Source organism: Amycolatopsis sp. NPDC004772 (genome assembly GCF_053601215.1).
Genome location: NZ_JBSGBK010000006.1, coordinates 1 through 55,268, shown reverse-complemented (window position 1 = coordinate 55,268; position 55,268 = coordinate 1). Strand labels below are relative to the sequence as shown.

The 55,268-nt window shown below is 71.1% G+C and carries 58 protein-coding genes and 1 pseudogene (1 of these 59 running past the window's edge); 25 read left to right on the top strand and 34 right to left on the bottom strand.

Annotated elements, in window-relative coordinates; genetic code table 11:
• The 4 genes in view from ACWEF6_RS05820 to ACWEF6_RS05805 are tightly spaced (at most 43 nt apart) and all read right to left on the bottom strand, a layout consistent with a single transcriptional unit that may run on beyond the window.
• Positions 1–4 carry the start of an ECF transporter S component gene (locus ACWEF6_RS05820; RefSeq protein ID WP_449681848.1) on the bottom strand. 818 nt of this gene lie to the left of the window's left edge, so the window shows 4 of its 822 coding nt (coding positions 1–4); it begins with the start codon at positions 2–4; its stop codon lies beyond the left edge, outside the window.
• Positions 5–47: 43 nt separating this feature from the next.
• The gene (locus ACWEF6_RS05815; protein WP_449681847.1) at positions 48–1,658 is read right to left on the bottom strand and encodes an ABC transporter ATP-binding protein; all 1,611 of its coding nucleotides are present in this window, start codon (positions 1,656–1,658) and stop codon (positions 48–50) included.
• The gene (locus tag ACWEF6_RS05810) at positions 1,655–2,719 is read right to left on the bottom strand and encodes a CbiQ family ECF transporter T component (protein ID WP_449681846.1); all 1,065 of its coding nucleotides are present in this window, start codon (positions 2,717–2,719) and stop codon (positions 1,655–1,657) included. Before ACWEF6_RS05810 ends, ACWEF6_RS05815 begins: the two co-directional genes overlap by 4 nt.
• Positions 2,709–3,332 (bottom strand): hypothetical protein, encoded by a 624-nt coding sequence (locus ACWEF6_RS05805; protein ID WP_449681845.1) that lies wholly within the window; start codon positions 3,330–3,332, stop codon positions 2,709–2,711. The genes ACWEF6_RS05810 and ACWEF6_RS05805 overlap by 11 nt, the downstream gene beginning before the upstream one ends.
• 77 nt (positions 3,333–3,409) lie before the next feature.
• Between ACWEF6_RS05805 and ACWEF6_RS05800 the strand changes: the two genes are divergently transcribed.
• The 3 genes from ACWEF6_RS05800 to ACWEF6_RS05790 all read left to right on the top strand — a co-directional run bounded on the left by ACWEF6_RS05800 (position 3,410) and on the right by ACWEF6_RS05790 (position 6,160).
• Complete coding sequence (locus ACWEF6_RS05800; protein WP_449681844.1) at positions 3,410–4,318, top strand: Gfo/Idh/MocA family protein; 909 nt, start codon at positions 3,410–3,412, stop codon at positions 4,316–4,318.
• Between the two features lie 268 nt (positions 4,319–4,586).
• Entirely contained in the window at positions 4,587–5,243 is a 657-nt protein-coding gene (locus tag ACWEF6_RS05795; protein ID WP_449681843.1) for a VanZ family protein, read from the top strand.
• Between the two features lie 176 nt (positions 5,244–5,419).
• Complete coding sequence (locus ACWEF6_RS05790; RefSeq protein WP_449681842.1) at positions 5,420–6,160, top strand: GNAT family N-acetyltransferase; 741 nt, start codon at positions 5,420–5,422, stop codon at positions 6,158–6,160.
• Here the strand turns inward: ACWEF6_RS05790 and arfB are convergent.
• The 6 genes from arfB to ACWEF6_RS05760 all read right to left on the bottom strand — a co-directional run bounded on the left by arfB (position 6,157) and on the right by ACWEF6_RS05760 (position 11,035).
• Entirely contained in the window at positions 6,157–6,573 is a 417-nt protein-coding gene (gene arfB, locus ACWEF6_RS05785) for an alternative ribosome rescue aminoacyl-tRNA hydrolase ArfB (RefSeq protein ID WP_449681964.1), read from the bottom strand. The two genes, ACWEF6_RS05790 and arfB, sit on opposite strands and share 4 nt — an antisense overlap.
• 48 nt (positions 6,574–6,621) lie before the next feature.
• Entirely contained in the window at positions 6,622–7,692 is a 1,071-nt protein-coding gene (purM, locus tag ACWEF6_RS05780; RefSeq protein ID WP_310969461.1) for a phosphoribosylformylglycinamidine cyclo-ligase, read from the bottom strand.
• A gap of 28 nt (positions 7,693–7,720) precedes the next feature.
• Complete coding sequence (purF, locus tag ACWEF6_RS05775) at positions 7,721–9,247, bottom strand: amidophosphoribosyltransferase (RefSeq protein WP_310969462.1); 1,527 nt, start codon at positions 9,245–9,247, stop codon at positions 7,721–7,723.
• A 118-nt stretch (positions 9,248–9,365) separates the two neighbouring features.
• Entirely contained in the window at positions 9,366–9,671 is a 306-nt protein-coding gene (locus ACWEF6_RS05770) for a hypothetical protein (RefSeq protein WP_310969463.1), read from the bottom strand.
• Entirely contained in the window at positions 9,658–9,897 is a 240-nt protein-coding gene (locus tag ACWEF6_RS05765; protein ID WP_310969464.1) for a DUF397 domain-containing protein, read from the bottom strand. Before ACWEF6_RS05765 ends, ACWEF6_RS05770 begins: the two co-directional genes overlap by 14 nt.
• A gap of 259 nt (positions 9,898–10,156) precedes the next feature.
• Positions 10,157–11,035, bottom strand: a complete 879-nt coding sequence (locus ACWEF6_RS05760) for a helix-turn-helix domain-containing protein (protein WP_449681841.1) — start codon at positions 11,033–11,035, stop codon at positions 10,157–10,159.
• 200 nt (positions 11,036–11,235) lie between these two features.
• Between ACWEF6_RS05760 and ACWEF6_RS05755 the strand changes: the two genes are divergently transcribed.
• The gene (locus ACWEF6_RS05755) at positions 11,236–12,033 is read left to right on the top strand and encodes an SAM-dependent methyltransferase (RefSeq protein ID WP_310969466.1); all 798 of its coding nucleotides are present in this window, start codon (positions 11,236–11,238) and stop codon (positions 12,031–12,033) included.
• A 25-nt stretch (positions 12,034–12,058) separates the two neighbouring features.
• Here the strand turns inward: ACWEF6_RS05755 and ACWEF6_RS05750 are convergent, their stop codons facing one another.
• Positions 12,059–12,439 (bottom strand): sterol carrier family protein, encoded by a 381-nt coding sequence (locus ACWEF6_RS05750; protein ID WP_449681840.1) that lies wholly within the window; start codon positions 12,437–12,439, stop codon positions 12,059–12,061.
• Positions 12,440–12,495: 56 nt separating this feature from the next.
• Between ACWEF6_RS05750 and ACWEF6_RS05745 the strand changes: the two genes are divergently transcribed.
• The 8 genes from ACWEF6_RS05745 to ACWEF6_RS05710 all read left to right on the top strand — a co-directional run bounded on the left by ACWEF6_RS05745 (position 12,496) and on the right by ACWEF6_RS05710 (position 19,602).
• On the top strand, positions 12,496–13,200 hold the full coding sequence (locus ACWEF6_RS05745; RefSeq protein WP_449678208.1) for a type VII secretion system-associated protein: 705 nt from the start codon (positions 12,496–12,498) through the stop codon (positions 13,198–13,200).
• Between the two features lie 104 nt (positions 13,201–13,304).
• Complete coding sequence (locus tag ACWEF6_RS05740) at positions 13,305–14,105, top strand: lysozyme (protein WP_449681839.1); 801 nt, start codon at positions 13,305–13,307, stop codon at positions 14,103–14,105.
• A gap of 193 nt (positions 14,106–14,298) precedes the next feature.
• Positions 14,299–15,168, top strand: coding sequence for a lysozyme (locus ACWEF6_RS05735; protein WP_449681838.1), 870 nt, complete (start codon positions 14,299–14,301; stop codon positions 15,166–15,168).
• A gap of 177 nt (positions 15,169–15,345) precedes the next feature.
• The gene (locus ACWEF6_RS05730) at positions 15,346–16,257 is read left to right on the top strand and encodes a hypothetical protein (RefSeq protein ID WP_449681837.1); all 912 of its coding nucleotides are present in this window, start codon (positions 15,346–15,348) and stop codon (positions 16,255–16,257) included.
• A gap of 3 nt (positions 16,258–16,260) precedes the next feature.
• Positions 16,261–17,328, top strand: coding sequence for a pentapeptide repeat-containing protein (locus ACWEF6_RS05725; RefSeq protein ID WP_449681836.1), 1,068 nt, complete (start codon positions 16,261–16,263; stop codon positions 17,326–17,328).
• A gap of 143 nt (positions 17,329–17,471) precedes the next feature.
• Positions 17,472–17,900 (top strand): hypothetical protein, encoded by a 429-nt coding sequence (locus tag ACWEF6_RS05720; RefSeq protein WP_449678188.1) that lies wholly within the window; start codon positions 17,472–17,474, stop codon positions 17,898–17,900.
• Positions 17,901–17,926: 26 nt separating this feature from the next.
• The gene (locus ACWEF6_RS05715) at positions 17,927–18,997 is read left to right on the top strand and encodes a sensor histidine kinase (protein ID WP_449681835.1); all 1,071 of its coding nucleotides are present in this window, start codon (positions 17,927–17,929) and stop codon (positions 18,995–18,997) included.
• Positions 18,994–19,602 carry a response regulator gene (locus ACWEF6_RS05710; RefSeq protein ID WP_449681834.1) on the top strand — a complete coding sequence of 203 codons (609 nt, stop codon included), beginning with the start codon at positions 18,994–18,996 and terminating at the stop codon, positions 19,600–19,602. The genes ACWEF6_RS05715 and ACWEF6_RS05710 overlap by 4 nt, the downstream gene beginning before the upstream one ends.
• Before the next feature lie 34 nt (positions 19,603–19,636).
• On the opposite strand, the gene purL is transcribed toward ACWEF6_RS05710, so the two are convergent.
• The gene (gene purL, locus ACWEF6_RS05705) at positions 19,637–21,943 is read right to left on the bottom strand and encodes a phosphoribosylformylglycinamidine synthase subunit PurL (protein ID WP_396136884.1); all 2,307 of its coding nucleotides are present in this window, start codon (positions 21,941–21,943) and stop codon (positions 19,637–19,639) included.
• Between the two features lie 208 nt (positions 21,944–22,151).
• Positions 22,152–23,138 carry a DUF4238 domain-containing protein gene (locus ACWEF6_RS05700; protein WP_449681833.1) on the bottom strand — a complete coding sequence of 329 codons (987 nt, stop codon included), beginning with the start codon at positions 23,136–23,138 and terminating at the stop codon, positions 22,152–22,154.
• Between the two features lie 213 nt (positions 23,139–23,351).
• Between ACWEF6_RS05700 and ACWEF6_RS05695 the strand changes: the two genes are divergently transcribed.
• Both ACWEF6_RS05695 and ACWEF6_RS05690 read left to right on the top strand, forming a co-directional pair.
• Positions 23,352–24,986, top strand: a complete 1,635-nt coding sequence (locus ACWEF6_RS05695) for an ABC transporter ATP-binding protein (RefSeq protein ID WP_449681832.1) — start codon at positions 23,352–23,354, stop codon at positions 24,984–24,986.
• Complete coding sequence (locus ACWEF6_RS05690; protein WP_449681831.1) at positions 24,983–26,725, top strand: ABC transporter ATP-binding protein; 1,743 nt, start codon at positions 24,983–24,985, stop codon at positions 26,723–26,725. Before ACWEF6_RS05695 ends, ACWEF6_RS05690 begins: the two co-directional genes overlap by 4 nt.
• 152 nt (positions 26,726–26,877) lie before the next feature.
• On the opposite strand, the gene purQ is transcribed toward ACWEF6_RS05690, so the two are convergent.
• Positions 26,878–27,555, bottom strand: a complete 678-nt coding sequence (gene purQ / locus ACWEF6_RS05685; RefSeq protein ID WP_449681830.1) for a phosphoribosylformylglycinamidine synthase subunit PurQ — start codon at positions 27,553–27,555, stop codon at positions 26,878–26,880.
• The gene (gene purS, locus ACWEF6_RS05680) at positions 27,552–27,791 is read right to left on the bottom strand and encodes a phosphoribosylformylglycinamidine synthase subunit PurS (RefSeq protein ID WP_013230759.1); all 240 of its coding nucleotides are present in this window, start codon (positions 27,789–27,791) and stop codon (positions 27,552–27,554) included. Before purS ends, purQ begins: the two co-directional genes overlap by 4 nt.
• 155 nt (positions 27,792–27,946) lie before the next feature.
• On the opposite strand from purS, the gene ACWEF6_RS05675 reads away from it, so the two are divergent.
• Complete coding sequence (locus tag ACWEF6_RS05675) at positions 27,947–29,512, top strand: GMC family oxidoreductase (RefSeq protein ID WP_449681829.1); 1,566 nt, start codon at positions 27,947–27,949, stop codon at positions 29,510–29,512.
• Between the two features lie 258 nt (positions 29,513–29,770).
• A pseudogene (locus tag ACWEF6_RS05670) lies at positions 29,771–30,977 on the top strand (IS110 family transposase).
• A gap of 106 nt (positions 30,978–31,083) precedes the next feature.
• On the opposite strand, the gene ACWEF6_RS05665 reads toward ACWEF6_RS05670, so the two are convergent.
• Both ACWEF6_RS05665 and ACWEF6_RS05660 read right to left on the bottom strand, forming a co-directional pair.
• Complete coding sequence (locus ACWEF6_RS05665) at positions 31,084–32,580, bottom strand: aldehyde dehydrogenase family protein (RefSeq protein WP_449678193.1); 1,497 nt, start codon at positions 32,578–32,580, stop codon at positions 31,084–31,086.
• Between the two features lie 33 nt (positions 32,581–32,613).
• Positions 32,614–33,759: an MFS transporter gene (locus ACWEF6_RS05660; RefSeq protein ID WP_449681828.1), complete on the bottom strand. Its 1,146-nt coding sequence runs from the start codon at positions 33,757–33,759 to the stop codon at positions 32,614–32,616.
• A gap of 61 nt (positions 33,760–33,820) precedes the next feature.
• Here ACWEF6_RS05660 and ACWEF6_RS05655 point away from each other — a divergent pair, with 61 nt between their 5' ends.
• Positions 33,821–34,753 (top strand): DUF5937 family protein, encoded by a 933-nt coding sequence (locus ACWEF6_RS05655; protein ID WP_449681827.1) that lies wholly within the window; start codon positions 33,821–33,823, stop codon positions 34,751–34,753.
• A gap of 45 nt (positions 34,754–34,798) precedes the next feature.
• Positions 34,799–35,434 (top strand): MBL fold metallo-hydrolase, encoded by a 636-nt coding sequence (locus ACWEF6_RS05650; RefSeq protein ID WP_449681826.1) that lies wholly within the window; start codon positions 34,799–34,801, stop codon positions 35,432–35,434.
• Between the two features lie 115 nt (positions 35,435–35,549).
• Here ACWEF6_RS05650 and ACWEF6_RS05645 read toward each other — a convergent pair whose 3' ends face one another.
• The 3 genes from ACWEF6_RS05645 to ACWEF6_RS05635 form a co-directional block, all read right to left on the bottom strand.
• Positions 35,550–36,254 (bottom strand): DUF2334 domain-containing protein, encoded by a 705-nt coding sequence (locus ACWEF6_RS05645; protein WP_449681825.1) that lies wholly within the window; start codon positions 36,252–36,254, stop codon positions 35,550–35,552.
• A 66-nt stretch (positions 36,255–36,320) separates the two neighbouring features.
• Entirely contained in the window at positions 36,321–36,785 is a 465-nt protein-coding gene (locus ACWEF6_RS05640; protein ID WP_449681824.1) for an NADPH-dependent FMN reductase, read from the bottom strand.
• Positions 36,706–37,710: a phosphoribosylaminoimidazolesuccinocarboxamide synthase gene (locus ACWEF6_RS05635; protein ID WP_449681823.1), complete on the bottom strand. Its 1,005-nt coding sequence runs from the start codon at positions 37,708–37,710 to the stop codon at positions 36,706–36,708. Before ACWEF6_RS05635 ends, ACWEF6_RS05640 begins: the two co-directional genes overlap by 80 nt.
• Positions 37,711–37,757: 47 nt before the next feature.
• On the opposite strand from ACWEF6_RS05635, the gene ACWEF6_RS05630 reads away from it, so the two are divergent.
• Positions 37,758–38,564, top strand: a complete 807-nt coding sequence (locus ACWEF6_RS05630) for an SAM hydrolase/SAM-dependent halogenase family protein (protein WP_449681822.1) — start codon at positions 37,758–37,760, stop codon at positions 38,562–38,564.
• Here ACWEF6_RS05630 and ACWEF6_RS05625 read toward each other — a convergent pair.
• The 9 genes from ACWEF6_RS05625 to ACWEF6_RS05585 form a co-directional block, all read right to left on the bottom strand.
• On the bottom strand, positions 38,447–39,328 hold the full coding sequence (locus tag ACWEF6_RS05625; RefSeq protein ID WP_449681821.1) for an MOSC domain-containing protein: 882 nt from the start codon (positions 39,326–39,328) through the stop codon (positions 38,447–38,449). The two genes, ACWEF6_RS05630 and ACWEF6_RS05625, sit on opposite strands and share 118 nt — an antisense overlap.
• Before the next feature lie 42 nt (positions 39,329–39,370).
• A complete protein-coding gene (locus ACWEF6_RS05620; RefSeq protein ID WP_449681963.1) occupies positions 39,371–40,111 on the bottom strand; it encodes an amino acid ABC transporter ATP-binding protein in 741 nt (246 codons plus the stop codon).
• Entirely contained in the window at positions 40,108–40,875 is a 768-nt protein-coding gene (locus ACWEF6_RS05615) for an amino acid ABC transporter permease (RefSeq protein ID WP_449681820.1), read from the bottom strand. The genes ACWEF6_RS05620 and ACWEF6_RS05615 overlap by 4 nt, the downstream gene beginning before the upstream one ends.
• 6 nt (positions 40,876–40,881) lie before the next feature.
• Entirely contained in the window at positions 40,882–41,661 is a 780-nt protein-coding gene (locus tag ACWEF6_RS05610) for an ABC transporter substrate-binding protein (protein WP_449681819.1), read from the bottom strand.
• 7 nt (positions 41,662–41,668) lie between these two features.
• On the bottom strand, positions 41,669–42,433 hold the full coding sequence (locus ACWEF6_RS05605) for an ABC transporter substrate-binding protein (RefSeq protein ID WP_449681818.1): 765 nt from the start codon (positions 42,431–42,433) through the stop codon (positions 41,669–41,671).
• Between the two features lies 1 nt (position 42,434).
• Positions 42,435–43,253 (bottom strand): ABC transporter substrate-binding protein, encoded by an 819-nt coding sequence (locus ACWEF6_RS05600; RefSeq protein WP_449681817.1) that lies wholly within the window; start codon positions 43,251–43,253, stop codon positions 42,435–42,437.
• A 151-nt stretch (positions 43,254–43,404) separates the two neighbouring features.
• Positions 43,405–44,832, bottom strand: a complete 1,428-nt coding sequence (purB, locus tag ACWEF6_RS05595; protein WP_449681816.1) for an adenylosuccinate lyase — start codon at positions 44,830–44,832, stop codon at positions 43,405–43,407.
• A gap of 46 nt (positions 44,833–44,878) precedes the next feature.
• Entirely contained in the window at positions 44,879–46,024 is a 1,146-nt protein-coding gene (gene dgoD, locus ACWEF6_RS05590; RefSeq protein WP_449681815.1) for a galactonate dehydratase, read from the bottom strand.
• A gap of 15 nt (positions 46,025–46,039) precedes the next feature.
• Positions 46,040–46,717, bottom strand: a complete 678-nt coding sequence (locus ACWEF6_RS05585; protein WP_449681814.1) for an SDR family NAD(P)-dependent oxidoreductase — start codon at positions 46,715–46,717, stop codon at positions 46,040–46,042.
• Between the two features lie 67 nt (positions 46,718–46,784).
• On the opposite strand from ACWEF6_RS05585, the gene ACWEF6_RS05580 reads away from it, so the two are divergent.
• The 3 genes from ACWEF6_RS05580 to ACWEF6_RS05570 are packed head-to-tail and all read left to right on the top strand — an operon-like array spanning position 46,785 to position 49,153.
• A complete protein-coding gene (locus ACWEF6_RS05580; protein ID WP_449681813.1) occupies positions 46,785–47,402 on the top strand; it encodes a bifunctional 4-hydroxy-2-oxoglutarate aldolase/2-dehydro-3-deoxy-phosphogluconate aldolase in 618 nt (205 codons plus the stop codon).
• A complete protein-coding gene (locus ACWEF6_RS05575; RefSeq protein WP_449681812.1) occupies positions 47,395–48,399 on the top strand; it encodes a lactonase family protein in 1,005 nt (334 codons plus the stop codon). The genes ACWEF6_RS05580 and ACWEF6_RS05575 overlap by 8 nt, the downstream gene beginning before the upstream one ends.
• A gap of 49 nt (positions 48,400–48,448) precedes the next feature.
• Positions 48,449–49,153 (top strand): FadR/GntR family transcriptional regulator, encoded by a 705-nt coding sequence (locus ACWEF6_RS05570; protein WP_449681811.1) that lies wholly within the window; start codon positions 48,449–48,451, stop codon positions 49,151–49,153.
• Positions 49,154–49,210: 57 nt separating this feature from the next.
• Here ACWEF6_RS05570 and ACWEF6_RS05565 read toward each other — a convergent pair whose 3' ends face one another.
• From ACWEF6_RS05565 to ACWEF6_RS05555, 3 genes are read right to left on the bottom strand one after another with little or no spacing between them, the layout of a single operon-like run.
• On the bottom strand, positions 49,211–49,804 hold the full coding sequence (locus tag ACWEF6_RS05565; RefSeq protein WP_310969499.1) for a TetR/AcrR family transcriptional regulator: 594 nt from the start codon (positions 49,802–49,804) through the stop codon (positions 49,211–49,213).
• 34 nt (positions 49,805–49,838) lie between these two features.
• Positions 49,839–50,552, bottom strand: coding sequence for a hypothetical protein (locus tag ACWEF6_RS05560; RefSeq protein ID WP_449681810.1), 714 nt, complete (start codon positions 50,550–50,552; stop codon positions 49,839–49,841).
• A complete protein-coding gene (locus ACWEF6_RS05555; protein ID WP_449681809.1) occupies positions 50,545–51,054 on the bottom strand; it encodes a SigE family RNA polymerase sigma factor in 510 nt (169 codons plus the stop codon). Before ACWEF6_RS05555 ends, ACWEF6_RS05560 begins: the two co-directional genes overlap by 8 nt.
• Positions 51,055–51,191: 137 nt before the next feature.
• Between ACWEF6_RS05555 and ACWEF6_RS05550 the strand changes: the two genes are divergently transcribed.
• The 3 genes from ACWEF6_RS05550 (at position 51,192) to ACWEF6_RS05540 (ending at position 53,715) form a co-directional block, all read left to right on the top strand.
• The gene (locus ACWEF6_RS05550) at positions 51,192–52,214 is read left to right on the top strand and encodes a threonine aldolase family protein (protein ID WP_449681808.1); all 1,023 of its coding nucleotides are present in this window, start codon (positions 51,192–51,194) and stop codon (positions 52,212–52,214) included.
• Between the two features lie 20 nt (positions 52,215–52,234).
• A complete protein-coding gene (locus ACWEF6_RS05545) occupies positions 52,235–52,813 on the top strand; it encodes an HAD family hydrolase (RefSeq protein ID WP_449681807.1) in 579 nt (192 codons plus the stop codon).
• 86 nt (positions 52,814–52,899) lie between these two features.
• Positions 52,900–53,715, top strand: coding sequence for an SAM-dependent methyltransferase (locus ACWEF6_RS05540; protein WP_449681806.1), 816 nt, complete (start codon positions 52,900–52,902; stop codon positions 53,713–53,715).
• Here the strand turns inward: ACWEF6_RS05540 and ACWEF6_RS05535 are convergent.
• Positions 53,712–53,903, bottom strand: a complete 192-nt coding sequence (locus ACWEF6_RS05535; RefSeq protein WP_003096028.1) for a hypothetical protein — start codon at positions 53,901–53,903, stop codon at positions 53,712–53,714. The two genes, ACWEF6_RS05540 and ACWEF6_RS05535, sit on opposite strands and share 4 nt — an antisense overlap.
• 97 nt (positions 53,904–54,000) lie before the next feature.
• The gene (locus ACWEF6_RS05530) at positions 54,001–55,182 is read right to left on the bottom strand and encodes a pyridoxal phosphate-dependent aminotransferase (RefSeq protein WP_449681805.1); all 1,182 of its coding nucleotides are present in this window, start codon (positions 55,180–55,182) and stop codon (positions 54,001–54,003) included.
• Positions 55,183–55,268: the final 86 nt, after the last annotated feature.

Below are 55,268 nucleotides of genomic sequence, written 5' to 3'. Positions count from 1 at the left end.
TCATGTCCGGGTCACCTCGGCCGGGACGCGGTCGCACGGGCACTTGCTCATGCCAGTGCCTCGGCTACCTCGTCGACCGTCAGCCAGCGCTCGGGGGCCAGGATCTTGGCCACCTGCGGGGCGAAGGCCGGTGAGGCGACCACGACCTCCTTCGTGGGGCCGTCCGCTACCACCTCGCCGTCGGCCATGACCGCCACCCGGGTGGCCACCGTTGCCACGAACTCGACGTCGTGGGTGGCCAGCACTACCGCGTGGCCCTGCGAGGCCAGCTCTCGCAGGGCCGCCGCGAAGCGCCTTTTTGCGTGGTAGTCGAGGCCGCGGGTCGGCTCGTCGAGCAGGACCACCGGTGGGGCCGACGCCAGCTGGATCGCCAGCACCAACGCCAGTCGCTGCCCTTCCGAGAGGTCGCCGGGGTGCGCTTCACCGGCGACTCCGGGAGCCAGCCTGTCCAGCAGGCCCCGGGCCGTTCCCGCCGGCACCTCCGACTCGGTGTCCGCCTGTGCGCACTCGGCGTCCACCGAATCGAGGTACAGCAGGTCGGCCGGGGTCTGCGGGACCAGGCCGACGCGCTGACGGGCCACTCGTGGCTTGAGCGACGCCGGGTCCGTGCCACCGACGTCGACCTTCCCCGCCGACCTCGGGCCACTGCCCTGCACCGCCCAGAGAAGCGACGACTTGCCGGAGCCGTTGCGTCCCATCAGCGCGACCACCTCTCCCGGTCCGACACGCAGGCTCACCCCACGTACCGCCAGGACATCTCCGTATCGGACCACCACCCCTCTCACATCCAGTGCCGAACCGGTCACCGAGAGGCTACGACCCACCACCGACAATTTCGGAAGATGCCCTGAGAGACGGGCACGCAGCGGCGCCGCGAGCCGCCGCGCGTCCCGGACCGACAGCGGCAGCGGCGACCAGCCCGCCAGCCGCCCCAGCTCGGCGATCGGGGGCGCGATCGGCGACGTCGCCAGGATCTCGGCCGGCGGTCCCGAGCGGACCGAGCCGTCGCCCGGCAGGTACAGCAGCCGGTCCGCGTACTGGGCCACCCGCTCCATCCGGTGCTCCGCCACGATCACCGTCGTCCCCAGGTCGTGCACCAGGCGCGTGATCGCCGCGAGGACGTCCTCCGCCGCCGTCGGGTCCAGGGCCGACGTCGGCTCGTCCAGCACGACCACCGACGGGTGGGCCGTCAAGACCGAGCCGATCGCCACGCGCTGCTGCTGGCCGCCCGACAGTGTCCGAAGTGGACGGTTGCGCAGGTCCGCGATGCCCAGCAGGTCCAGGGTTTCCTCGACGCGCTTGCGCATGACGTCCGGCGGCACCGCCAGCTGCTCCATCGCGTACGCGAGTTCCTCCTCGACGGTGTCCGTCACGAACCCGGAGAGGGGGTCCTGCCCGACGACGCCGACGACCGAGGCCAGCTCCCGGGGCGGCTGACGAGCGGTGTCGAAACCGCCCACGACGACCCGGCCGGACAGGCGGCCGCCGGTGAAGTGCGGGACGAGCCCGTTGATCGCGCCGAGGAACGTCGACTTCCCCGCCCCCGTCGGGCCCGCGACCAGGCACAACTCACCCTCTTCGATCTGCAGCGACACGTCGGACAGCACCGGCCGGGCGGCGTCCGGGTAGGTCACCGTGACCCGTGAGAACTCGATCATCGGACGACCTCCCGAACCGGGGGTGCGACGACCGCCGGCAGCACCGCGACCAGCACGGACACCGCGTGCACCCAGGACACCTCCGGCCAGCGCAGCGGGCTGAGCGAAGGGAACAACCGGCCCGGGTCGATCCGGGCCGTCGCAAACAGCAGCACGCACGCCCCGACGCCGGACGCGACGACCAGCGTCTCCGGCCAGCGCCACGGGTCCGGCCGGTACGCCGTCCGCCGCACCCGGCGCCCACCGAGGACGAAGCCCACGACCGCCACCACCAGCCCGGCCGCCAGCAACGGCACGCCGAGCCAGGACGGCGACGTCCCGTCCAGCACGCCGTAGACGCCGACGCACACACCGAGCAGCCCGGCCAGGACGCAGACAGCGATCAGCACCCGCAGGCGGGGACTCAGGTACGCCCGGCGGCCGTAGCCCCGGGAGTCCATCGCGGCCGCCAGCCGCAGGGACCGGTCCATCGCGTCCTCCAGCACCGGCACCACGATGCCCTTGACCGCCCGCAGCCCGCGACTCCGCCCCGCCCGCAGCCGGCGGGCCCGCCGCACGCGCTGCACGCTCTCGACGAGCTGCGGGGCGACCGCCAACGCCACCGTCACCGCCGTCCCGACCTCGTACAGCGCGCCCGGAACCGCCTTGAGCAGGCGTTTCGGGTTGGCCAGGGCGTTCGCCGCGCCGATGCAGACGACCATCGTCGCCAGCCGCAGGCCGTCGTAGAAGCCGCCGAGCAGCTCCTCCGCCGACGTCGGCCCGAACAGGGACAGCCCGGCGGCGAGCGGGATCCGCGGCAGCGTGAACAGCACGTGCCCGCCGTCATCGCCGCCGATCAGGATCCGGAACAGCACGCGCGTGGCGACGATCAGCGCGCCGACGTAGACGTACAGCCGGAACGCCAGCGCCCAGGGCGCGTCCGACCGCCGGTTCGCGACGACGAACCCGGCGACCGCGATGATCAGGCCGAGCAGCAGCGGGTTCGTCGTCCGGCTGGCGGCGACGGCCAGCGCGAGCGCCCACGCCCACCAGGCGCCGGGGTGCAGCGCCCTACTGCGCACGCCGGCGCCGGGCGACGACGATCCCGGCGCAGCCGACCAGCACGATCACGACGGCTCCGAGCACCAGGCCCCACGGGAACGAACCACCGTCGGAGGCAGCGGGAGCGGGCGCCGGAGTGGCCACCTGGCGGACCGGCGCCACCCGCGGCGGCGACGGCAGGTCGTTCGCCGACTTCGGCCGCGCGAACGCCCAGCCCTCGAACCCGTTCGGAGTGGGCTTCGCCGTCTGGGCGCCTTCCTGGCTCGACGTCCAGGTGCCCCCGGCCGAGGCGTGCCAGTAGCTCCAGTACGCCGTCGCCGAGGGCATCCCGGCGCAGGACTCGACGTCGGGGCCGGGCTTGCCGTTGATCCGGCAGGCCACCGCGAGGCCGTACTTCTGCGAACCGGCCACCTCGATCCCGGCTTCCTGCAGGGCGGCGATGCCGTTCGCGGGTGTCCCGGCGGCGCAACGGATCAGCGGCTGCGGCCCGAGGTCGCCGAAGTCGACGACCACCGTCACGCCGCCGTCGTCCGGGCAGGCCCCGTCGGTGCCCGCCGCCGAAGCGGGTGCGGCACCCACGAAGGCGGCCCCGAACAGGAGAGCGCAGACAACGGCGAAGCGGGAGGCGATCATGCAGGCACTTTAACCAGGCCGGGGCCCGCCGCAGGTGCGGTTCCGAAGCGATGCGGGACACACCTAGACTGCGGGCCGTGGGACAGCTCATCGCGGACGGACAGCTGCGCGTCGGCCTGATCGGCGCCGGCCCGTGGGCGACGACGATCCACGCACCCGGACTGGCCGATCACCCCGGCACAGCGCTGACCGCGGTCTGGGCCCGGCGGCCGGAGGCGGCGCAAACGCTTGCGGAGACGCACTGCGCGGCCACCGCCGGGAGCGTCGAGGAGCTGTTCGAGCAGGTGGACGCGGTCGCGTTCGCCGTTCCGCCGTCGATCCAGGCCGAACTGGGCGTCCGCGCGGCCGAGGCCGGGAAGCACCTGATCCTCGAGAAGCCGATCGCCGCGGACCTCGACGGCGCGCGCCGGCTGGCCGATGCGGTCGCGGACGCGGGGGTGGCCGCGCTCGTCATGCTGACCTTGCGCTACTCCGCGCAGACGCAGGAGTGGCTCGCCGGCCTCGCCCAGGCGGGCGGCTGGGCGGGCGGCGGCGCGCGCTGGCTCTCCGGCAGCCTGCTCGGCGGCCAGTACGCCACCTCCGAATGGCGGCAGGACGACGGCGGCGCGCTGTTCGACATCGGCCCGCACGCCCTCGACATGCTGGACGCCGCGCTCGGCCCGATCACCGAGGTGGTCGCGGCCCGGCAGAGCCCCGGCGACCTGTGGCACCTCATGCTGGCGCACGAAGGCGGCGTGATCAGCACGGCCACCCTCTCGCTGCGGCTGCCGGTCCAGCCGACCGTCGTCGAGGTCGCGGTCTGGGGCCAGCACGGATACCGGACGCTGGGCCGCAAACCGGGCTCGGCGCAGGAGTCCTACACCGCTTTGCTCGACGATTTCGCCGCCATGATCGCGAGCGGCACGACAACGCACCCCTGCGACGTCCGCCGCGGGCTGCACCTGCAGGCGCTGCTCGAGCAGGCGCGCACTCTCGCCGCGCAGTAGTACACAGGGCGGTTTCACGCCGTTTCCTTGCGCCGCAACACTTTCACACTTGTCCCCCGAATTCATCCACAGGGTTGTCCACAGCCTCCACTGTGGACAGTGTGTCCCCTGACCGAACCACGGTTGAACAACCGGCGCCACCGGAAAGATCACCGAATAGTGCGGTCCGCTCGGAATGCCGAGTCGATCTCGTGATGCGAAGGTGATCTTGCAAGGGGTCGTTCGTATTGCGCACCGAAGGTCTTGAGGGGTTCGAGAAGGGAGGCGCATGGGAGCTCTGCTGCGCGCCTTCTGGGGGATGATTCCGATTTCGGCCATCGCGCTGCCGTACGCGCTGCTCGGCTGGCCACTGCTCGCGGCGAGGCGCCGCCGGAGGATGGCCGCCCGCCGCGCGAGCGCGACGGCCGCCGTCGACTGCGCTGCCTCCCTCGTCGCCTTCCTGGTGTTTTGCCTGGTCACGATGCCTGTCGGCGGTTCCGGCGAGAGCACGCTGGACCTCGTTCCGGGCGCCGACGTCGCTGCCGCGCTCAGCAGCGACGGATCACTCTGGCAGGTGATCGGCAACGTCCTGCTGCTCGGTCCGCTCGGCGCGCTGCTCCCGCTGCGGATCCGCCGGCTGCGGGCCCTGCTCCGGATCGCGCTGGCCGCGTTGATCGCGTCCGTGCTGGTGGAAGGTACGCAATATCTGATCCACACCGGGCGGGTGACCTCGGCCGACGACGTCCTCCTCAACACGGCGGGCGCGACGCTCGGGGCGGCGCTGAGCCGCCGCGGCTGGCGGGCGCTGGACGCGGCCCCGCCGGCGCCGGTGGCGATCCCGCTGCCACGCCGCACGATCTGCCCGGCTCCGACGCTCAAGCTGCGGGTGCCGAGATCGGTGTGGGACACCCGCTACGCCGCCATCGCGCACCCGGAACGTCAGTAAAACCGGTTGCCGGCCGTGCGATCATGGCCGGGAAGAGCCACTTCGACTTCAAGGAATGACTGCCTATGCCTGGCGCCGTCTCCGGCGTCGGCCCCCGCTAGGCCCGACGCCCAGCGACCAGCCCGCAGGCCCGTGATGAGGGCTGCGGTTCCTTGACGTGCTTTCGAAAGGCTCCCATGATCCAGGCTTATGTCCGCGCGACCGCGCCCCGCGGCCGCGAAACCGAGCAGGTCGGCCCGTTCCTCGCCACCTACTCGCCGGGCACCCCGCACCCGATGCTCAACTACGCGATCCCGGACGACGGCGCGCAGCCGACGGCGGCCGAGATCGACGCGCTGACCGCGGCCTACCGGCGGCGGGACCTGCTCCCGCGGCTGGAGTACTTCACCGACGTCGCTCCCGACCTGGAGAAACTGCTGGTCGGAGCGGGGTACGAGCTCGAACGGCGGGTGCCGTTGATGACGTGCGCGCCGGCCGAGCGGGTCGACCAGCCGGCCCCGGCGGGGATCCGGCTGCGCGTGCCGGAGTCCGATGAGGATTTCCGGCGGATGCGGGCCGCGCAGAACACCGCGTTCGGCGAACCCGCGGAAATCGGTGACGACGAGGTCGAACAGCTGAAGACCGGTCTCGGAGCCGGCGTGCGGCACCTGCTCGCGGAAGACGACGGCGTGGTCGTCGGCGGCGGGCTGGCGCTCGAAATCGTCGACGGCACCACCGAGATCGCCGGGATCGCCGTGCTCGAGCCGTACCGCGGCCGCGGGATCGCGGCGGCGCTCACCGCGCACCTCACCCGCGAGGTGCACGAGGCCGGCGCCCACACGGCGTTCCTCACCCCCGGTGACCTGGGGATCGGCAACGTCTACGCCCGCGTCGGCTACCAGCCGGCGGGCGAGTGCGTGCACCTGTCACTGAGTTAGTCGTCGAAGCGGCCGGAGCGGCCTTTCTTCACGTCGCTCCGGCGCTTCTTCGACGCCAGGCGGCGTTCCTTCGAACCGCGGGACGGCTTCGTGGGGCGCCGTTTGGCGGGCGGCGGGGCCGACGCGTCCATCAGCAGGTTCGCCAGCCGGCCCCGCGCGGCTTCGCGGTTCTGCAGCTGGGAGCGGTGTTCGCTGGCGGCGATCGTCAGGACGCCGTCGACCAGCCGCGAGCCGAGGCCGGTCAGAACCCGGTCACGCAGGTGCTCCGGGATCGACGGCGACGAAGCGACGTCGAAGGACAGCTCGACCCGCGAGTCCGTGGTGTTGACACCCTGCCCGCCCGGGCCGGACGACCGCGAAAAGCGCTCGCTCAACTCGGCTCCCGGGATCGTGAACCGGGAGCCGACCACCACGTCTTCGGCTGCCACCCCTCAAGTGTGACAGCCGCGAGCAAGAGCGTTTCAGAACCGCGGGTGGTCACCCGAGAGGACCGCGCGCGGGCCGTCGACGTCGTCGGCGGGCTGGACGTCGCCGAGCACCCACGCCGGGACGTGCCGCGCGGTCAGCATGGCCAGCGCCCGGTCGACGTCCTCGGCGCCGACGATCGCGACCATGCCGACACCCATGTTGAACGTCTTCTCCAGTTCGGCCCGCTCGACCTTGCCGCGCTGGCCGATCAGCGCGAACACCGGCGCCGGATTCCAGGTGCCGCGGTCGAGCCGGGCGACCAGGCCGCGCGGCATGACGCGGGCGAGGTTGGCCTCCAGGCCGCCGCCGGTGATGTGCGCGAACGTCCGGACCTCGGTTTCGGCGGCGAGCGCCAGGCAGTCCTTCGCGTAGATCCGCGTCGGCTCGAGCATCTCCTCGCCGAGGGTGCGGCCGAACTCCTCGACGTGCCCGTCGAGCGGCATCCGGGCGATGTCCAGCAGGACGTGCCGGGCCAGCGAGTAGCCGTTGGAGTGCAGGCCCGACGAGCCGAGGGCCAGCACGACGTCACCGGGGCGGACCTTCTCCGGCGACAGCAGCTGCGACGCCTCGACCACGCCGACGCCGGTGGCCGACATGTCGTAGTCGTGCTCGCCCATCAGGCCCGGGTGCTCGGCCGTCTCGCCGCCGAGCAGCGCGCAGCCGGCCCGGACGCAGCCCTCGGCGATCCCGCCGACCAGCGCGGCGATCTTCTCCGGGTGCACCTTGCCGACGGCGATGTAGTCCTGCAGGAACAGCGGCTCGGCACCGGTCACGACCAGGTCGTCGACCACCATGGCGACCAGGTCGATGCCGACCGTGTCGTGCTTGTCGAGCGCCTGCGCGACCGCGATCTTCGTGCCGACGCCGTCGGTCGAGGACGCGAGCACCGGCTCCTTCCACTTGTCGAGCTTCAGGGAGAAGAGCCCGGCGAAGCCGCCGACGCCGCCCATGACCTCGGGCCGCGTCGCGCGCTCGGCGTGCGGCTTGAGCAGCTCGACGGCTTCGTCGCCGGCCTCGATGCTGACGCCGGCGGCGGCGTACGTGGCGCTCGTGGACTCGCTCACGGTGGACGGACTCCCTACTGGAAGGAACTCAGGGACGCCGGACGGCGTCTTCGGCACCGTACCCGGCGGGACTGACGGGGGTCGCCGCGCCATTGACCGCGTCCAGGCTTTCAAGCAGGTGCTTTCCGATCAGCGCGTCCTCCGGCAGCGGGATCGGGTACTCGCCCGAGAAGCACGCCGTGCACAGCCGCGACTTCGGCTGTTCCGCCGCCGCGACCAGGCCGTCCAGGGAAATGTAGCCCAGGGAGTCGGCCCCGATCGAGCGCCGGATGCCGTCGAGGTCGACGCCGTTCGCGACCAATTCGGCCCGCGACGCGAAGTCGATGCCGTAGAAGCACGGCCAGCGCACCGGCGGTGACGCGATCCGGACGTGCACCTCGAGCGCGCCGGCCTCCCGCAGCATGCGGACGAGCGCGCGCTGGGTGTTGCCGCGGACGATCGAGTCGTCCACCACGACCAGGCGCTTGCCGCGGATGACGTCCCGCAGCGGGTTCAGCTTGAGCCGGATGCCCAGCTGGCGGATGGTCTGCGACGGCTGGATGAACGTGCGCCCGACGTAAGCGTTCTTCACCAGGCCGGTGCCGTAGGGGATGCCCGAGCCCTGCGCGTAGCCGATCGCGGCCGGGGTGCCGGACTCCGGCACCGGCATCACGAGGTCGGCTTCGACCGGCTGCTCGCTGGCCAGCCGGCGGCCGATCTCGACGCGGGTGGCGTGCACGCCGCGGCCGGCGATCGTGGTGTCGGGGCGGGCGAGGTAGACGTACTCGAAGACGCAGCCCTTGGGGTCCGGGTTCGCGAACCGCGACGAGCGCAGGCCCGCGGCGTCGATCGCGATCAGCTCGCCGGGCTCGACCTCGCGGACGAAGGACGCGCCGACGATGTCGAGGCCCGCCGTCTCGCTCGAGACGACCCAGCCGCGTTCGAGCCGGCCGAGCACCAGCGGGTGCACGCCGTGCGGGTCACGCGCCGCGTAGAGCGTGTTCTCGTCGGAGAACACCAGGCAGAAGGCGCCCTTGAGGGTGGGCAGCAGCTCCATGGCCGCGGCCTCGATGCCCTTGTCGGCGGCGTTCGCGGCGAGCAGGCCGCAGATCAGGTCCGAGTCGCTCGACGAGCCGGTCAGGCCCGCGTGCGGCTTGAGACCCGCTTCGATGGTGCGTTCGCGCAGCTCGGCCGTGTTGACCAGGTTGCCGTTGTGCGCGAAGGAGAGGCCGCTGCCGGTCTCGGTGGTGCGGAAGATCGGCTGGGCGTTCTCCCAGATGGTCGCGCCGGTGGTCGAGTACCGGCAGTGCCCGACGGCGATGTGCCCCTGCAGCGACTGCAGGATCTGCTCGTCGAACACCTGGCTGACCAGGCCGAGGTCCTTGAAGACCACGATCTGCGAGCCGTCGGAGACGGAGATGCCGGCGGCCTCCTGGCCCCGGTGCTGCAGGGCGTAGAGGCCGTAGTAGGTCAGCTTCGCGACTTCTTCCCCGGGAGCCCAGACGCCGAAGACGCCACACTCCTCACGGGGTTCCGGTTCGGGCTGGTCGGACACGAGCTGCGGGTCGGAAACCACCGAGGAGCTCCTGGGAAGACGTGGTCAGGCCGGTTTCAGTGTAGACGGTGCCGACATGCGTCAGGCCCCGCCCGACGTGGTTCTGACCACTTCGGACGGGGCCCGCAAGCCTGCACGTCTAGCACGCATCCGGCAGCGAAAGGATCTCCGTCAGCACCTGCGCACCTTCTCCGCGGCGGCGCCACAGCCACCGCTCCGGCTCGAAGATGTTCTCTTCCGAGCCGGGCATCCTGGTCGCCACGACGTCGTCCTCGGCGTTGAGCCGGACCACGTCCACCACGTCGTCGTGCACCCGCACGCCGACGACGGCGAGGACCTCGCCGAGCTCGTCGGCGGGGTGGACGAACTGGTAGCCGCGGGCCACCAGCTCCTGCAGTCCGGTCTCGATGTCGAAGACGGTGGCGACGGCCTCAGCCGAGGACATCGTCGAATTCACCGTCCTTCGCACCCGCGAGGAACGCCGCCATCTCGGCCCGCGTGTAGACGAGCGCCGGGCCGGTGGGGAACCGCGAGTTGCGCATCGCGATCTCCCCGTTGGACAGCGGCGCGACCTCCACGCAGTTGCCGTAGGCACCGCTGTAGCTCGCCTTGCGCCACTGGGCACCGGACAGCCGATCGGCCGGGATGCCGTTCTCGAATCGCTCAGCCATGTTCCCACCTCTCGATGCGGAAAACTCTGGGGGCAATGCAGATGCATGTGCATTTGCCCGCGTATCGGAGGCTAGCACGTGTGCCTGCAACGGTAAATGCACGTGCAGAATTTCTTGCAAAGTTCTCGGACGGTAAAGAACGGCGCGACCCCGGTTAACCTATCGGGTGATAGATACTTTCCCGAACGGCCTAATAGCTACCGGCAGTCACCGATCACCGGGGCATGGCGGCGCCCCGGATCCAGCTCGGGCCAGGTTTCTAGATCTCCTGCCGGCGCTTGCCCAGCATCGACCGGCTCCGCTCCGGCGTCTCCGCGTCGACCGCCAGCATGTCCAGCGCACGGCTGTACTTTTCGATCTCTTCGCGCTTCTCGATGTAGTGCGCGCCGGTCATGTACTCGACGTAGGCGATGTTCGGCAATTCCGGTTCACCGAAGCGCAGCAGCGAAAACGCGTGTTCCGCGGACAGGCCGCTGCGCGAGTACGGCAGGATCTGGATCGAAACGTGCGGCAGCGCGCTCATCTCGAGCAGGTATTCGAGCTGCTGCTTGAGGACCTTCATCCCGCCGATCGGGCGATGGAGCACGGACTCGTCGAGCACCATCCACACGCGCGGGGCGTCCGGCCTGCTGAACATCTTCTGCCGCCGCATCCGGAGCGCGACCAGCTGGTCGACCCGCTCGTCGGCCATCTCCGAACGGCCGTGGCTGAAGATCGCCCGCGCGTACGGCTCGATCTGGAGCAGGCCCGACACGTAGAGCGGCTCCCAGATCTGGATTCGCGCCGCGGCTTCTTCGAGGCCGACGAGGTCGGTGAACCAGTTCGGCATGGTGTCGCCGAAGCGCCGCCACCAGCCCGGCTCGTTCGACTGCTTGACCATGTCGAGGAACGCCCGGCGTTCGTTCGGGTCCTCGACGCCGTACATCGTCAGCAGGTCGGTGACGTCGCGTTCCTTGAACCCGACCCGGCCCAGCTCGAGCCGGCTGATCTTCGACTCGGACCCGCGGATGTTGTAACCGGCCTGCTGACGGGTGATGCCGGCCTCTTCACGGAGCCGGCGCAACTGCGACCCGAGGATCATGCGGCGTGCCGTCGGGCCGATGTTCTGTTCACCTGCGGACGCGTTCACCGCGTTCATTCCCGGCCCTTCCGCGCTCACGTCACCAGGGGGTCCTAGCCCGACTACCGAAAGTACACGTTGGGCCGTCCTGCGCAAAGAGGTGACCCGGTTTACCGCATGCGTGTGGAGTCCTACTCTACGTAGAGTACGAGACTTTCGACACAGAACTTGCGAGGTTCAACATGCCCGACGCCGCGACCCGGACCGAACGAGTTCCCGTGGGGGTCGACCCGACCCGAGCGAGCATCGCGCGCGTGTACGACGCCTTCCTGCTCGGGAAGGACAACTACGAGATCGACCGGGAGGTCCTGCACAAGGTGCAGAAGGCCGCTCCCGAGGCGCAGGACCTCGCGTTCGAAAACCGGGGCTTCCTGATCCGCGCCTGCCGCTTCCTCGCCAGCCAGACCGGCATCACCCAGTTCCTCGACTGCGGCTCCGGCCTGCCGACCGCCGAGAACACCCACCAGGTGGTCCAGCGGATCAACCCGGAGATCAAGGTCGTCTACGTCGACAACGACCCGGTCGTGCTGGCCCACGGCCGCGCCCTGCTCGAAGAGAACGAGAACACCCACTTCGTCGCCGAGGACATCTTCGAGCCGCAGCGGATCCTCGAGCACGAGGTCGTCCGGCAGCACATCGACTTCTCGCAGCCGGTCGCGTTCCTCCAGCTGGGCACGCTGCACCACTTCAACGGCCCCGCGGAACGGCCGGCGGAGATCATGAAGGAGTACGTCGACGCGCTGCCGTCGGGCTCGTTCGTCGCGCTCTCGCACTTCTTCGACCCCGAGGACGAGGACTCCGCGACCGCCCGCCGGATGGAGGACTTCTTCCTGCACAGCCCGATGGGCTCGGGCACCTTCCGGAAGCAGAAGGAGATCGAGGACCTGTTCCCGGGTCTCGAAATGGTGCCCCCGGGCGTGGTCCGCTGCGCCGACTGGTGGCCGGACGGCCCGCGGCTCAAGGACCTCAACGTGGCCCAGCGGACCATCGCCGGCGGCGTCGGCCGCAAGCCGTAGGACAGCCTCCGGTCCCCACCGGTTGTCAGACGCGCAGCAGCGGGAGCCAGTGCGACAGATCGGCCCGGGTGCCCGACGCGGACACCCGGCCGCCGGCCACGGCCGTGGTCCAGTCCAGTCGCCCGGTGGCCAGCTCGAGCCACGTGCGCGGGTCCGTCTCGATCACGTTCGGCGGGGTGCCGCGGGTGTGCCGCGGTCCTTCCACGCACTGCACCGCGGCGAACGGCGGCACCCGCACCTCGACCGTCCGGCCCGGTGCGTCGGCCGCCAGCGCGCGCAGGGACAGGCGCACCGCCGCGGCCAGCTCCGGGCGCGCCGGATCGGGCGCATCGCCCTGCAGCCACGGGGAAATCGCCAGCACCGCCGCACGTAACTGTCCGGGGTCGACCGAACGCGAAGAGGCCATGGGCAAACAGTAGAGTGGCGCACCAAGACTTGGCAGGCACACCCGAGAACGTGGGGATGACGATGGCGCAGCGGGACGAGGCGGATCGGATGGTTTCGCAGCAGCCCACCGGAAGCGGAGCCGATCGCCCCGGCAGGCACGGCAAGCACAACCGGGCCGCCCGGCGCGAGGGCCAGCAGGCGCGGCGCACCGGCAAGCACGGCACGCCCGAGATCACCGCGGAGATGCGCTCGAACGCCCGCGCCAATCCCAACAGCTGGCTCTACGTCATCGACGAGGCCTTCGACCCGAACGGCCCGGTGCCGTCGTGGGCGGTCGTCGGCGCGTACCCGGTGAACGGCGCCGGCGACGTCGTCGCCGACTTCCACCCCAACGACCGCTACCGGCCCTCGCCCAAGGCGCTCGGCTTCCCGGACCCGGCCAACGACCTCGAGCACCTGCTGCAGCTCGTCCGCACCGAGCACCGCCCGCCGTCGGACCTGCCGAAGGTCGTCCTCGACGCGACGCTGTTCGTCTACGCGATGTCGCCGGTGCAGCGGACCGTCATCGGCTTCCACAACGCCGACGGCCGGGTGATGGTGCCGGCCTACACCCGCAAGTCGCTGGTGCCGCGCGAGTGGCCGCACGCGCGGGCCGTGGTCGGCCGCGACATCGTCGACCTGCTCGGCGGGCACCCGGTCGCGATCAACCCGCACGACCTCATCACGGCCGTCGTGCCGGCCGAGCACCTGCTGAAGGCCATCGCGGACGAGCGGCGCTGACCTGCGGGTTTAACCCCATCGAGTGATCATCGACTCGCCGATCCGGCGGCGCCGGTGCATCGTGAGACTGAAGAAGTCTGACGAGATCGGTGGGGAGCAAGAGGGTGAAAAGACGTTCGCTGCCCTTCGCCGCCGCCCTCGCGTCCGTCCTGCTCGTGGCCGGGCAGGCGCCGGCGAAGGCGGCCGACCCGTACGCCGGCGCCGAGGAGCACTACGCGGGTTCGCAGATCGCCGCGGTCGAGGGCGTCGGCGAAGGGCCCGACGTGTTGTACGACGGGGAAGACCAGGTGCTCGGGCACGACGTCAGCGGGCACCAGGGGCCGGTCGACTGGCCCGGCGCGGCGGGGTCGGGCGCCAAGTTCGTCTACGTCAAGGCGACCGAGGGCACCGGGTTCGTGAACCCGCAGTTCGCGCAGCAGTACAACGGCTCCTACCAAGCGGGCCTGATCCGCGGGGCCTACCACTTCGCGCGGCCGGACATCTCCGACGGCGCGTCGCAAGCGCGGTACTTCCTGGCCCACGGCGGCGGCTGGTCGAAGGACGGCAAGACGCTGCCCGGCGCGCTCGACGCGGAGTACAACCCGTACGGCGAAACGTGTTACGGCAAGGACGCCGCGGGCATGGTCGCCTGGATCCGGGCCTTCTCGGACACCTACCTGGCGGCGACCGGCCGCCACCCGACGATCTACACGTCGACGAGCTGGTGGAAGCGGTGCACCGCGAACAACGGCGGGTTCGGCGCCAACCCGCTCTGGATCGCGCGCTACAACAGCTTCATCGGCGAACTGCCGTCCGGCTGGAGCATCCACACGATCTGGCAGTTCGCCGACCGCGGCACCCTGCCCGGCGACCAGAACTGGTTCAACGGCTCGGCGGACCGCCTGCTGGCCCTGGCGCTGGGCTGAACGGCGCAACTGTCCAATAATAGGTGTTAACTCGTCACCAATTAACGATCTTCTTCCCAGGAAAATCACCCACACGTATACCCAATTTCACGGAAGTGAGTGACAAACGCCACTTCGTCCCTAACAATCGTGCTCGGGCGGCTACCTGCAAGTAAGCCGCCCATCGCGAGGGTTTCCGTGAAGGGATTCAACGATGTCCACCTCCCGAAGAGGGCGGCTGTTCGCTGCCCTGGCCGTCCCGGCCGCGCTGCTCCTGCTCGGCAGCACGGCGCAGGCGACGACCTTTTCCCCCGAAGTCGACCCCGTGGCCGCGATCAACGCGGACATCGCGCAGAACAACCACGCTCTGGGGTCGCAGATCCGGCGCGTCGAAGGCGACTCCTCGACCCCGGACTCGCAGAAGGCGGCTCAGCAGCCGCAACCCGGTCAGGCCATCCCCGGCCAGGTGCTGGCCACCGTGGCCGGCATGGACGTCGCCAGCTACCAGGGCAACGTCGACTGGGCGAACTGGTGGAACCAGGGCAAGCGGTTCGTCTGGACCAAGGCCACGGAGAGCACCAGCTACACCAACCCGTACTTCGCCCAGCAGTACAACGGCTCCTACAACCAGGGCTTCATCCGCGGCGCCTACCACTTCGCCACGCCGAACACCTCGAGCGGCGCGGCGCAGGCCCGGTACTTCGTCGCCCACGGCGGCGGCTGGTCCAAGGACGGCAAGACGCTGCCCGGCGCACTGGACATGGAGTACAACCCGTACGGCGCGACCTGCTACGGGCTGAGCAAGGCGGGGATGACGTCGTGGATCCTCGACTTCCACGACACCTACCACTCGCTGACCGGCCGGTACCCGGTGATCTACACGTCGCAGAGCTGGTGGAGCAGCTGCGTGAGCGGTGACTTCTCCAGCACGGCCCCGCTGTGGGTCGCGCGGTACGCGTCGTCGGTGGGCACCCTGCCCTACAACTGGGGCTTCTACACCGTCTGGCAGTACACCTCGAGCCCGCTCGACCAGGACACCTTCAACGGTGCCTACGACCGGCTCCAGGCACTGGCCAACGGCTGATCCACCCCCACCCGGCTCCCGGATCGTGACAGGTTCGCGCTGTCGTGATCCGGGAGCCGGTTCCATGCCGTACCGTCCGAGCTTGCAGAACGCCGCAGCCACGTCCCCGGGGGAACCGCACGCCTCCACCGGACGTCGGAAGCGCACGAACACCCAGCGCCCGGAAGGCATGGACAGATGACCTACCCGCCTCAGCCGGGCCAGCCCGGCCAGCCCGACCCGTACGGCCAGCCGAACCCCTACGGCCAGCAGCCCCCGTCCGGCGGCTTCCCGCAGCAGGGCGGGTGGGACCCCAACCAGCAGCAACAGCCGTACCCGACGCAGCAGTACCCGCAGGGCTGGGACCCGAACCAGCAGCAGGGCTACCCCTCGGGCGGCTTCCCGGCCAACCCGCAGCCGGCCTGGGGTGACCCGTACGCGCAGCAGCAGGGGCAGCAGTCGGCGTGGGCGGACCCGAACGCGCAGCAGTACGGCCAGCAGGCCTGGGACCCGAACGCGGCCGGCCAGGTGTCCGGCTGGGACCCGGCGACCGGCGGCTACACGCAGGGCTTCGGCGGGCCGCCCGCGCCGCCGAAGAAGAGCAAGACCGGGATGTGGATCGCCATCGGCTCCGCCGTGGTCGTCATCCTCGCCCTGGTCGGCATCACCGGCTTCGTCGCGCCCGGCTTCTTCCTCTCGAAGGACGACACGAACACGGCCGCGGCCCCGTCGTCGAGCACGTCGGCCAAGCCGTCCACGCCGAAGCCGACGTCCAAGAAGCCGACCACCTCGAAGACCCCGTCCGGCAGCGAAGGGGGCGGCGCGGACGCCAAGGTCGTGCTGCAGGGCTTCATCGACAAGCTGAACGCGGGCGACAACGCCGGCGCCGTCGCGCTGGGCTGCGCCGACTCGAAGCAGCTGCTCAGCTCGTGGCTCGAGACGTTCCTCAAGCCGCCGCTGCAGCTGCAGCTCGGTGACGTGCCCGCCGACAAGTACCTGGTCGAGGGCGAGGTCACCGGGACGTCCGCCGGCAAGCCGGTCAAGGGCACGCTGAGCGCGACGAACTTCGACAAAAAGGGCTTCTGCGTCAGCACGATGCTGGTGTCCTGAGGCGTGAAGCTGTGGCGATCGCCGCTGGCGTGGACGTTCCTCGCGTCGGTGGCGCTGCTGCTCGGGGTCGGCGGCTGGCTGCTGACCGACCCCGCCACCAGCCGCAGTGACGCGCTGAAGACGGGCGGCCTGGCGGGCGGCGCGATCGTGGCGCTGTACGCGCTGTGGCTCAACGACCGCCGCCGCCGGGTCGAGGAGCGGCGGCAGGACATCGAGCGGCAGCGGCACGAACTCGAGGCGCAGCGGGCGGAGCAAGACCGCGAGCGCGTCGCGGACGAGCGGTTCGCGAAGGCGGTCGAGCTGCTCGGGCACGCGGCCGACCAGGTGCGGGTGGGGGCGCTCCACGCGCTGGCGGGGCTGGCGCGGAGCCGGCCGGGCTACACGCAGACGGTGCTGGACGTGCTGTGCTCGTACCTGCGGCGGCCGTTCACCTACACCCGTTCCGACCCAGCCGATCCGGAGCAAGAGCGCGAGCTGACGGTCCGGCTCACGGCCCAGCGGCTGGTCTCCGACCTGCTCCCGGCACGCGACGACGACGCCCCGGCGTACGACCTCGACCTGACCGGTGCCCGGCTGGAGTACCTGGACCTGTCGGGCAAGCTGATCGGTGGGCTGCTGCTGCGGTACGCGTCGCTGCACAACAGCACGAACTTCAGTGGCTGCCGCTTCAAGGGGCGGGTCTACCTCACCGCCGCGGGCACCGTGACCGGTCGCCAGGTGGGCTACTTCCGTTGCCGTGGCGCGGTTTTCGAACGCCACGCGTGGTTCAGCGGGACGGAGTTCGCCGAGGACGTGGACTTCACCGGCACGACCTTCGCCGGCCCGGCGAACTTCAAGGACGCGAAGTTCGCGAAGGACGCGGGGTTCTCCGGGGTCGTCGTTTCGGACTCGCTGGACCTGCGGCGGACCTCGTTCGACGGGCAGACCGACCTGCGGTTCGCTTCGCTGCCTGATGCGGTTTCGCTGTACAACACGCTGGTGCGAGCCGAGAAGGACGTGCAGCTGCCCGACGCGTGGACGCAGGAGGAACTGCGCGACGGGGATGCGCGGATCGTCGCCAAGGTGGGCTGAGCAGCCCCCGGTTTCCACGCTAGCGGAGGGGGCCGACAGTTTTCGGGTGCGCGGGCCGGATGTCCGGCTTCTGACAGATGTCACGACGAGCCTGTGGACAACGTCGCTACCAGCGGAAACGTCGATCGACCAGCATTTCGAGCATGACGAAGCAGACCAGCCCGACCGTGACCGTGACCGACTCCGACGCCCGCGAGAAGCTGCACATCGCCAAGGTGCTGCTCGGCGGCTACGCGGCCGTGAGCCTCCTGACCTTCCTGGCGATCGTGGTGTTCAGCGGCGACCCCGACGTCGTCACCGACGCCGTTTGGGTGCGAGGCTCGATCCTCGCCGTCGCCGCGCCGATCACCTTCGCGCTCGGCGTTTCCATGGCCAAGGGCTCCCGCGGCAACTACCGCCGGGTGCGGATCATCACCGTGGCCCAGGTGGTGGCCATCCTGGTGATCGAGGCCATCCCCGGCTCCTTCCCCGTCTGGTTCAAGATCGCCAACGGGGTGTGCCTCGCGCTGCTGATCATCGTCGCCCTGCTCACTGTCGCCCGGGCCGTGCGCGCCACGTTCGCCGCCGAGTGAACACCGGCGGCGGTACCGTCACCGGCGTGGACGACCTGCGGGGCCTGGACGAGCGGCGCCGGCTGCTGCTCTCGCTGGGCATGCTCTGCTACCCCTTCCTGGCGGCCGCGGGCCTCACCCAGTACACGCGCGGCGGCGGCCTGGTCGCCGGCTACCTGCTGCTGGCCGGCATCTCCGCCTGCTACCTGGCCATCGTGGTCGCCGCGATGCGCTCGGCGTGGCGGGTCTACTGGTGGCTGCTGGCGGCGATGACGGTGCTGGCCGTGCTGGTCGCGCCGCTGGCCCACGAATACACGCTGATCCTCGTCGCGGTGATCGTGCCGTCGGCCGCGACGCGCGTCGACGTCCGGAAGGCGTCGGCGCTGGTGGTCCTGGGGGCCGCGGCGTGCGTGGTGGTGCCGCTGGTCGTGCCCGGCTGGAACACCGGGCCGAGCTGGTACTACGCGGTGGCCGTCGTGTTCACCACGCTGCTGGTCCACGCCTTCAGCCGCACCGCCACGGCGAACCAGCAGCTGCGCGAGGCCCGGGCCGAGGTGGCCCGGCTGGCGTCCGAGGCCGAGCGCAACCGGATCGCCCGCGACCTGCACGACCTGCTCGGCCACTCGCTCACCGCCATCACCGTGAAGAGCACCCTGGCCCGGCGGCTGGCCGTCGGCGCCCCGCCCGCGGCCCTGGCCGAGATGGAATCGGTGGAGCAGCTGTCCCGGCAGGCGCTGGCCGACGTGCGAGCGGCGGTGTCCGGGTACCGCGACGTCACACTCGCGGGTGAACTCGCCCGGGGCCGGGAGCTGCTGCGGGCGGCGGGGGTGGTCGCCGACCTGCCCACCGCGCACGACGACGTGCCGCAGGAGCGGCAGGAATTGTTCGGCTGGGTCGTCCGGGAAGGGTTGACGAACGTGGTGCGACACGCACGGGCGGGCCGGTGCACGGTCGAGCTGACCGCGTCCTCGGTGGAGGTGCGCGACGACGGGACCGGCGGCCCGGCCGGCTCCGGCTCCGGGCTGGACGGCCTGCGCGCCCGGGTCGCCGCAGCCGGTGGCGTGCTGACCGCCGGGCCGGCGCAGCCGCACGGCTGGTCCCTGCGGGTGGAGGCATGACGATCCGGTTGCTGCTCGCCGACGACCAGGAGCTGATCCGGCAGGCCCTGCGCGCGCTGCTCGACCTGGAACCGGACTTCGAGGTGGTGGCCTCGGTCGGCCGCGGCGACGAGGTGACGGCCGCGGCGCTGGAGCACCGCCCGGACGTGGCGCTGCTGGACATCGACATGCCCGGGCTGGACGGTCTCGCGGCGGCCGCCGTGCTCACCGCGCAGGTGCCCGGGTGCCGCGTGGTCATCCTGACCACTTTCGGCCGCACCGGCTACCTGCGCCGGGCCATGGAGGCGGGCGCCGTCGGGTTCGTCGTGAAGGACGTCCCGGCCGACACGCTCGCCGACGCCGTCCGGCGGGTGGTGGCGGGCGAGCGGGTGGTGGACCCGGCGCTGGCCGCGGCCACGCTGGCGGCGGGCGAATCGCCGCTCACCGCCCGCGAACGCGACGTATTGATCGCAGCCCGCTCCGGCGCGACCGTGGCCGAGATCGCGGCCCGGCTCTACCTCGCCGAGGGCACCGTGCGGAACTACCTGTCCGGGGCCACGACGAAAACCGGTACCCGCAACCGGATGGAGGCGCTGCGGGTGGCCGACGAGCGCGGCTGGCTGTAGCCCCGGCCCGGCGTGACCGGGCCGGGGCCCGGCGTCAGTCGAACAGGGCCGGGAGCGTGCGCTCCCAGGCCTCACGCAGCTCGTCGAGCGTGAACTCCGTGATGCCCTGCAGCTCCAGCGTGCCCGACTCGGGGTCGACCACACCCGTCTTGCGCCACGGGAGGCCGCGCGCGGTGCACATCTCGGTGAAGCGGAGCTCCTCCGTGCGCGGGACCGCCACCAGCACGCGGCCCGCCGACTCGGAGAACAGCTGCACGAACGGGTCCTGGCCGTCGTCGAGGAACACCCGGGCGCCGCACTGTCCGATGAGGACGGTCTCGACCAGTGTCTGGATCAGACCGCCGTCCGAGAGGTCGTGCGCCGCCGAGATCATGCCGTCGCGGGAGCCCGCGACCAGGATCTCGCCCAGCAGCTTCTCGCGGGCCAGGTCGACCTTCGGCGGGACACCGCCGAGGTGGCCGTGCAGCTCGCGGGCCCACGCCGAGCCGTCCAGCTCGTCGTGCGTTTCGCCCAGCAGCAGCAGGGTTTCGCCCGCCTCCGCGCCGATGCCGGTCGGGATGCGGCGGGTGACGTCGTCGATCACGCCGAGGACGCCGATCACCGGCGTCGGCAGGATCGCCGTCGACCCGGTCTGGTTGAAGAAGCTGACGTTGCCGCCGGTGACCGGGATGCCGAGCTCGACGCAGCCGTCCGCGAGACCGTGCACGGCCTGCTCGAACTGCCACATCACGCCCGGGTCGGTGGGGGCACCGAAGTTCAGGCAGTCCGACACCGCGACCGGCGTCGCGCCGCCGGTGGCGACGTTGCGGTACGCCTCCGCCAGCGCCAGCTGCGCGCCGCGGTACGGGTCGAGGTAGACGAACTTGCTGTTGCAGTCGGTCGCCACCGAGACACCGCGGCCGGTCGACTCGTCGATCCGGATCATGCCGGAGTCCGACGGCTGGGCCAGGACGCTGTTGCCGCGCACGTACCGGTCGTACTGCGACGTCACCCATTCCTTCGACGCCTGGTTCGGCGCGGAGATGAGCTTGAGGACGTCCGCGCGCAGTTCGTCCGGAGTGGACGGACGCGGCAGCTTCGCGGAGGTGTCCGCGATCAGGGCGTCCTGAGTGGACGGTCGCTCGATCGGCCGGTCGTACACCGGGCCCTGGTGCGCCACCGTGTGCGCGGGGACGTCGACGACGACCTCGTCGTGCCAGGTGATGACGAGGTGTTCGCCGTCGGTGACCTCGCCGATGTCGGTGGCGATGACGTCCCACTTGCGGCAGACCGCCATGAACGCCTCGACGTTCTCCGGCGAGACGACCGCGCACATGCGCTCCTGCGACTCGCTGGAGAGCACCTCGGCGGGCGTCATCCCCTTGGCGCGCAACGGAACGCGGTCGAGGTAGATGTGCATGCCGCCGTCGCCGGCCGCGGCGAGCTCCGACGTCGCGCAGGACAGCCCGGCGCCGCCGAGGTCCTGGATGCCGACGACGAGCTTCTGGGCGAACAGCTCGAGGCAGCACTCGATGAGCACCTTCTCGGTGAACGGGTCACCGACCTGGACGCTCGGCAGCTTCTTGCGGCCCGACGCCGACTCGTCACCCGAAAAGGTGTCACTCGCCAGGACGGAAACGCCGCCGATGCCGTCGAGGCCGGTGCGCGCGCCGAACAGGATGATCTTGTTGCCGGTGCCGGACGCGAAGGCGAGGTGCAGGTCCTCGACGCGCATCGCGCCGACGCAGAGGGCGTTCACCAGCGGGTTGCCCGAGTAGGACGGGTCGAAGACCAGCTCGCCGCCGATGTTCGGCAGGCCGAGGCAGTTGCCGTAGCCGCCGACGCCGGCGACCACGCCGGGCAGCACGCGCTTGGTGTCCGGGGCGTCGGCTGGGCCGAAGCGCAGCGCGTCGGCGACCGCGAGGGGCCGCGCGCCCATGGCCATGATGTCCCGCACGATGCCGCCGACGCCGGTCGCGGCGCCCTGGTACGGCTCCACATAGGACGGGTGGTTGTGGCTCTCCACCTTGAAGGTGACGGCCCAGCCTTCGCCGATGTCGACGACGCCGGCGTTTTCGCCGATGCCGGCCAGCATCTTGGCCTTCATCTCGTCGGTGGCGGTCTCCCCGAAGTAGCGGAGGTGCTTCTTGGAGGACTTGTAGGAGCAGTGCTCGCTCCACATGACCGAGTACATCGCCAGCTCCGCATCGGTGGGCCGGCGGCCGAGGATCTCCCGGATCCGGGCGTACTCGTCATCGGCGAGGCCCAGTTCGCGGTAGGGCTGGGTGTGCTCCGGAGTCGCCCCGGCGCGCTCGGTGGTGTCAACGGTGCTGGTCACGGTGTCCGTGTCAGGGTTCGCCACGGCCGTCAGGATACGGGTCGCTCCCGGCCACCCCGGACGGTGGGCCGCCCAACCCGCCCACCCTCCGGCGGGTGTGACCGGGGCGACACCGGAGGCAGTGGAGGCGCCTCGGGCGCCGGGGGCCCGTCCCTGGGGACACTCGATCCACCGACACCACGTCTCGCTGCCACGGCTTGCATCGACTCCGCGTGAAAACGAACCCCGCGAACTAAGCGGAAAATCGTGGCGGGCGGATACCCCTGGCAGCTTCTGAAACAAAAGTGCCAAGGCCGCTTCCCGGCCGGAACCAAACGAACCTGACTGCTCGCTCAATCTGTAGGCGGTTGAATAACTTCACCTCGTCGCTAGACATAAGGTGAGCCTTGTGCGCGGGACCAATAACGGCAACACAGTCACCGGCAATTGGCATTGCGACGCCGTGCGCGTCTCCCAGCGCGCCACCCGTGCTGATTGTCGCAGAGTCCTCGAAGCGGAAAGAAAAAGCGGGCGAGTCCGAGATGATGAGTTCATGCCCGCTCGGCGCATGCAGTATCTCAAGGTCGAGCTCACGCAGGCCAGTACGGATACGTTCGAACATCGCCTCCATTGAGGCTCTGGCCAGCTTTCCACTGCCCTGGAGCTCGTCCCAAGCGTCCAGCGACTCCTTCAAGAGAGTTCGCAACCCCTCGGGACCCGCAGCATGGATACCATGCCTTCGGTAGAACTCTTTCTGCAAGATATCCTCGTGCCAGAACGGCGCTCCCTGATAGACCGCGCTTGCCGCCTCCCGAGCACTATTCTGGTGAATTCTGAGATAGAGTGGGTTGCGGACCAGATGAAGGGCTATTCCATCCTTGATGACCTGCGCGTGATGACTGGTCGACGTCAGCGTTCCATCGCGCGCGGCCTCTATTGCCGAACCCAGGTCATCTTCGACGGTTTTCCAAAGTCGTTCTGCCGACGCCGAGGCAAACGGAAGAAAATTCGCGATTTTGCCGCACCCTCGAGTGCCCAGACTTTTGAGCTCCCTCATGTTCAGGAGGTAGAAAGGGGTCAGCTGCCATCCGACACCGCCCCTACCGGGAGCGGCGAACCCTTTGAGCACCACCCGAGACACGACATGCTGATCTTCAACGGGCGCGTCGGTTTCCGCTTCCAGCGCCGCGATCATGGTGTCGTAGTCGGCTGACGGCTTCGGGAACCTCCACGTGGCCATTGAACGATGGTACTCGGCCAGGTGCACCCGTCGCGCCAGCCGGAATCGTCGGTGGCCGCGAGTACCGTTGGAACCGGACTCACCGAAGGCCCGGGCGAGGGCGTGCCCAACGGGGTCCCCCAAGCGGCAAGGCCCGCGGCGGAGCCCGGTGGCGGGCGCGGTGGCCCGAAAATCGGTCGCCTTTGCCCGGGCCTCGGCTTACCGTCGGAAATCGTGCTTTCCGCCACGTATCCCCTTCCGCCGCTGCGGCTGCCCGTGCGGCCGACCGCGAGCCGGTTCCTGCTCGCCGTCTTCCGGGCTCGGCTCGGGACGGTGGTGGGGGCCGCCGCGATCGGGGTTGTCTGGGCGCTTCCCGGTGCGCTGCTGCCGCTGGTCGTCGGCCAGGGCATCGGGGCCATCGGTGCGCACGACGGCGCCGCCGTCGCGCGGTGGGCGCTGGCCGCCGCCGCGCTCGGGGTCGTGCAGACGATCTTCGGGACCTGGATGCACTTCCTCAACTACGGCCTGTGGCTGCACGGCGCCGGCTCGACCCAGCGGCTCGTCTCGGCGCACACCACGCGCGTCGGCGCCGGGCTGCGCGAGCAGACCACCACCGGCAACCTCGTCGCCGTCTCCACCACGGACATCAACCACATCGGCAACACCGTCGAGATGACCGGCCGCGCGTTCGGCTCGCTGCTGGCCTTCGTCGTGGTCGCGGTGTGGCTGATCTCGACGTCGCCGCTGCTCGGCGTGGTCGCGCTGGTCGGGGTGCCCGTTGCCGTGCTCGGCATCGGGCCGCTGCTCGCCCCGTTGCAGAAGCGCAAGGCGAAGCAGCGCGAGCAGCGCGGGGACGTCAACGCGCTCGGCGCGGACATCGTGTCCGGCCTGCGGATCCTGCGCGGCATCGGAGGCGAGCGGCGGTTCTTCGCCCGCTTCCGCGAGACGAGCCAGCGGGTGCGGCGGGCCGGCGTCGAGGTCGGGAAGGCCGAGGCGTGGCTGGCCGCAGCCGAGATCGCGCTGCCCGGCCTGGTCACCGTGGTGATCACCTGGCTCGGCGCGCGGCTGGCCGTGGCCGGCTCGATCGACGTCGGGCAGCTGGTCGCGTTCTACGGCGTCTCGGCCTTCCTGATCTGGCCGGTCAACGCCGCGACGGAGGCCGTCGGCTCGATCACCTCGGGCCTGGTCGCGTCGCGGAAGGTGGTGGCACTGCTGGCGATCCGCCCGAAGCTGGCGGACCCGCAAACGCCGGTGCCGCTGCCCGGCGGCCCGCTGGAGCTGGTGGACACCGAGTCCGGGGTCCGGGTCGCGCCCGGCCGCCTGACGGTCGTCGACTTCGGGGCCGGCGGCGAGGCGGTGGCCGACAGGCTGGCCCGGTTCGCCGATCCGGCCGAGGGTGAAGAGGTGCTGGTCGGCGGGGTCCGGGCGGACCACGTCGCGCTCGCGGAGCTGCGCCGCCGGATCGTCTACGCGCACAACCAGGACATCTGGTTCTCGGGCGTGCTGCGCGAGCAGCTGGCGCCGGCGCGATCGGGCGGCGTCAGCGTCACCGAAGCGCTGTACGCGGCCGATGCCGAGGACATCGTCGAGGCGCTGCCCGACGGCGTCGACGAGGTGATCGGCGAGCGCGGCCGCGAGGTGTCCGGCGGCCAGCGGCAGCGGCTGAACCTGGCCCGCGCGCTGGCCACCGACGCCGACGTCCTGGTGCTCGACGAGCCGACGTCGGCGGTGGACGCGCACACGGAGGCTCGCATCACCGAGCGCGTCGCCGAGCTGCGGCGCGGCCGGACGACGGTGGTGTTCAGTCAAAGTCCTTTGTGGACACATGTGGCAGACGAAGTCTTCACCGCGAAGGGGGTGACGGTGTGAAGCGGCTTCCCACGGCGGCCCGGCGCGACGTCCGCCGCTGGGCCGTGCACACGGCGATGCTCCACAAACGCGAATTCGGCCTGCTGCTGGGCTCGCTCGCCGTGGCCACGCTCATCGGCCTGGCCGGGCCGCAGCTGCTCGGCTCGCTGGTCGACGACGTCGCGGCCGGCACCACGACCGGGCACGTCGACGTGCTGGCGGTGGCGTTCGTCGGCATCCTGCTGCTGCAGGCGGTGGCGCGGAAGATCGCCCGCATGCGCGGCGCGGTGTTCGGCGAGCTGGTGCTGGCCGAAACGCGCGAGGAGTTCGTCGGGACGGCGTTGCAGCTGCCGCTCGGCACCGTCGAGGCGGCCGGCACCGGCGACCTGCTCAGCCGGGCCACCACCGACCTCGGCCGGATCGACCACGCGGCGCGGTTCGCGGCGCCGGAGATCCTGGTCGCGGCGGTGACCGTGGTGTTCACCATCGTCGCGATGGTCGTGACGTCGCCGTTGCTGTCGCTGGGCCTGCTGGTCGCGCTGCCGCTGCTGGTGCCGGTGAACGTCTGGTACCAGCGGCGGATCCCGTCGGTCATGCAGTGGATGCTCGACCGGTGGGCCGACCTGACCACCAGCGTCCACGAGACCGCCGAAGGCGCGCGCACGACCGAAGCGCTCGGGCTGACCGAGCGGCGGATCGGCGCCGCGCACGACGCGCTGGACCAGAGCATCTACGGCGAGCGCCGGATGCGTGCGCTGCAGCTGCGGTGGCTGCCGTCGCTGGAGATCAGCTACGTGCTGCCGCTGGCGGTGATGCTGCTGCTCGGCCTGCTCGCGTACGCGCAGGGCTGGGCCGGGCTCGGCGAGATCACCACGATGCTGCTATACGTGCAGGGCATGGCGGCGCCGCTGAACGAGGCCCTGTTCTGGCTGGAGGACCTGCAGGTCGCGGCGGCCGCGGCGCGCCGGATCCTCGGCGTCCGGTCGGTGGCCGTCGAGTCCGCGGGCGTGGACGAGGTGCCGTGCGGGCGCGACATCGACGTCCGCGACGTGCGGTTCAGCTACACCGCCGACCGCGAGGTGCTGCACGGCATCGACCTGCGGGTCCCGCGCGGCGAGCGGCTGGCGATCGTCGGGCCGTCGGGCGCGGGCAAGTCGACGCTCGGCCGGCTGCTGGCCGGCATCGCGGCGCCGTCGGCGGGCTCGGTGCGCATCGGCGGCCAGGACGTCTCGGCGCTGGCCGACGACGTGCTGCGCGGCGAGGTGCTACTGCTGACCCAGGAGCACCACGTGTTCTCCGGGACCCTGCGGCAGAACCTGGCCCTGCCGGCCCGCCGCGCGGGTGGCGACTGGACGGACGAGGAGCTGACGGCGGCGCTGGCGTCGGCGGGAGCGTCGGACTGGGTGGCGACGCTGCCGTCCGGGCTGGACACGAAGCTGGGCCCGGGCGAGCACCCGGTGCCGGCGGCGATCGCGCAGCAGCTGGCGCTGGCCCGCGTGGTGCTGGCGGACCCGCACACGCTGGTGCTCGACGAGGCGACATCGCTGCTGGACACGGGCTCGGCCCGCGACCTGGAGAGGTCGCTGAACAGCGTGCTGGCGGGCCGGACGGTGATCGCAATCGCCCACCGCCTGCACACGGCCGCGGCGGCCGACCGCGTCGCAGTGGTCGAGGGCGGCCGGATCACAGAGCTGGGCCCCCACGAGGAACTGCTCTCAGCGGGCGGCTCGTACGCCCGCCTGGTGGCGGCGGCGAGTTAGCCCGAGCAACGGAGGGGCGCTCCCCAGGTAGGAAATCTTTCCACCTGGGGAGCGCTCGCCAAGCCGCACAGACCCGCCCTACACCTCCCCGCCCCTCGTCCCGGCCGCAGTCAGCACCGGGGAGCGGGGAACCACTCAGGCCGAACCTGACCTCAGGCCTTCACCAGCGCGTCCACCGCACTGAAGAACATCCCGAGCCCATCATCCGACGGCCCGGTCAGCGCATCGATCGCGTGCTCCGGGTGCGGCATCAGCCCGACAACCCGGCCGTTCGCGCTGCGGATCCCGGCGATGTCGTTGCGCGACCCGTTCGGGTTGCCGCCGACGTACCGGAACACCACGCGGCCCTCGCCCTCCAGCTCGTCCAAAGTGGACTGCTCGGCCACGTAGCACCCGTCGATGTTCTTCATCGGGATGAGGATCTCGGCGCCTTCGTCGTAGCGCGTGGTCCACGCCGTGGACGTGTTCTCCACCCGCAGCCACTGGTCGCGGCAGATGAAGTGCAGGCCCTGGTTGCGGATCATCGCGCCGGGCAGCAGGCCGGCCTCGCAGAGGATTTGGAACCCGTTGCAGATGCCGAGCACCGGCATGCCCGCGCGCGCCGCCTCGATCACCGGCGTCATGACCGGCGCGAACCGGGCGATCACGCCCGCGCGCAGGTAGTCGCCGTAGGAGAAGCCGCCCGGGACGACGACGGCGTCGACGTCACGCAGGTCCTCGTCGGCGTGCCACAGCGGCACCGCCTCGCCGCCGGCGTAGCGGACCGCGCGGGCCGCGTCGCCGTCGTCCAGCGTGCCCGGGAAGGTGATGACGCCGATGCGCGCGCTCACGCGTCCACCCGCGTGATCGTCCACTGCTCGATGACCGGGTTCGCGAGGAAGCCTTCGGCGATCTTCTCCAGCGTCGCGTCGTCGACCGTGTCGTCGACCTCGATCTCGAAGTGCTTGCCCTGGCGGATCTCGGTGATCCCGGTGAACCCCAGGCGGCCGGCGGCGCCGAGCGCGGCCTGTCCCTGCGGGTCGAGGATTTCGGGCTTCGGCATGACGTCGACGACGACTCGGGCCACGGCAGGCTGCTCCTTATTTCTGCAGGTCGTGGGTACCTCGTCAGCATAGTTCACCCGCTCGCCCACCCTGCGGGGCCCGTCGGGAAACCTAGACTGGCCGACGGCGCGGCGCTGCGCCATGATGAGTCGTTGACATCTCGCCAACAGGAGGCACCGTGGCCGTCCAGGAGTCCTACGACTACGTCATCGTCGGTGCCGGCAGCGCGGGGTGCGTCCTCGCCAACCGCCTGACCGAGGACCCGTCCGCCCAGGTCCTGCTGCTCGAAGCGGGCGCGGAGGACACGGCGGACGAAATTCACATCCCGGCCGCGTTCCCGTCGCTGTTCAAGACCAAGTGGGACTGGAACTACGAGACCGTCGAGCAGAAGCACACGGGCAAGTCGGCGTACTGGCCGCGCGGCAAGATGCTCGGCGGCTGCTCGTCGATCAACGCGATGATCTACATCCGCGGCAACCGCGCCGACTACGACGGCTGGCGCGATTCCCACGGCGCTTCGGGGTGGGGCTGGGACGACGTCCTGCCGTACTTCAAGCGCGCGGAGGGCAACCAGCGGCTCGGCGGGCCGCTGCACGGAACGGACGGCCCGCTGCACGTCGAAGACCGCCGGTTCACCCACGAGCTGTCGAACGCCTGGGTCGACTCGGCCGTCGCGTGGGGCCTCAAGCGCACCGACGACTTCAACGGCGAAAGCCAGGAAGGCGCCGGCGTCTACCAGGTGACGTGCAAGAAGGGCCGCCGCTGGTCCACGGCCGACGCCTACCTGCGCCCGGCGCTTTCGCGGCCGAACCTGACGGTGAAGACGTGCGCGCCGGCCACCCGTGTCGTCTTCGAGGGCACTCGCGCGGTCGGTGTGTCCTATTTGGACAACGGCGTGGAGCAGACCGCGCGCGCTTCGGCTGAGGTCATTCTTTCGGGTGGTGCGATCAATTCGCCGCAGCTACTCATGGTGTCGGGCGTGGGGCCGGCCGAGCACCTGCGCGAGCACGGCATCGACGTCGTCGCCGCGCTGCCGGGTGTCGGCGAAAACCTGCACGACCACCCGGCGTGCGGAATCATCTGGTCCACTCGCGACACCACCGATCTGGTCGAGGCGGCCACGGTTTTCGGTCTGGCCCGGTACCAGCTGACGCGGCGCGGCCCGCTGACGTCGAACATCGGTGAAGCGGGCGCGTTCTACCCGACCACGGACGGCTTGCCGGCACCGGACATGCAGATCCACGTGGCGCCGACGTTGTTCTACGACAACGGGATGCGCGAGCCGACGGTGTCGGGGTTCACCTCGGCGGCGACCTTGGTGGACGTCGCGAGCCGGGGACGGCTGCGGTTGAAGTCGGCGAACCCGTTGTGGAAGCCGGAAATCGATCCGGCCTATTACGCTGATCCGCGCGATATGGAGACGATGATCGCGGGGCTGCGGTCGTTGATCGAGATCGGCCAGGTGGGGCCGCTGCGGCGGTTCCTGGACAAGCCGTTCCTGCCGGTGCGGCACGATTTGAGCGATTCCGAGCTGGCCGAGCACATCCGGGAGAACACGCAGACGCTTTATCACCCGGTCGGGACTTGCTCGATCGGGTCGGTGGTCGACCCGGAGTTGCGGGTTCAGGGGGTGGAGGGGCTGCGGGTGGTGGACGCGTCCGTGATGCCGGTGGTGCCGCGGGGGAACACGAATGCGCCGACGATCATGGTGGCGGAGAAGGCGGCGGACCTGATCCGGGGGTGAGCGATTCAGCGTGTGCGGCCCTCGGCCCCCGTTACCGTTTTCGTAGTTCCTGATCAAGGAGCTGTCGTCGCCAGGCCCGGCATGACTCAGGCCCCCAGTCGCACGCATGATCCGGGGGGTGGTGTCACCGGTTCTGGTGGCATCGAGGGACCGCTGAATAGGGACACGGCCACCGCCAGGTAGGTCTCGTCGTAACGCGGGTGCCGGCCATCGATGCCCGATCCGGTGACCACTCGCGGCGAACGAACGGCAGGGTGGATGAGCAGCACTTACAGCGTGTTCCTCGGCCTGGACGTCGGCAAAGACGCCCACCACGCGGTCGGGCTCGACCCGGACGGCAAACGGCTGCATGACGCTCCGCTGCCCAACACCGAACCCAAACTGCGAGCCGTGTTCGACAAGCTCGCCGCCCACGGACCACTGCTGGTCGTGGTCGACCAGCCCGCCACGATCGGGGCGTTGCCCGTCGCGGTCGCCCGCGCAGCCGGGCACCAGATCGCCTACCTGCCCGGCCTGACGATGCGCCGCATCGCCGACCTCTACCCCGGCCGCGCCAAAACCGACGCCCGCGACGCGTTCGTCATCGCCGACGCCGCCCGCTCCCTCCCGCACACACTCCGGCCAGTGGATGTCGGCGACGAAGCCATGGCCGAGCTGGACGTGCTGGTCGGATTCGACGACGACCTGGCCGGCGAAGCCACCCGCATCAGCAACCGCATCCGCGGCCTGCTCACCGGCATCCATCCCGCTCTCGAGCACGCTATCGGTCCGCGGATCTCGCATCCGGCCGTGCTGGAAATCCTCTCCCGTTGCGGCGGCCCGACCGGCATCGCCAAGGCCGGCCGCCGCAAACTGACCGCGATCGCGAAGGTCCACGCTCCGCGCATCGGCGAGCGGCTGGTCGAGGCGATCATGACCGCGCTGGCCGAGCAGACCGTCACCGTCCCAGGCACCGCCGCCGCCGACACCGTGCTGCCCAGGCTGGCTGACAGCTTGAAAACCGTGCTGCAGCAACGCAAAGCCGTTGCCAAGCAGGTCGAGGGGATACTCGATGCGCACCCTCTTGCCGGGGTCCTGACGCCGATGCCCGGCATCGGCGTCAGGACCGCAGCCCGCATCCTGCTCGAAGTCGGCGACGCCTCCAACTTCAAGACCTCCGGGCACCTGGCCGCCTACGCCGGCATCGCCCCGGTCACCCGCAGCTCCGGAACATCGATCAAAGGCGAACAATCCGGCTCGGACCGGCAACCGCCAGCTCAAACGCGCGTTCTTCCTCGCCGCCTTCGCCGCCCTGTCCGACCCCACCAGCAGGGCCTACTACGACCGCAAACGCGCCGAAGGCAAGAAACACAACGCCGCCCTCATCTGCCTCGCCCGCCGTCGCTGCGACGTCCTCTACGCCATGCTCCGCAACGGCACCCACTACCGCCACCCCGAACCCGCTCCCGTCCCCGCTGCGGCTTGACAACCACATAGGGACACCCCCCCGGTAACCAGTTTACCGGGGGGCGCCGACAGTTTTGGTGCTTCTCCGGGGTTGTTGACCCGGTCGGTCCACAACCCCGGATCGGTCAGCGCTTGCCGTGGAGGATGGTCACCAGTTTGGCCACCAGTGCGTCCGTTGATTCCTTGCGGGTGAACGACGTCAGCGTCAGGGGGGCCGTGAACCGCTGGCGGGCGATCGCCTTCGTGCGGGCGAACTCCCGCAGCCCCTCCGGGCCGTGGATGCGGCCGAAGCCCGAATCGCCCACGCCGCCGAACGGCAACGACGCGATGCCCGCGAAGGACAGCGGCGCGTTGATCGCCGTCATGCCCGTGCGCAGCTTCTCCGCCAGCTCCACACCCCGGGACTTCGAGAACACCGTCGAACCCAAACCGTACTTCGTGCTGTTCGCGCGCTCGACCGCTTCGTCCATGTCGCGGACCTTGGCGATCGTCACCGTCGGGCCGAACGTTTCCTCCGTCACCGCCTCGGAGTCCTCCGGGACGTCCACCAGGACCGTCGGCTGGGCGTAGCGGTCGCCCACCGCTTCTTCTCCCCCGAGCACCGCCTTGCCTCCGCGGGCCAGGGCGTCCTGGATGTGCCTCTTGATCACGCCCAGCTGGGAAGGCATCGTCACCGGGCCGTACTGGGCCGCCTCGTCCGAGCCCGCCCGCACGTCCTTCGACTTCTCGACCACCTTGGCCACGAACTCGTCGTGGACCTTCTCGTGGACGTAGACCCGCTCCACGCCGATGCACGTCTGGCCCGAGTTCGAGAACGCGCCCCACACCGTGGCGTCCGCCGCCGCGTCCAGGTCCGCGTCCGCGTCGACCAGGACCGGATCCTTGCCGCCCGCCTCGATGACCACCGGGGTCAGGGTCTCGGCCGCCGCCGCCATGATGCGCTTGCCCGTGGCCGTCGAGCCGGTGAACGCGATCTTGTCGACGCCGGCGCCGACCAGGGCCGCGCCCGTCTCGCCGAAGCCCGTGATCAGCTGCAGGACCGGCTGCTCCGGGACGATCTCGGCGAACGCGTCGACCAGCCACTTGCCGACGCCCGGCGTGTACTCGCTCGGCTTGAACACCACCGCGTTGCCCGCCGCCAGCGCGTACGCGACCGAGCCGAGCGGGGTGAACACCGGGTAGTTCCACGGGCCGATCACGCCGACCACACCCAGCGGCTGGTACTCGACCGTCGCCGCCTGGTTGGACATCAGCAGCCCCGCGGACCGCTTCTGCTTCCCGAGCACCTTCTTCGCGTGCTTGCCCGCCCACGCGATGTGCTCGATGGCCAGGACGCTCTCCAGCTGCGCGTCGGCGATCGGCTTGCCGGTCTCGTCGCGGACCACCTGGCACAGCTGCGGCAGCCGGCGCGTCAGCACGCCCTTCCAGGCCTTCAGCCGCTCGGCGCGCCCGGCGAAACCGAGGCCCGCCCACCACTCCGCCGCGACGCGCGCCCGCTCGACGGCCGCCTTGACGTCCTCCGCGGTGTGGATCGGGTAAGTTCCGACCACCTCGTCGGTCGCCGGGCTGAGCGAGTCGAAGGTCTCGCCGACCGTCGTCGGCTTCGGCTGGACGGCAGTCATCGGCGTCTCCCGTGGGTCGAGGGTCAGCCCAGGTTACGACGTTACTGACACCGTGCCAATAGCTCGTGCGGGCTTCCCCATCAGCATTCCACCGGCGATCGCCGCGGCAAAGACACCGAACAACGGCGGCAGCCACAGCGGCAGCACTCCGACGGCCAGCGAACCAAGCCCGAAGCCGCACGACTGCACGGTGAAGCTCAAGGAGAACCCGGCGGACCTGCGGTTTCTCGGCAACAGGCGCTGGAGGTTGACCGAGGTCGTGGCGACCAGCGGCCCACCGCAGGCGCCGATCACCGCCAGCGACGCGAGCAAGCCCGCCCAGCCGAGATCCGCGGCGAGCACGATCCCGCCGACGACGAACCCGCCGAGGAACAGCCGCGGGTCGCCGGTCTTGCCCCGCCACGCGTAGACCGCGCCGCCGACGAGGCTCGCCCCCGTCAGCACAGCGATCACCAGCGGCGCAGCCGCGTCGGGTGCGCCGACGCGTTGGACCAGCGGCAGGGGCGCGACCTCGATCGTCGACGTCAGCAGCCCGACGGTGAAGGCGCAGGAAAGCCACGGCAGGTAGGCGACCGGCGGCGCGGACGGAAGGTCCTCCACGGATTCCACCCGATCGTGGGAGGCAGCGCGACGCGGGACGAGCAGGGCCGCGGCCACGCAAAAGGCGGCCATCGCGGCCAACGGCACGAGCGGGCCGGCCAGGTCGAGCAGCGTGACCAGCGCCGGGCCGCCGACGAGCACACCTTCGAGGATCATCCCGTCGACGGAGATCGCCCGGGGAAGCAGCCCGTCGTCGACCGTCTCCGCGAGCAGTGTCCGGAACCCGCCCGACAACGCTCCGCCCGTGATGCCGGGCAGCACGACGAAGACCAGCAACACGGTACCCGGAGCGCCGTTCGCGGCGGCCACGGTCAGGACGACGAACCCCGCCGCGGTCAGGAGCAGCAACATCGGCAGCCCGCGCCCCGGGCCGACGCGGTCGAGCAGCCGCCCGACCGGGACCGCGCAGACCATTTCCGAGGCGACGTAGACCGCCATCAGGACGCCGCCCAGCCGGTACGACCCGGTCGTGGCGGTGGTCAGCACGGTGAACGCGAGCGGCGCCATGAACGCCGGGAGCCGGGCGAACTGGACGCCCGCCGACCAGCGCCAGTACGCGCGATGGGTGAACAACGACATGGCGTCACGCTCTCGTGGCGCGCTCGCGCGGCATACTGATTCGGGTGAGAGCGAATCAGCCGTGATCGAACTGGCCCTGACCGCGGCCGGAAGCCAGCGCGTCCGCTTCGCGATCTCGCCGTTGGAGGAGGTGCTGGGTGCGGTCCAGACGCTGCTCGGCATCCGGCGGCACCCCGCGCCCCTGCCGTGGCTGTCCGACCTCCCCGACGTGCCCGAACTGACCGCGGTGCTGAGCGCGCGGCACTACATCACCGAGTTCCTGAGCCCGCCGCCCGACGGCCCCGAGACGACCGCCGAAGCCCAGCTCGAGGTGGTCCGCGCGACGCCACCGGAGCAGGTGGCGCTGGAGCTGGGCATGGTCGACGCGGACCTGTCCGGGCTGCCGGCCGGCCCGGCGGCCGCGCGCGACCTGCTCGCCGGCCAGCTGGAGACGGTCTGGCAGGCGGTGCTGGCGCCGCAGTGGCCACGCCTGCGCGAGCTGCTCGCGGCGGACATCGCGCACCGGACGCGCCGGCTGGGCTCCGGCGGCGTCGCGGCGATGCTGGCGGAGCTGCACCCGCGCGTCCGCATGTCCGGCACGTCGGTGCTGGTCGACGTCCGCGCCCGGGAACGGCTGTCGATCGACTCGCGCGGGCTGCTGCTGATCCCGGCGGTGTTCGCGTGGCCGAACGTCGGGGTGGTGACGGTGCCGCCGTGGCAGATTTCGCTGCTGTACCCGGCTCGGGGCGTCGCTTCGCTGTGGAGTTCGTCCGTCACCCCGCCGGAACCGCTGGCGGAGGTGCTCGGCCGGACCCGCGCGGTGTTGCTGACGACACTCGACCGCCCGGCGGCGACGACCGAACTGGCCCGGCGCCACGGCCTGGCGCCCGCGACGGTGTCGGCGCACTTGACGGCGTTGCGCGGAGCGGGGTTGCTGGCCTCGGAGCGGCGCGGGCACCGGGTGCTGTACCGGCGGACCGAGCTGGGTGACGCGTTGCTCACCGGGAAGCTCTGAACGGGACTAGGCTGGAAAACGACCACCCGTGAAGGAGAACCAACGATGCGTATCGTCCATTTCGGACACGCCTGTCTGTTGCTGGAGACCGGTTCCGAGCGGATCCTGCTCGATCCCGGCGTCTTCTCCACCGGCTTCGAGGGTGAGCGGGAGCTGTCCGCCGTGCTGGTCACCCACCAGCACTTCGACCACCTCGACGTCGACCGGCTGCCGAAGGTCCTCGAAGCCAACCCGGGCGCGAAGCTGATCGTCGACCCGGGGTCCGCTCCCGAAGTCGAGAAGCTCGGCCTGGAGTTCGACGTCGCCAACGTCGGGGACGCCTTCGCCGTCGGGGACACCTCGATCAAGGCCGTCGGCGGGGAGCACGCCGTCATCCACTCCGACATCCCCGTCATCCCGAACATCGGCTACGTCGTCGACGACGGCGCGTTCTTCCACCCCGGCGACTCGTTCTTCGTGCCGGAGCAGAAGATCGACGTCCTGGGGCTGCCGACCGGCGCGCCGTGGCTGAAGGCCGGGGAAGCCGTCGACTACCTGCGAGCCGTCGCGCCGCGGGTGGCCGTGCCGATCCACGAAGCCGTGCTCGCCAACCCGGCCATGCACTACGGCCTGTTCGGCAACCTCGCGCCCGAAGGCACCGAGGTCAAGGTGCTGGAACGGGCCGAGCCGGCGAAGTTCTAGCCACCCACGCCTCGACGCCGAGTTCCGCCGGCCGCCCGTTCGGTTCGCAGGCCGGGCGCCGGTGGGTGTCAGGCACCTTTGCGCTTGGCGCGGCCGGTATCGGCCTCTGGCTCGGTCAGGCCGCGACCGCGCGCAGCGAACCGTAGGTTGCGCCGAAGGCGCGGTTCTCGAGGGCGACGTCGACCGCGTCGAGCAGGGCCTGGCGGAGGCCGGGGCGGGTCAGGTCCGAGGCTTCGGCCCCCAGCCGGACCAGCCCGCCCCGGCGGGCCGAACGGGCCGCCGCCAGCACCAGTGCGAAGCAGCGCACCGTCTCGGTGCGGTGCGACTGGCTCGTGAATTCACTCACCCGCGCGCGGCGCACCTCGCCGGTGACGAGGTCGCGCACCGCGCCGAGGTCGGCGCACAGCCGGAAACCGTGCTCGGCCAGGGCCTGCAGCGTGCCCTGGGACGCGATCCAGCGCGGCGGCGCGAAGCCGTCCACCGCCAGCCCCGCGTTGTCCAGCGCGGCCTTCGCGGCGATCAGCCGCAGGCGGGCTTCGTGCGCCGGCAGCGTCGCGAACTCCGCCCGCTTGCCCAGGTACACCGTGCGGTGCGTGGGTGTGACGGTGTGGTCGTAGCCGTGCAGCAGCACGGAATCACCGCCGCGGGCGCGGGTGCGCACCCACTCCGTCACCGGGCCGTCGCCGGTGCGGGCGGCGTACAGCAGCGAGAGCGGCACCTTGCGGCGGTCGAGCTCGGCCGCGAGGTCGGCGCACCGGTGCAGCGTGCGCGGGGTGATTCCCGACAGCGAAACCAGCAAGCGAGCGTCCACGACCACCATTGGCGCGCACGCGTCTGAAACTCCCGTGAACTGCGCAGAACGGACGGGCGACCGTTGCCGGAAGGGTCAGACACCCTCGCGCAGGCGCTTCACGGCCACCGCGATCCGGCCGCGCAGATCGGGGTCGGCGACCTGGCCGTCGGCGACGTCCGCCCGCGAGACCGGGATCCGCGCACACGCGTCTTCGACGATCTTCGCGCCCGCGTACGTCAGGACTTTGCGCAGCGAGTCGTGCGCGTCCCGGCCGCCGGTGGGTGCCGCGATCGAGGACGCGTTGATCCACGCCACCGGCTTGCCGTACATCTCGCCGCCGCCGACCGTCCAGTCGAGGAGGTTCTTGAACGAGCCCGGTAGCCCGCCCGCGTACTCCGGCGTGCAGATCAGGACCGCGTCGGCTTCCTTGAGCGCGGCGCGCAGCGAGGCGACCTCGGGGTGCAGGGGATCGCGGTCGTCATCGGGGTTGAAGTGCGGCAGATCGGCGAGGCCGGTGTACGTCTTGGTCGCGGTGAGGGTCGCGACGGTCCCCAGCACCGCCGCATTGCCCGAGCCGGCTCGCAGGCTGCCGCAGATCAGCAGGATCACGAGGCCAGTCTGCCAGCGAAAGCCCGGTGATGCGCCGGTACGCCTCGAGGTACCGGTCGCGCGTGGCCGTCACCACTTCGGGGGGCAACGGCGGCAGCGGGGACACGCAGTCCCAGCCGGACGCCGGGTCGACCAGCCAGTCGCGCACGTGCTGCTTGTCGAACGACGGCTGCGGGACGCCGGGCTGGTGACCGTCGGCGAGCCAGTAGCGCGCGGAATCCGGCGTCAGCAGCTCGTCCGCGAGCACCAGACCGCCGTCGCGCCCGATGCCGAATTCGAACTTCGTGTCGGCCAGCAGCAGGCCCTGTTCCGCCGCACGCGCGGCGCCCCGGCGGTACAGCTCGAGGGAGGCCTCCCGGACCTCCTCGGCGAGCGCGCGGCCGAGCACCGACACGCACGTTTCGAAGTCGATGTTCTCGTCCTTCTCCCCGCGCCGCGCCTTGGTGGACGGCGTGAAGATCGGCTCGGGCAGCCGCGCCGACTCGGCCAGGCCCGGCGGCAGCGCCAGCCCGCACACCTCCCCGGACCGGCGGTAGTCGGCGTACCCGCGGCCGGTGAGGTAGCCGCGGACGACCGCCTCCACGGGCAGCATCTCGAGCCGCTCGACCAGCAGCGCGCGGCCGCGGACGGACTCGGGGATGAGCGGCCCGTCGCAGGTCACGAGGTGGTTCGGGAGGACGTCGGCGAGCTCGCGGAACCAGAACACGCTCATCGCGGTGAGCACGCGGCCCTTGCCGGGGACCGAGGTGGGGAAGACTTGCTCGAAGGCGGAAATGCGGTCGGAGGCGACGATCAGCAGGTGGTCGTCGCCCGCTTCGTACAGGTCGCGGACCTTGCCGGAGGCGAGCCTCCGGCGTGTGGGGAGGGGTGTCACGCACCGAACCCTAACGGGCACCCTCTGCCACCATGGATGATGCTGGCATGGCGTACGACTGGATCTCGGTGACCACCGACTACGGCCTGCGCGACGGCTTCGTGGCGGCCTGCCACGGCGTGATCGCGCGGCTGGCGCCCGCCGTGCGGGTGATCGACGTGACCCACGAAGTGCCACCCCAGGACATCCGGCACGGCGCGATGGCGCTGGCCCAGACCGTCCCCTACCTGCCGGAGTCGGTGCACGTCGCGGTGGTCGACCCGGGTGTCGGCACCGACCGGCTCGGCGTGGTCGTCGTCGCGGAGGACGGGCTGCTGGTCGGGCCGGACAACGGCCTGCTGCTGCCGGCCGCCCAGGCCCTGGGCGGCGTCCGGGTGGCGTACGAGCTCGCCGAGCCGTCGCTGCGGCTGCCCGCGACGTCGGCGACCTTCCACGGCCGGGACGTCTTCGCGCCCGCAGCCGCACACCTCGCGCTGGGTGTGTCGCCGGCCGACTTCGGCGACCCGGTGGACGGCCTGGTCGCGATGGCGGAGCCGTTCGTGGCGGCGTTCCCGGGGAAGCTCGTGTCGGAGGTGCTGACGGTCGACCACTTCGGCAACGTCCAGCTCGCCGCGACCCCGGCGGACCTGGAGCTTTCGGGCCTGTCCGGCGCGGTTTCCGTGCACAGCGAGCGCGTGGCGGTGACCACCGTGCTCGGGCGGACGTTCGCCGACGTCCCCGCCGGAGCGTCGGTGCTCTACACGGACTCGGCGGGCCGGCTCGCGGTCGCCGTCAACGGCGGCTCGGCGGCGGCCGTGCTCGGGCTCGGGCCGGCCCAGGAGTGCACGATCACCTCGTCGCCGACCGCGACCTGACCCGGCCGCAGCACGGCGGCTTTCGCGCCGAAGACGACACCGCCCTGCGGGTCACGCCGGTAGCTCGCGAGGGTGCGGATCGGCTCGGGACCGGCCTTCGCGCCGGTTTCCTGGTCGACCATCGGGACCGCGCACCGGACGCACCTCTCGGCGTACCCGATCCGCGCGGTGCCGACGGTCAGTTCGCGAGCCTCGTCTTCGCGGTGGGGTTCGACCCAGCCGGCGAGCACGATGTTGGGCCGGAAGCGGTCCATCGGCACCGGTTCGCCCTGTCCGGCGGCGATCCGCTCGTTGAGGTTGTCCAAAGAGGACTCGGAAGCGAGCAGCAGGGCGTGCGCGTCACCGAAGGCGGCGAGGCCGGGGAACACCCCGCCGCTGACGCGGTGGTGGTCCGGCGTGACGCCGATCAGCGCGGCCGGGCGGCCGAGCAGGTCCGAGAACCACTCGTCGGCCCGGGGATCCTGCCGGACGCCCTCGCCGTGCCAGCTGAGCATCGACACCGGGCGCCGCGGGCCGTCGCGCCGGATGTCCACGACGACGTCCTCGCGGCCGGGTGCCGACAGCGCGAGCCTGTCGCCGAGCACCCGCGGCCGGACGACCGCCATGACCGGGTGCGGCCGCTGGGTGAGGACGTCGCCGTCCGGCGAGATGACCTGGAAGACCCGGTCGCCCGCGAGCCCGGTGCTGGTCACCTCGGCGGACGGCACGTCGATGCCCGCGCAGGACTTGACCGGGTAGTACGTCAGCCGAGCGATTCTCGCCATCTTCGCAGGCTACCCGGGCGGCCGCCGCCGAAGCGTCTCCTTTCAGAGGACCTGGGAGAGGAACCGCTGCAGGCGCGGGCTTCGGGGCTCGTCGAACATCTCCGCCGGCGGCCCCTGCTCGACGATGCGGCCCGCGTCCATGAAGGCCACCTCGTCCGCGACGCTGCGGGCGAAGCCCATCTCGTGCGTCACCACGATCAGCGTCAGGCCGCGCGAGGCCAGGCCCGCCATCAGGTTCAGCACACCTTTGACCAGCTCCGGGTCCAGCGCGCTGGTCGCCTCGTCGAAGAGCATCACCTCGGGGTCCATCGCCAGCGCCCGGGCGATCGCCACCCGCTGCTGCTGGCCACCGGACAGCGCGCTCGGGCGGTACGGTGCCTTGTCCGCCAGGCCGACGTCCGCCAGGCGGGCGCGGGCGATCGCCGCCGCCTCCTCCTTGCTCAGCTTCTTCACGCTGCGCAGCGGGAGCACGATGTTGTCCAGCACGCTCCGGTGGCCGAAGAGGTTGAAGTGCTGGAACACCATGCCGACGCGCTGGCGCAACGCGTCCGGATCGGCCTTGATCACCGACTCGCCGTCGAGCAGCAAATCGCCGGAATCGGGCTCCTGCAGGCGGTTCACGCAGCGCAGGAGCGTCGACTTGCCGGAGCCGGACGGGCCGATGACGCACGTCGTCTTGCCGCTCTCCACGCGGAGGTCGACCCCGCGCAGGACTTCGAGCGTGCCGAAGCTGACGTGGATGTCCTTCAGCTCCACACTGGACGAACGGACCGCCGTCGTCACCACGTGCTCACCCTCCCCCCGGGACCGATCTCGACCGGTTCGCCGTCGTCCGGCTCGTCGGCGCGCACCTTGCGGCCGGTCCGGAGCTTCTTGTCGATGTAGTTGACCAGGTGCGTCAGCGGCACGGTGATCACCAGGAAGAACACACCGGCGGCGACCAGCGGGGACAGGTTGCCGGTGTTCGCCGCCAGGTCCTGACCGATCCGGAACAGCTCGCGCTGGCCGGACAGCAGGCCGAGCACGTAGACCAGGCTGGAGTCCTTGACCAGCGCGATGAACTGGTTCACCAGCGCCGGCAGCACCCGCCGGACGCCCTGCGGGATGATCACCAGCAGCATCGACTTGGTGTAGCTCATCCCGAGCGCCCGGCTGGCCTCCATCTGGCCCTTGTCCACGCTCTGGATGCCGGACCGGAAGATCTCGCCGATGTAGGCGGCGGCGATCAGCGACAGCGCCAGGATGCCCATCGGGTACGGGTTCGTGCCCACGACGTCTCGCGCGAGCGTGCCGAGGCCCTGGCCGATCAGCAGGATCGTCAGGATGGCCGGCAGCCCGCGGAAGATGTCGGTGTACACCCGCGCGGGCCAGCGCAGCCACCACTTGGTGGACAGGCCCATCACCGCCAGGACCATGCCGAGCACGGTGCCGATCAGCGCCGAGGACACCGACAGGATCAGCGTGTTCAGCAGCCCGGTCTTCAACAGGTCGGGCAAGACCTGGGAAATGTAGTCCCAGTTCAGGAACGTGTTGACAAAATCGTCCATTGTGGACTACTGCCCCGCCTTGAACTCGGCGGGCACCGGCGCGGTGGGCTCGAACTGGTCGTGCACCTTGACCCAGGTGCCGTCCGCGATGACCTTCTTCAGACCGTCGTTGATCTTGTCGATCAGCTCGGTGTTGCCCTTCTTGAAAGCGAACCCGTGCGGGATGGTCGTGGTGATCGCCTTGGTCACCTTGAGCTTCGCGTCCGGGTTGTTCTTCGCGTAGTCCTCGGCGGTCGCCTGGTCGAACACCGCGCCGTCGATCGCGCCGGTCTTGAGGGCGTTGAGGGCCGCGGCGTCGTTCGGGAACCGGACGGCCTGCGCGGTCGGCGCGTTCGTGCCGAGCCAGGTGTCCGACACCGTGCCCTGGACGACGCCGACCCGCTTGCCCGCCAACGAGTTCTCGTCGGTGATGCCCGCGGTTTCCTTGGCTTCGATGCCGAGCGCCTGGTAGTTGTACGGCGCCGAGAAGTCGACGGTCTTCTTGCGGGCGTCGGTCTGCGAGATCGCCGAGCTGCCGATGTCGAAGGTGCCGTTCGCGACCTGGCCGAGCAGCGCCGAGAACTCGGTCGCCGCGAACTCCAGTTTCAGGCCTTCCTTGGCCGCGATGGCCTTCAGCAGCTCGTTGTCGAAGCCGGTGTAGTTGCCGTTCTCCTGGTAGGCGTTCGGCTTCGAGTCGCTCAGCGTGCCGACGCGCAGGGTCTTCTCGCCGCCGCTGTCCGAGCCGCCGCAGGCCGTGAGGGCGGCCAGCAGGGTCGCGGTCAGCGCTGTGACCAGTGTCTTCCTCATGCTTCTCCTAACCCTGGAACCCGGCCGGCACCGGAGCGGTCGGCAGGAACTGCTGGTGCAGCTTAAGCCAGGTGCCGTCGGAGATCACCTGCTTGAGCCCGTCGTCGATCTTGCGCAGGAGCTCGGCGTTGCCCTTCTTCACCGCGAAGCCGTGCGGCACGTCCGTGACGAAGCTCTTCACGACGACCAGCTTGGCGTCCGGGTTGTCGGTGACGTTCTTCTCGGCAATGGACTGGTCCAGGATGTACGCGTCGACCGCGCCGCTCTTCAACGCGGTCAGCGCGGCGGCGTAGTCCGGGAAGCGCACGGCCTGGGCGCTCGGCACGGTGCTGGTCAGCCAGTGGTCGCCGACGGTCGCTTGGATCACGGCGACGCGCTTGCCGGCCAGGCCCTTTTCGTCGGTGACCGGCGTGCCCTGCTTGGCCTGGATGCTCATCGTCTCGAAGTCGTACGCCGCGGAGAAGTCGACCGTCTTCTTGCGCTCGTCGGTCTGCGCGATCGCCGAGCTGGCGATGTCGTACCGCCCCGAGGCGACCTGCCCGAGCAGCGCGGAGAAGTCGGTCGCGGCGAACTCCAGCTTCAGGTTCTGCTTGGCCGCGATGGCCTTGAGCAGCTCGTTGTCGAAGCCGGTGTAATTGCCGTCCTTCAGGTAGATGTTCGGCGGCGCGTCGCTCAGCGTGCCCACGCGCAGCGTCGAGGAAGCGCTGTCGGAGCCGCCGCAGGCGGTCAGCGTGAGGACGGCGGCCAGCACGGTGACGATCAGCTTCTTCATGTCACGCCCCCAGGTTCTTCACGGGCAGGCCGGGACCGCCCTGCTGGAGTTCCTTCGACAGCGGGGTGTTCTTGTAGAACTGCCCGTAGATCCGGGCCACCGTGCCGTCCGCAACGGCCTTCGCCAGGCCGTCGTTCAGCTTGTTCAGCAGGTCGGAGTTCTTCTTGGCCACCGCGAACGCCGACGGCGTGTCCTTGTCTTCGACCGTGTACCCGAGTTCCAGCGGGACATTCGGGTTCTGGTCCAGGTACTTCTGCCCGATGTCCTGCGGGACGACCCAGCCGTCGAGCGTGCCGTTCTTCAGCTGCGCGAAGCCCGCGTTGTAGTCCGGGAAGCGGACGACCTGGGCGCCGGCGACCTTGCCCGCGAACTCGTCCTGCACCGAGCCCTGGACCACGCCGAGCCGCTTGCCGCCCAGCGCGCCGACGTCCTTCAGGTTCGCGCCCTTGGCGGTGACGATCGTGGTGAAGCCGGTGTTGTAGCCGTTGGAGAAGGCGACCGTCTTCTTGCGCGCCTCGGTGCTGGAGATCGTCGAGCTGCCGATGTCGAACTTGCCGCCCGCGACGCCGGCGAGCAGGCTGGAGAACTCGGTGCCGACGAACTCGACCTCGAAGCCCTCCCGCTTGGCGATGTCGCGCAGCAGCTCGTTGTCGTAGCCGGTGAACCGGCCGTTCTCCAGGTAGATCGACGGCGGGGCGTCGCTCAGCGTCCCGACGCGCAGGGTGGTGGCCCCCGCCTCGGAACCACCGCAGGCGGCCAAGGTCAGCGTCAGCGCGCCCGCGGTGGCGGCCGCGGCGATTTTCGACAGCGTGGATCTCATCGCTTCTTCCAGAGGTAGGCGCGCCCAGGGCGCGAGGAAAGCACGTCAGGTCACTGGGTAAACGCCCTGACGCTCCGGTTTCGTGCGATCGAGATTAGGGATTTCGCCCGTTCGTGTGGATTCGTTCCAGTCCGTGGACTCGTGCGTCAGCTCACAGAATCGGCTGCGGGACGTACCCCGCGGCCTCGGGGAACCGCTCGAGGACCTCGGCGACGCGCTCGGCCACCTGCGTGACCTGACGGCCGGCCGTGCCGGTGAACGAGATCCGGTCGGCGAGGAGTTTGTCCAGCTCACCGCGGTCGAGCGGGATGCGCTCGTCGGCGGCGAACCGGTCGAGGAGGTCGTTCTCCGCGCGGCCTTCGCGCATCTCGAGCGCGACGGCGACCGCGTGCTCCTTGATCGCTTCGTGGGCCGTCTCACGCCCGATGCCGGCGCGGACCGACGCCATGAGCACCTTCGTCGTGGTGAGGAACGGCAGATAGCGATCGAGCTCACGCTCGATGACCGCCGGGAAGGCGCCGAACTCGGCGAGCACGGTGAGGAACGTCTCCAGCAGGCCGTCGAGCGCGAAGAAGGCGTCCGGCAGCGCGACCCGGCGGACGACCGAGTCGGAGACGTCGCCCTCGTTCCACTGGTCGCCGGCCAGCTCGCCGATCATCGAGAGGTAGCCGCGCAGCACGACGGCGAGGCCGTTCACGCGCTCGCACGAGCGGGTGTTCATCTTGTGCGGCATGGCGGACGAGCCCACCTGGCCGGGCTTGAAGCCCTCGGTGACCAGCTCGTGGCCGGCCATCAGCCGGATCGTCTTGGCCAGGCTGGACGGCGCCGCGGCGAGCTGGACCACAGTGGACAGCACGTCGAAGTCGAGCGAACGGGGGTACACCTGGCCGACGCTGACGAACCGCCGGTTGAAGCCGAGGTGCTGCATCACGCGGTCCTCGAGCTGGTCCAAAGTGGACTCATCGCCGAGCAGGTCGAGCATGTCCTGCGCGGTGCCGACCGGGCCCTTGATGCCGCGCAGCGGGTACCGCTCGATGAGGTTCTCGAGGCGCTCGAAGGCGACCAGCAGCTCGTCGGCCGCGGTGGCGAACCGCTTGCCGAGGGTGGTGGCCTGCGCGGCGACGTTGTGGGAACGCCCGGCCATGACGGTGTCGGCGTGCTCGACGGCGAGGGCGGCCAGCCGCGCCAGCACGGCGGCGACGCGGGTGCGCACCAGCTCCAGGGAGCGGAGCAGCTGGAGCTGCTCGACGTTCTCGGTGAGGTCGCGCGAGGTCATGCCCTTGTGGATGTGCTCCTGGCCGGCGAGGTCGCTGAACTCCTCGATCCGCGCCTTGACGTCGTGGCGGGTGACGCGCTCGCGCTCGGCGATCGAGTCCAGCCGCACGTCCTCGAGCACCCGCTCGTAGGCCTCGACGACGCCGTCCGGCACTTCCACGCCGAGGTCCCGCTGGGCCTTGAGGACGGCCAGCCAGAGCTGCCGCTCCAGGACGACCTTCTGCTCCGGGGACCAGAGCGAGACCAGCTCCGCGGAGGCGTAGCGGGCGGCGAGTACGTTCGGAATGCGGGGCTTGTCCGTCACGCCCTCACGATACCTGCGCAGGTCAGCGCGGTGACGGCCCGGGGTTTCACCATTCCGCGAAGCCGCCGTCGTCGTGGCGCCACACCGGTGAGCGCCAGGCGTGCCCGGTCTCGTCCGCCCGGCGCACGGCCTCTTCGTCGACCTCGATGCCGAGACCGGGGCCGAGCGGCCGGGCCGCGTAGCCGTCCTGGAACGCGAAGATCGACGGGTCCACGAGGTACCCGGGCTCACGGCCCTCGTGGTAGTGCATGCCCACACTTTGTTCCTGGATCAGGAAGTTCGGTGTCGCGAAGGCGACCTGCAGCGACGCGGCCAGCGAGATCGGGCCGAGCGGGCAGTGCGGCGCCATTGAAGCGCCGTACACCTCGGCCAGCGCGCCGATCCGCCGCAGCTCCGAGATGCCGCCGGCGTGCGACGGGTCGGGCTGGACGACCGCGACCCCGGCGTCGAGCACCGGCTTGAACTCCCAGCGCGAATAGAGCCGCTCGCCGAGCGCGATCGGCACCGTGGACGCCTCGACGACCGAGCGCAGTGCGTCGCCTTGGGTCTCCGGCAGGATCGGCTCCTCGACGAACAGCGGCTGGACGTCCTCCAGCAGCCGCACCAGCCGGCGCGCCATCGCGGGCGAGACCCGGCCGTGGAAGTCGATCGCGAGGTCGCGGTGCGGGCCGAGCGCCTCCCGCGCTTCCCAGGCCCGCGCCACCGCGGCGTCGGCCTCGGCCGGGGACGCGATCGCCGTCATCGGCCCGGCGACGTTCATCTTCACCGCGGTGAACCCGGCCTCGACCTGCGCGGCCACCGCTTCGCGGATACCGGCCGGGCGGTCGCCGCCGACCCAGCTGTAGACCCGGACGCGGTCGCGGACCGGCCCGCCGAGCAGCTCGTGCACCGGCGCGTTGCGGACCTTGCCGGCGATGTCCCACAGCGCGTGGTCGAACCCGGCGAGCGCGCTGGAGAGCACCGGGCCGCCGCGGTAGAAACCGCCGCGCCGCAACACCTGCCAGTGGTCCTCGATGCGCAGCGGGTCCTGGCCGATGAGCAGCTCGGACAGCTCGTGCACGGCCGCGCGCACGGTCTCCGCGCGGCCCTCGACCACGGGCTCGCCCCAGCCGCTGACCCCTTCGTCCGTGCTGACCTTGAGGAACAGCCAGCGCGGTGCGACCAGGAACGTCTCGATGGCGGTGATCTTCACCCGGGTGCCCCGTTTCTACGCGGAATCCTTGGCGGCCGACCAGCCGCCGTCGACGGTCAGTTCGGCCCCGGTGACGAACGAGGCGGCGGCCGAGAGCAGGAACGCGATCACGTCCGCGACCTCCTCCGGCCGGCCCAGGCGGCCGGCCGGGGTCGCCCGCGCGCTGCGTTCGCGGTCCTCGGGCGAAATGCGGGCCCAGGCCTCGGTGAGCACCGGCCCCGGCAGCACGGAGTTGACCCGCACCTCGGGGGCGTACTCGACGGCCAGCTGCCGGGCGAGCGCGACGAGCGCGCCCTTGCTGGCCGCGTACGCGGGGTGGCCCGGCAGGCCGAAGTGCGCGTGCACCGACGAGACCAGCACGATCGCGCCACGCCGGGCCCGCAACGACGGCAAGCACGCCTGCACGGCCAGGTAGGTGCCGGTCAGGTTGACGTCGAGCTGGCGCTGCCACTCGGCGCGGCCGATCTCGTGCAGCGGCCCGGTGCTGGGCACGTAGGCGTTGCTGACCAGCGCGTCCACCTCGCCGATGTTCGCCCAGGTCGCTTCGTCGGTCACCGAACCCCGGATCGGCGTGACGCCGTCTGGGAGCTCGGCGACGTCCACGCCCAGCACGCGGTAGCCGTCCTCGATGAGCTTCCGCGCGGTCGCCGCCCCGATCCCGGACGCCGCTCCGGTCACCACCGCTGTCGGCATCGTCCCTCCGTCTCTTGAAGTACGAGAATAAATCCTAATTTAAGATTTCACAAGGTAGACTGCACCCATGAAATACCGGTGGGAAATCATGGCCGACGCACTGCGCCAGGGAGTCGTCGGAATCGTGCGCACGCGCGACGCGGAGTCCGCGGTGGAGGCGGCCCGCGCGGCCCTCGGCGCCGGGCTGCGCTCGATCGAGCTGCCGCTGACGAACCCCGGCGCGCTGGACGCGATCTCCGGGCTCGCGGCCGCCTACCCGGACGCGACGATCGGCGCCGGCACGGTGCTCGACGAGACGTCTGCGGTGCTGGCGATCCGCGCAGGGGCGCGGTTCCTGGTGTCACCGTCGGTGGACCGCGCGGTGATCCGGACCGCGCACCGGTACGGCGTGGCAGCCCTGCCGGGCGCCGGCTCGGTGACCGAAATCGTGCGGGCCCTGGAGGAAGGCGCCGACGCGGTGAAGGTGTTCCCGGCGTCGGCGCTCGGGCCGTCGTGGGTGGCGGACGTGCGGGCGGCGCTGCCGCAGGCCCCGCTGGTACCCACCGGCGGCATCGGGCCGGAAGACGTGCCAGGCTGGCTCTCGGCGGGCGCGGTCGCCTGCGGGATCGGCTCGGCGCTGACCCGCGGCACCCTCGCGGAGGTCGCCACCCGGGTCGAGACGCTGTTGAGGAGCACGCATGGCTGAGCTGGTCTTCGTCGGGTGCTACACCGGCGATGCGGGGAACGGCACCGGGGTCACGACGCTCTCGCGGTCGCCGTCCGGCTCGTTGCGCGAAGTGGCTTCGCTGCCGCTGGAGTCGCCGTCGTGGCTGGTGCGCCACCCGTCGTTGCCGGTGCTGTACGCGGCCAACGAGACCGCGGACGGCGGCGTGACGGCGTTGGCCATCGCCCCGTCCGGTGAGCTGTCGGTCCTGGGCACGGCGGAGACCGGCGGGGCGCACCCGTGCCACCTCGCGGTGACCCCCGACGGCCGGTTCCTGTTGTGCGCCAACTACACCGGCGGCAGCGTGGCGGTCTTCTCGCTGTCCTCCTCCGGCGCGCTGATCGCCCGGACGGCCCTGGTCCAGCACAGCGGCAGCGGGCCGGTGACCGACCGCCAGGAAGCGGCGCACGTCCACATGGCCGTCCCGTCGCCCGACGGGTCCATCGTGAGCGCGGTCGACCTGGGGACGGACGAGATCCGCAGCTACACGCTGACGTCGTCGGGCGCCCTCGAGCCGCTGGCGGTGTCCTCGCTGCCGCCGGGCACGGGACCGCGTCAGCTGGTGCGCCGGCCGGGCACGGACCTGGCGTACGTCGTCGGCGAGCTGGCCGGGACGCTGGTGACGGTCCGCGAGAAGGCACCGGGCGCGTTCGAGGTGGTGGCCTCGACGCCGTCGACGCTGTCGTCGGTGAAGCCCAACCTGGTGGCCCACCTGGAACTGGCCGACTCGCGCCTGTACGTGTCGAACCGCGGCCCGGACTGCGTGACGGAGTTCGCGCTGGACGACGCGGCCGCGGTGGCCGACCAGCCCTGCGGCGCGAACCCGCGGCACTTCGCGCTGGTGGACGGCACTTGTTACGTGGCGGCGCAGTCGGAGGACGCGATCACGGCGTTCACGCTGACCGCGTCCGGCGAAGCGGAACTGCGCTACCACCCGACGGGCTCACCGACGTTCGTGCTGCCGGTGTCCCTGCCTTGACCAGGCATCCATAATGCGGTCAACACCTGCCGGCTGAGAGGGCCCTCCATTGACCGAACACCGGCCCCGCGGGTTGCACGGCCAGACCGTGGAGGCACTGGCCAGCCGGATCCTCTCCGACGAGTGGGGCGAAGGCACCGTCCTGGACCTGCCCGCGCTGCGCGAAGAGCTCGACATCAGCCTCACCGCGCTGCGCGAAGCGCTCAAAGTGCTGGCGGCCAAGGGGATGATCGACGCCCGGCAGAAGCGCGGCACCTTCGTGCAGCCGCGCGAGAAGTGGAACATGCTCGACGCCGACGTCATGCGCTGGCAGACCGCGGCCGCCGACGATCCCGGGCTGCTCGACGAGCTCACCGAGGTCCGGGCCGTCGTCGAGCCCGCCGCCGCCCGGATCGCCGCCGGGCGAGCCTCCGAGGAAGACCTCGAGGCGCTGCGGGACGCGCTCGCCGACATGGCCGCCGCGGGCGACGACCCGGAAGCGAGCGTCCAGGCCGACCTCGCCTTCCACCGGCGGCTGATGGCCGCCACGCACAACAACTTCCTGGTGCGGATGGAACGGATCATCGCGATCGGGCTGGCCGAGCGGGACAAGCTCGTGCACGGCTCCCCGGCGGCGGAGGATCCGGTGCCGAACCACCGGAAGGTGTTCGACGCGATCGTCGCGGGTGACCCGGCCGCGGCCGAGCAGGCGATGCTCGCGCTGGTCACCAAGGCCCAGGACGACCTGGCGAAGGCTCAGCGCACGCGCTCGTGAGTGGTAAGGCGGGTTCTAACCCGCGTTACCACTCACGACCGGGTGCGGCAGGCTGCGCTATTCGGCGAGGGCGGCCTGGAGCATCCGGGCGGCGGCCGCGCGGGGCTCGGGGTCGACCTCGACCAGGGCGTTGACGACCGCGCCGTCGACCAGGGCGACCAGCCGCTCCAGCTCGGTCGCCGAGACCGGGGTGCCGGAGCGGGCGAAGATCTCCGTCAGCAGCTCGTTGAGCTGGGCCGACAGCGTCCGCATCAGCGGCCGCAGGTACGGGCGGCGGCCGGTCGCGACCAGCCGCTCGTAGCGCAGGAGGACGGCTTCGGCGTCGGCCGCCTGGTCGCCGCTCTCCGGGCCGAGCAGCAGGTCCAGCACCAGATCGACGGTCGCCTGCACGCCGCGGTTGCGGGTCGCGAGCTCCTCCAGCCGGCGGCGGCCGGTCGCCAGCTCGGCGTTCGAGTGGTGCTCGACGGCCGCCGTGACCAGGTCTTCCAGCGAGTCGAAGTAGTACGTCGTCGACGCGAGCGGCAGGCCCGCCCGCTCGGCCACCGCCCGGTGCCGCACCGCGTCGAACCCGCCCTCGACGAGCAGTTTCGCGGCGGCCTCGACGAGCGCGGCGCGCCGTCGCTCCCCCTTGGGGGTGGTCGCAGCGGTCATGGCCGGTCATTCTGCCAACCGGGCGGCCCCGGCCTCAGAACCGGGGCGCGAGATCGCGGGCGAACCCGTCCACCTGGCCCGCGTACGGCGCCGCCGCCCCCGCGGACGGCACGCTGACCAGCACCAGCACCCCGCCGGACGCGGTACCCACCCGCGCGGTGACCGTGCCGGCCGGCTGGGACTTGAAGACCTCCAGGGTGCCCTTCGGGTATACCGCCGCGGCGACTTCGCCGCCCGGGACCGGGAACCCCGCGGACCGCGCCACCGTCGAACAGGCGCCGCCCGGGACGGCCTGGGTGGCGGAGACGTGGCCGGGGAGCTCGCCAGCGAGGGCAGTGGCGAGCTCCCCGTCCACCTGTTCGCACCCGGAGGCGCCTTCGGCCAGTTGGCCGGTCTTCCCGTCCCCGGCACCCCCCTGCTGAGGTGGCTGGGACGAGAAGTTCGGTGACTCCCCGCCGACTTCAGGACGCATCGAGCCGTCCCCGGGTTGCGCGACGCCCGGCCCGGAATGCGCGGGAGCGGCGTTGTCCGTCGCGATCAGCGCCTCGGGGGTACCCCCGGCGAGCACTCCGTACGCGCCGAAGCCGACGACGACCAGCGCGGCGGCGCTCACCCCGGCGGTGATCCGGTTCCGGCGGCGCAGGGTCTGGCGGCGGGATTCGCGGACGACGTCGTCGCGGCTGAACGTCGGCGACGGCGCGTCCGGCGGCGCGGCGGAGAACAACGAGCGCAGTTCCTGCTCATCCATTGGTCTCCACCTCCCGTTCGAGGACCTGCCTCAGGTTCGCCAGCCCGCGGGCGGTCTGGCTCTTCACGTTGCCTTCGCTGCAGCCCAGCGCCTGCGCCGCGCCGGTCACGTCGAGTCCTTCGAAGAACCGCATGACCAGCACCGCCCGCTGCTTGGGCGGCACTTCCTTCAGCGCCGCGAGCAGGTCCTCCCTGGTCGCGACGAGGTCGTCGAGGCCGGGCGTGTCGTCCGGCGGCTCCGGCAGCGTCTCGGTCTGCCACTCGCGCCGCCACGGACGCCGCGATTCGTCGATCGACGCCCGGACGAGCGTCTTGCGGACGTACGCGTCGGTCGCCGCGCGATCCCTGATCTTCGTCCACCTCCGGTGCAGTGCCACGAACGCCGTCTGCGCGAGGTCGTCCGCCCGGTGCCAGTCGCCGCAGAGCATGTACGCGGTCCGGCGCACGGCGTCCCGCCTGGCGGCGAAGTACTCCGCGAACTGCTGCTCGTCGCGCTGGTCCACGCGCAGTCGTGCTCCGCTCTGTTGTCGTTCGCCCGGGGAGGACGGAATCAGGGGCGTCCACGGTTGCACGGACGGACTGGGTTCGACCACTCAAGGGCTGATTGATCCCCACGACGTGGGTGTGATGTGATCGCAACGTGACCTTCGCCCCGCCCGTCCTGGATTTCCGCTCCGACACCGTCACCCGCCCGGATGACACGATGCGGGCGGCGATGGCCTCCGCCGAGGTCGGGGACAACGTCCTCGAGCGCGACCCCACGATCGCCGTGCTCGAAGAGCGGGCGGCGCACGTCCTCGGCATGCCGGCCGCGCTCTGGGTACCGAGCGGGACCATGGCCAACCTGATCGCGCTGAGCCTGCACCTGCAGCGCGGCGACCGGTTCCTCGCCACCCGGGGCGCGCACGTGCTGGTCAACGAGCTGGGCTCGGCGGCGTGGCTGGCCGGCGGCATGCCGGACATCCTCGAGCACGACGGCGGCCCGGGCCGTCCATCGCCCGACGCCCTCGCAGCCGCGATCGGACAACCCGGGCCGTACTTCACATTACGGACATCGCTGCTCTGTCTCGAAAACACCCACAACGCGGCCGGTGGCGCGGTGACGCCGCCGGACGAGCACGCCCAGCTGCTGTCGGTCGCCAAGGAAGCGGGCCTGACCGTGCACCTCGACGGCGCCCGGCTCTGGCAGGCCGCGGTCGCGCTCGAAGTGCCGCCGGCCGCGCTGACCGTCGGCGTCGACACCGTGTCGGCCTGCTTCAGCAAGGGCCTCGGCGCGCCGGTCGGCTCGGTCGTCGCGGGCAGCACGGCGTTCGTCGAGCGGGCCCGCCGGATGCGGCAGATGCTCGGCGGCGGCGTCCGGCAGGGCGGCGTGCTGGCCGCGGCCTGCCTGATCGCCCTGGACCGCATCCCCGACCTGGCCGAGTCGCACGAGAACGCCCAGCGGCTCGCCGACGGCCTGCGCGAATACGGCTGGCCGACCAACACACCCGACACCAACATCGTGGTCGCCGAAGTCCCCGACATCCCGACGGCGCTGGCCTGGCTCGACACGCTCGGCATCCGCGCGGTGCCGATGGCGGGCAAGGTCCGGTTCGTCACCCACCGGGACCTGAGCGCGACCGACGTCGAAGAAGCCCTGCGCCGGATCAAGACCGGCGCCTGACGAAGTCCCGGGGGGACCGCGTGAACTGGATCGTGTTCGACTACGGCGACGTGCTCAGCAAGCCGAGCGCCGCCCTGCCCGACCTGGCCGCGGCGATGGGCGCGCCGCTGCCGCAGTTCCTGGAAGCGTACTGGGAGTACCGGCTGCCCTACGACGCCGGCAGCACCCCGCTCGAGTACTGGCAGGCGGTCGGCGACGCCGTGGGCGCGCCGGTCGACGAGGCGCTGTCGGCCGAGCTGACCCGCATCGACGTCGAGGGCTGGGGGCACCTGGAACCGTCGTCGAAGGCCCTGCTCGAAGCGCTCTCCGAAGCCGGCGCGAGCCTGGCGCTGCTCTCGAACGCGCCGATCGCGTTCGGCGAGTGGGTCCGCGCGCAGGACTGGGCGCGGCTGTTCCGCGTGACGCTGTTCTCCGGCGACGTCCGGTGCGTCAAGCCGGACGCGAAGATCTTCCGCCTGCTGCTCGACGAGCTCGGCGCCGAGCCGGCCGACTGCCTGTTCTTCGACGACCGGGAGTCCAATGTGGAGGGAGCGCGGGCGGTCGGGCTCCGGGCCCACGTCTGGAACGGCGCCGACGCGGCCCGCGCGTGGCTGGACTGAGGGCTCACGCGCACCGCACGGCCGCCTACCCGCCGTGATCTCCATGTCCTAGGCTGAGCGTCCCCCACACTCCCCGGTAGGTGCGCATGGCGACGAGCGAACGACCATCGGCCCACGTCGACTTCGAACGGCCGAGCATCGCTCGCGTCACCGACGCGCTGCTGGGCGGGCAGAACCACTACGAGCCCGATCGCGCCGCCCTGCGGCAGCTGACGGCGATCGCGCCGGAAGCCCCGGCGATGGCCCGGGAAGCGCGGCAGTGGCTGGTGCGCGCCGTCCGCTACCTGACCGAGCGGCTGGCCGTCGACCAGTTCCTCGACCTCGCGTCGGGGTTCCCGACGGCGGAGAACACCCACCAGGTGGCGCAGAAGTACAACCCGGAAGCGCACGTCGTCTACGTCGGCGACGACCCGGTGGTGGAGGCGCACGGCCGGGCGCTGCTCGTCGACAACGATTTCACGCACATCTGCGGCACCGACCCGCTGAACCCCGGCGAGACGCTCGCCGGGGTCGCGCGGTTCATCGACTTCGACCGGCCCGCCGGGCTCGTGCTGTGCGGGGTCGTCGACCACATCGCCGACCTCCACCAGGCGCAGCAGGTGGTCAAGTCCTACGTCGGCGCGCTGGCGCCGGGCTCGTACCTGCTCCTGCTGCACCAGCACAACCCGGCCGACGGCTCCGACGCGGCCGCCGTCGCGACCTCCCTGCAGGACCGCTTCGGCCGCATCGGGCTCGACACGCTCTACCGCACGCGGGCCGAGATCACGTCGTTCTTCGACGGCCTCGACCTGCTCGAACCCGGGCTGACCGCGCCGCACCAGTGGTGGCCGGACGGGCCGCGCCTGGCGCAGCTGACGCCGGTCAACTGGACGGCGCTGGCCGGCGTGGCGCGGGTCCCCTAGTAACGGTTGATGCGCCGCGGGTCCTTCTTGCCGCCGGTGATCGCCTTGTAGCCGGCGGCGCCGAGAAAGGCGATGCCGCCGATGATGGCGATCCACAGGACGGCCTTGAACACGAAGCCGATCACGGCGCCCAGCACCATGAACGCCACCCAGGCGACGATCAGGCCGCCGACGATCTTCCAGAACATGGTTCCTCCGATGTCTCCCCGTGGCCCCACCGGCCCGATGCCTCCACACTGCCACCTGGCGCGGTGAAACTCCCCTCGGACGGCCAACGTTCGGGGTTTATTCAGGGTTCCCCCTGGCCAGCCAGGCCCCCAGGCGCCGGACCCCTTCGTCGATGTCCTCGGCGCTGCCGGCGAAGGAGAACCGGACGTACTTGCCGCCGTCGACCGGGTCGAAGTCGACGCCGGGGGTGATGGCGAGCCCGGTGTCGGCGAGCAGCCGCTGGCACCAGCTCAGGCTGTCGTGCGTGTACGCGCTGACGTCGGCGTACGCGTAAAAGGCGCCATCGGCCGGGGCGAGCTTGTCGAGGCCGATGCGCTGCAGCCCGGCAAAGAGGCGATCCCGGTTGGCGCGGTACCGCTCGACGTGCGCGTCGGCCTCCGCGTACGCCTCCGGCGTGAAGGCGGCGAGGGCCGCGTACTGCGAAACGGCGGGCGGGCAGATGGTGAAGTTGCCGGTCAGGACGTCGATCGCGCGATGGAGGCGCTGCGGGGCGAGCATCCAGCCGAGCCGCCAGCCGGTCATCGCGAAGTACTTCGAGAAACTGCCGAGCACGAGCGGCTCCCGGCCGTACTGCCACGCGCAGTCGAGCTCGGCGCCGTAGGAGATGCCGTGGTAGATCTCGTCGCTGATCAGCTGGACGCCGTGCGACGAGCACCAGCCGGTGATCGCGGCGAGCTCCCCGGGCGGCAGCACGGTCCCGGTGGGATTGCTGGGGCTGGCGACGATCAGGCCGTCGATCGGCCCGAGCTCGTCGAGCAGTTCGACGGTCGGCTGGAAGTTCGTCTCGGCGGTGGTGGCGAACTCGACGACCTCGCAGCCGAGGACGGACAGCAGGTTCCGGTAGGCGGGGTAGCCGGGCCGCGCCATGGCGACCTTGGCGCCGGGGTCGAAGGCGCTGAGGAAGGCGAGCAGGAAACCCCCGGACGACCCGGTGGTCAGGACGACGTCGTGCGCTTGGACGTCGACGTCGTACCGCGTCCGGTAGTGCCCGGCGACGGCCTCGCGCAGCTCGGGGATGCCGAGCTGTTCGGTGTAGCCCAGCGCGCTCTTCCGCAGCGCTTCCTGGGCGGCCTCGAGCACGGGCTTCGGCGCCGGAGCGGACGGCTGCCCGGCCGCGAGCGACACGAGATCGCCGTGGCTGCGCTGCCGCGCCCCGGCCGCGGAGAGGACGTCCATGACGTGGAAGGGCGGCACGCCGGCCCGCAGCGCGGGCCCGGCGAAAGCTCCGAGGTCGGTCATGGGTTGCTCCTATGTCAAGCCGCTGCGGGGAGCGTGGCTGTGAGGGGTGTGGTGTCGGTTCGTAGGAGGTTGAACACGACGCGGGC

Excerpts from the sequence above, each read along its gene's own strand:
- ACWEF6_RS05730 (WP_449681837.1), top strand. The coding sequence starts at position 15,346 with ATGACCTACCCGCCTCAGCCGGGCCAGCCCGGCCAGCCCGACCCGTAC.
- ACWEF6_RS05760 (WP_449681841.1), bottom strand. The coding sequence starts at position 11,035 with ATGAACGCGGTGAACGCGTCCGCAGGTGAACAGAACATCGGCCCGACG.
- ACWEF6_RS05660 (WP_449681828.1), bottom strand. The coding sequence starts at position 33,759 with ATGTCGTTGTTCACCCATCGCGCGTACTGGCGCTGGTCGGCGGGCGTC.
- ACWEF6_RS05625 (WP_449681821.1), bottom strand. The coding sequence starts at position 39,328 with ATGGCGAGAATCGCTCGGCTGACGTACTACCCGGTCAAGTCCTGCGCG.
- ACWEF6_RS05530 (WP_449681805.1), bottom strand. The coding sequence starts at position 55,182 with ATGACCGACCTCGGAGCTTTCGCCGGGCCCGCGCTGCGGGCCGGCGTG.
- ACWEF6_RS05805 (WP_449681845.1), bottom strand. The coding sequence starts at position 3,332 with ATGATCGCCTCCCGCTTCGCCGTTGTCTGCGCTCTCCTGTTCGGGGCC.
- ACWEF6_RS05615 (WP_449681820.1), bottom strand. The coding sequence starts at position 40,875 with ATGGACGATTTTGTCAACACGTTCCTGAACTGGGACTACATTTCCCAG.
- ACWEF6_RS05665 (WP_449678193.1), bottom strand. The coding sequence starts at position 32,580 with ATGACTGCCGTCCAGCCGAAGCCGACGACGGTCGGCGAGACCTTCGAC.
- ACWEF6_RS05645 (WP_449681825.1), bottom strand. The coding sequence starts at position 36,254 with ATGGTGGTCGTGGACGCTCGCTTGCTGGTTTCGCTGTCGGGAATCACC.
- ACWEF6_RS05630 (WP_449681822.1), top strand. The coding sequence starts at position 37,758 with ATGGCGTACGACTGGATCTCGGTGACCACCGACTACGGCCTGCGCGAC.
- ACWEF6_RS05600 (WP_449681817.1), bottom strand. The coding sequence starts at position 43,253 with ATGAGATCCACGCTGTCGAAAATCGCCGCGGCCGCCACCGCGGGCGCG.
- ACWEF6_RS05605 (WP_449681818.1), bottom strand. The coding sequence starts at position 42,433 with ATGAAGAAGCTGATCGTCACCGTGCTGGCCGCCGTCCTCACGCTGACC.
- ACWEF6_RS05765 (WP_310969464.1), bottom strand. The coding sequence starts at position 9,897 with ATGGCTGAGCGATTCGAGAACGGCATCCCGGCCGATCGGCTGTCCGGT.
- ACWEF6_RS05575 (WP_449681812.1), top strand. The coding sequence starts at position 47,395 with ATGGCTGAGCTGGTCTTCGTCGGGTGCTACACCGGCGATGCGGGGAAC.
- ACWEF6_RS05700 (WP_449681833.1), bottom strand. The coding sequence starts at position 23,138 with ATGGCCACGTGGAGGTTCCCGAAGCCGTCAGCCGACTACGACACCATG.
- ACWEF6_RS05710 (WP_449681834.1), top strand. The coding sequence starts at position 18,994 with ATGACGATCCGGTTGCTGCTCGCCGACGACCAGGAGCTGATCCGGCAG.
- ACWEF6_RS05770 (WP_310969463.1), bottom strand. The coding sequence starts at position 9,671 with ATGTCCTCGGCTGAGGCCGTCGCCACCGTCTTCGACATCGAGACCGGA.
- ACWEF6_RS05585 (WP_449681814.1), bottom strand. The coding sequence starts at position 46,717 with ATGCCGACAGCGGTGGTGACCGGAGCGGCGTCCGGGATCGGGGCGGCG.
- ACWEF6_RS05790 (WP_449681842.1), top strand. The coding sequence starts at position 5,420 with ATGATCCAGGCTTATGTCCGCGCGACCGCGCCCCGCGGCCGCGAAACC.
- ACWEF6_RS05580 (WP_449681813.1), top strand. The coding sequence starts at position 46,785 with ATGAAATACCGGTGGGAAATCATGGCCGACGCACTGCGCCAGGGAGTC.
- ACWEF6_RS05815 (WP_449681847.1), bottom strand. The coding sequence starts at position 1,658 with ATGATCGAGTTCTCACGGGTCACGGTGACCTACCCGGACGCCGCCCGG.
- ACWEF6_RS05720 (WP_449678188.1), top strand. The coding sequence starts at position 17,472 with ATGACGAAGCAGACCAGCCCGACCGTGACCGTGACCGACTCCGACGCC.
- ACWEF6_RS05745 (WP_449678208.1), top strand. The coding sequence starts at position 12,496 with ATGACGATGGCGCAGCGGGACGAGGCGGATCGGATGGTTTCGCAGCAG.
- ACWEF6_RS05540 (WP_449681806.1), top strand. The coding sequence starts at position 52,900 with ATGGCGACGAGCGAACGACCATCGGCCCACGTCGACTTCGAACGGCCG.
- ACWEF6_RS05560 (WP_449681810.1), bottom strand. The coding sequence starts at position 50,552 with ATGGATGAGCAGGAACTGCGCTCGTTGTTCTCCGCCGCGCCGCCGGAC.
- ACWEF6_RS05565 (WP_310969499.1), bottom strand. The coding sequence starts at position 49,804 with ATGACCGCTGCGACCACCCCCAAGGGGGAGCGACGGCGCGCCGCGCTC.
- ACWEF6_RS05750 (WP_449681840.1), bottom strand. The coding sequence starts at position 12,439 with ATGGCCTCTTCGCGTTCGGTCGACCCCGGACAGTTACGTGCGGCGGTG.
- ACWEF6_RS05735 (WP_449681838.1), top strand. The coding sequence starts at position 14,299 with ATGTCCACCTCCCGAAGAGGGCGGCTGTTCGCTGCCCTGGCCGTCCCG.
- ACWEF6_RS05610 (WP_449681819.1), bottom strand. The coding sequence starts at position 41,661 with ATGAGGAAGACACTGGTCACAGCGCTGACCGCGACCCTGCTGGCCGCC.
- ACWEF6_RS05795 (WP_449681843.1), top strand. The coding sequence starts at position 4,587 with ATGGGAGCTCTGCTGCGCGCCTTCTGGGGGATGATTCCGATTTCGGCC.
- ACWEF6_RS05650 (WP_449681826.1), top strand. The coding sequence starts at position 34,799 with ATGCGTATCGTCCATTTCGGACACGCCTGTCTGTTGCTGGAGACCGGT.
- ACWEF6_RS05535 (WP_003096028.1), bottom strand. The coding sequence starts at position 53,903 with ATGTTCTGGAAGATCGTCGGCGGCCTGATCGTCGCCTGGGTGGCGTTC.